This is a genomic window from Mycobacterium kyogaense (assembly GCF_036946525.1).
GTDB classification, from domain to species: Bacteria; Actinomycetota; Actinomycetes; order Mycobacteriales; family Mycobacteriaceae; genus Mycobacterium; species Mycobacterium kyogaense_A.
Map to the genome: position 1 here is coordinate 1 of NZ_JAQIIY010000032.1, position 54,766 is coordinate 54,766.

The following is a 54,766-nucleotide window of genomic DNA, read 5'->3' on the forward strand; positions in this document are numbered from 1 at the left end:
CGGCAAGGTGATGAGCGGCGGGTTGCCCCGCGGCGGCGTTCGGCGGCCGCGCCGAGGTCATGGGTCGGCTCGCCCCGCTCGGTCCGGTGTATCAGGCGGGCACGCTGTCGGGGAACCCGGTCGCGATGGCTGCGGGGCTGGCCACGCTGCGCGCCGCCGACGACGCCGTCTACGCCACGCTCGACGCAAACGCCGACCGTCTCATCGGTCTCATCGGCGCCGCGTTGACCGAAATCGGCCTCGCGCACCAGATTCCGCGCGCCGGCAACATGTTCAGCGTGTTCTTCGGCGCCGCCGATCCGGTGACCGACTTCGCGTCGGCGAAAGCCACCGAGACGTGGCGGTTCCCGGCGTTCTTCCACGCGCTGCTCGACGCGGGCGTGTACCCGCCGCCCAGCGCCTTCGAATGCTGGTTCGTCTCAACGGCTCTCGACGACGACGCCTTCGAAGCGATCGAGAAGGCGCTGCCCGTGGCGGCCCCGCGCCGCAGCTCAGGCGAGTCGCCCGTGATGAAGACCGTCGTTCACGTGATGCGCCACGGCGAGGTACACAATCCGGAGAAGATCCTCTACGGCCGGCTGCCCGACTACCACCTCTCCGAGCGGGGCCGTGCACAGGCGCAGCGGGTCGCCGAGTGGCTCGCCACCCCGCGACATCACCCATGTGGTCGCGTCTCCGCTGGAGCGGGCGCAGGAGACCGCCGCGCCGATCGCCGCCGAGCACGGCCTGCCCGTCGGCACCGACGAGGAGCTGATCGAGTCGGCCAACGTGTTCCAGGGCCAGAAGGTCTCTCCCGGCGACGGCGCGCTGCGCGATCCCCGTAACTGGTGGCAACCTGCGCAATCCGCGCACCCCGTCGTGGGGAGAGCCGTACACGGAGATCGCTGCGCGGATGACCAGGGCGATGCGCCGCGCGAAGGACGCGGCGGTCGGTCACGAGGCCGTGTGCGTCAGCCACCAACTGCCTGTCGAGACGCTGCGCCGCGCGATGACCGACAAAGCGCTGCACCATTTCCCGACCCGGCGGATGTGCAACCTCGCGTCAGTGACGTCGTTCTACTTCCACGACGATGCCTGCGTGGGCTGGGGGTACGCGGAGCTGGCCGGTCAGTGAAGCGCCTGGTTGCCCTGCTGATGGCGGCGGTCGTGCTCGCGGGATGCTCGACCGGCAGCGACGCCGTCGCGCAGGGGGGCAGCTTCGAGTTCGTCGCTCCCGGCGGCAAGACCGACATCTTCTACGATCCGCCGGCCGAGCGTGGCACAACCCGGTCCGGTGTCGGGCCCGGACCTGATGGACACCGGTAAGACGTTGTCGCTGAGCGACTTCGATGGCAAGGTCGTCGTACTCAACGTCTGGGGTCAGTGGTGCGGGCCGTGCCGTACCGAGATCACCGAGCTCGAGAAGGTGTACCTGGCGACGAAGGACCGCGGTGTCGCGTTCCTCGGAATCGACGTGCGCGACAACAACATCGACGCGGCGCGCGATTTCGTCGTCGACCGCGGTGTGACGTTTCCGTCCATCTACGACCCCGCGATGCGCACCCTGATCGCCTTCGGTGGGCGCTACCCGACCACGGTGATCCCGTCGACGGTGGTGCTCGACCGGCAGCACCGGGTCGCCGCGGTGTTCCTGCGGGAGCTGCTGGCCGGCGATCTGCAGCCGGTCGTCGAGCGGTTGGCGGCCGAGACGTGAACGTCGCCGAGATCGCCTCCAGCGGGCCGCTTCTGATCGCCATCGCGGTCAGCGTGCTGGCCGGCGTGGTGTCCTTCGCCTCGCCATGTGTGGTGCCGCTGGTCCCGGGTTACGTGTCCTACCTGGCCGCTGTCGTCGGCGTCGAGGACTCGCCTGCCTCAGGTTCCGCGGTGAAGGTGCGCGGGGCTCGTCTGCGGGTCGCCGGCGCGGCGGCGTTGTTCGTCGCCGGGTTCACCGCGGTGTTCCTTCTGGGCACCGTCGCGGTGCTGGGGATGACGACCACGTTGATCACCAACGAGGTGCTGCTGCAACGCCTCGGCGGGGTCGTCACGATCGTGATGGGGCTCGTGTTCGTCGGCTTGGTGCCCGCGCTGCAGCGGGACACCCGGTTCACCCCACGCCAGATCTCCACGCTGGGCGGCGCTCCGCTGCTGGGTGCGGTGTTCGCGCTGGGGTGGACGCCGTGCCTGGGGCCGACGCTGACCGGTGTGATCGCGGTGGCCTCGGCGACCGAGGGCAGCAATGTCGCTCGCGGCGTGGTGCTGGTGATCGCTTACTGCCTGGGGCTCGGGATTCCGTTCGTGCTGCTGGCGTTCGGTTCGGCCCGCGCGGTCAGCGGGCTGGGCTGGCTGCGCCGCCACACCCGCGCCATCCAGATCTTCGGAGGCGTGCTGCTGATCCTGGTGGGCATCGCGCTGGTCACGGGGCTGTGGGGCGAGTTCGTGTCCTGGGTCCGCGACGCGTTCGTCAGCGACGTGAGGCTCCCGATCTGATGGTCACTTCCTCTGCGCGAGCAGACACACAGTCGAGCGATCGGGGCCCTCAGAGGTCGAGTTCGCGTCTGCTGGCGCTGATCCGCAACACGTGGCGGACGCTGACGTCCATGGGCACCGCGCTGGTGCTGCTGTTCCTGCTCGCGCTCGCCGCGATCCCGGGGGCGTTGCTGCCGCAGCGCAGCCTCAACGAGACCAAGGTCGCCGAGTACCTCGCCGAGCACCCGACGATCGGGCCGTGGCTCGACCGTGTGCAGGCCTTCGACGTGTTCTCCAGCTTCTGGTTCACCGCGATCTATGTGCTGCTGTTCGTCTCGCTGGTGGGCTGTCTGACGCCGCGACTGGGCGAGCACCTGCGGAGTCTGCGGGCCGACCCCCGTGGCGGCGCCGCGCAACCTGGGCCGGCTGCCCAAGCACCACACCGCCCAGGTGGACGGGGACGTCACCGGGGTCGCCGAGGCCATGGACCGGGAGCTGTCGGGGTGGCGGCGGTTCACCCGCAAGGAGGGCGGAGCCGCCGGAGCCGCTCCGGCGGCGACATCGAGCACGGAGATCTCGGCCGAGAAGGGCTACCTGCGCGAGTTCGGCAACATCGTCTTCCACTTCTCGCTGCTGGGGCTGCTCGTCGCGGTCGCGGCCGGCAAGCTGTTCAGCTACGAGGGCAACGTCATCGTGGTCGCCGACGGGGGCCCGGGCTTCTGCTCGGCCTCACCCGCGGCGTTCGACTCGTTCCGCGCGGGCAACACCGTCGACGGTACGTCGCTGTATCCGATTTGCATGCGCGTCAACGACTTCAAGGCCGACTACATGCCCAACGGGCAGGCCACGTCGTTCGCCGCCGACGTCGAGTACCAGGCCGGTGAGGACCTGTCGTCGGGCACCTGGCGGCCGTATCTGTTGAAGGTCAACGAGCCGCTACGCGTCGGCGGTGACCGTGTTTACCTGCAGGGTCACGGCTACGCACCCACGTTCAGCGTCACGTTCCCCGACGGCCAGACCCGCACGCAGACGCTGCAGTGGCGGCCGGAGGACCAGATCACGTTCCTCTCCTCGGGCGCGATGCGTTTCGATCCGCCGGGTGGGACGTATTCCGACGAGCGGGAGCGGCGCAAGAACCAGATCGCCATCCAGGGTCTGTTCGCTCCGACCGAGCAGCTCGACGGCACGCTGCTGTCCTCGAAGTACCCGGCGCTCAACGATCCCGCGGTCGCCGTCGACATCTACAAGGGCGACACCGGGCTGGACACCGGTCGGCCGCAGTCGCTGTTCTCGCTGGACCCGCGCATGATCGACCAGGGCCGGCTGACCAAGGTCGCGCGGGTCAACCTGAGCGCGGGCCAGGACACCCGGCTGCCCGACGGCACGACGGTGCGCTTCGACGGCGCGGTGCCGTTCGTCAACCTGCAGGTCTCCCATGACCCCGCCCAGGTCTGGGTGCTGGTGTTCGCGATGACGATGATGGGCGGGCTGATCGTCTCGCTGGTCGTGCGTCGCCGCCGCGTCTGGGTGCGTCTGACGTCGGGACCGGCGGGTACGGTGAACGTCGAGCTCGGCGGGCTGGCGCGCACCGACAATTCGGGCTGGGGCGACGAGTTCGAGCGCCTCACGGCGAAGCTGCTCTCGGCTGCGGAGGGCGGCACGGCGAGCACGAAACAGAAGGAAGCGGATCGGGCATGAACAGCACCCACATCGACATCGGGTTGGCCCGCTACTCCGACTGGGCGTTCACGTCGTCGATCGTCGTGCTCGTGGTCGCGCTGCTGCTGCTCGCCGTCGAGCTGGCGTACAGCCGCGGTCGCCGGGTCGAGCACCGCGACCTCGTGGCCGCCGGGTCGGTGGCTGGTGACGGTCCCGGGCGCGTGTACGACGCGCCGCGGCGGCCGTTCGACGAGCGGATCGGCTCGGCGGGCCTGGCGCTGGTGTACGTCGGCATCGGGTTGCTGCTGGCCTGCATCGTGCTGCGCGGGCTGTCCACGGCGCGGGTGCCGTGGGGCAACATGTATGAGTTCATCAACCTGACCAGCTTCTGCGGTCTGGTCGCGGGTGCGGTGGTCCTGCGTAAACCTCACTACCGGTCGCTGTGGGTGTTCGTGCTGGTGCCGGTGCTGATCCTGCTGACGGTGTCGGGCAAGTGGCTGTACTCCCACGCCGCGCCCGTAATGCCGGCGCTGCAGTCCTACTGGCTGCCCATCCACGTGTCGGTTGTCAGCCTCGGCTCCGGGGTGTTCCTCGTCGCCGGCGTGGCGAGCATCCTGTTCCTGCTGAAGATGTCTTTCCTCGGGGCTGCCGGGCGCACGGATGCGGTGGGTCGCATCGTGGAGCGGCTGCCCGACGCCCAGACGCTCGACCGCATCGCCTACCGCACCACGATCTTCGCGTTCCCGATCTTCGGCTTCGGTGTGATCTTCGGTGCGATCTGGGCCGAAGAGGCGTGGGGTCGCTACTGGGGCTGGGACCCCAAGGAGACGGTGTCGTTCATCGCGTGGGTCGTCTACGCGGCGTATCTGCACGCACGGTCGACGGCCGGCTGGCGGGATCGCAAGGCCGCCTGGATCAACGTCGTCGGGTTCGTCGCGATGGTGTTCAACCTGTTCTTCATCAACCTGGTGACGGTCGGGCTGCACTCCTACGCCGGGGTCGGCTGAGAAAGAGGAGAGATCGGGTGGTGACGGATACGCCGGGGAGTTTTCGCGCGCAGCACCGATTCTCCGACCCGATGGCCGAGGTGCCCGCGGAGTGGACGGCACCGACGCCACCCCGGGGCCTGCCGAGGGTGATCCTCGCCGACGCTCCCGCCGAACCGCCCAGGGCCGACGTCCCCGATCCGCCGCCGTACCTCGACCTGTCGACGGTCGCGCTGCTGGGCAAGGCGCGCACGGGTCCGACGACCGGCTGGCGCAAGTGGCTGTACCGGGGTTCGGGTGGTCTCGTGGACGCGGGGGAGAGCCCGAGTGCGCAGCGGCACGCGCAGTTGGTCGCGCAGGTTCAGACGCCGCTGCGCAGCTGCTACCGGATCGCGATGCTGTCGCAGAAGGGCGGCGTGGGAAAGACGACGATCACCGCGACGCTGGGTGCGACGTTCGCGAGCACCCGAGGTGACCGGGTGGTCGCCGTCGATGCGAATCCGGACCGCGGCACGTTGAGCCAGAAGGTGCCGTTGGAAACCGCAGCGACGGTGCGCCACCTGTTGCGTGACATCGAGGGTATCGACTCCTACAGCGATGTGCGGCAGTACACCTCGCAGGGCGCGAGCCGCCTGGAAGTGCTGGCATCGGAGAGTGATCCGGCGGTGTCGGAGGCGTTCAGCGCCGAGGACTACGGTCGCACGCTGGACGTGCTGGAGCGGTTCTACAGCGTCGTGCTCACCGACTGCGGCACGGGGATGCTGCATTCGGCGATGTCGGCCGTGCTCGACAAGGCCGACGCGCTGGTGGTGATCAGTTCCGGTTCGGTGGACGGGTCGCGCAGCGCCTCGGCGACGCTGGACTGGCTCGACGCCCACGGGCGAGAAGATCTGGTGCGCACCTCGATCGCCGTCATCAACGGCGTGCGGCCACGGTCTCGGCGCAGCGACAGGAAAGTCGATCTCGACAAGGTCGTCGACCACTTCACGCGGCGGTGCCGGGCGGTCTGCCAGGTGCCGTTCGATCCGCATCTGGAAGAGGGCGCAGAAGTCGACCTCGAGCGGTTACGCCCGGCGACGTCGGAAGCATTGCTGGAATTGGCAGCCATTGTGGCGCAAGGCTTCCCGGGCGCGCGGCAGGCGACGCTCGGTTAGCTGATCAGGACCGCGGTTTGTCGTCCCTGGGGGTGATGCGCCGCAAGAAGTCTGGATCGTCGTCGGGTCCGATGACCCGCGTGCGCGAGCGCTGCCCGGACATCCGGGCCACCCGCCAACCGACGTAGACCAGTGCGGCCAGCACGAGAATCAGGAGCAAATAGGCCACGAAGAAACCTCCTTCCTGTCAATATACGCGCCCTCGGTAGGCTCGGATCGTGTCTGACGAACGGCCCCGATCCCGCCTGCTGCTCGACGTGGCGGCGTACGTGGCAGCCCGCCTCGTTCTCGTCGTCGTGGTCACCGCGGTCATCCTCGGCATCGGTGCGCTGATCGGTCTGCGTGACTTCCCGGTGGTCGTTGCGCTGATGTTCGCGATCGTGATCGCGCTGCCACTGGGCATCTGGCTGTTCGCTCCGCTGCGTCGGCGAGCCACCGAGAGCATCGCCGTGTTCGACGAACGTCGCCGCACCGAACGTGAGCGGCTGCAGGCCCGGCTGCGGGGCGACGACCCGTCCGGACCCGCGGCGAGCTGACACCTCGGGAGGACACTCTGCGCGGAATACTCGCTGGAAGCGGTGGGTAACCCGCGTCGCATGAGTGAGCGCGATCTCATATCTGGTCACCCGGAGCCGGGCACACCCGGACACGGTGACGCGCGGGGTGCTGTCTCGGCGCTGTATCAGCGTTGGGTCAAGGAATTGTGGTCCGGCACGATCGTCGCCGGCGAGTTGGTGTCCGACGATTTCGTGGGCCACTGGCCCACGTACGACGTCCATGGGCCCGATCAGTTGCAGGCAATCGTCGATGACACGCGTAATCGGCTGCGCGAGTTGCAGTTCGTCATCGATGTCGGTCCGCTCGTCGATGGTGACCTGGTCGCGGCCCGGTGGATCAGTACCGGGGCTGCCCGGACCGGACCGGCCCGCTTCACCGGAAACGACATCCTGCGGGTGGTCGACGGCAAGATCGTGGAGTTCTGGTCGGCGCCGTCGCCGGCTTAGCGGGGAGCAGCGTCGGTGAGAAGCCGCTGCAGCGCCTCGAGGGGATCGCCCTGACCGGGATCGAGACGACGTGTCTGCGGCGACTCCTCCTGCGGTCCGGCTCCCGGTGAGGCCGGTGCTGCCGCGGAGGCCGGTGGCGGCGGAGGCGGAGGTGGTGCCGGGGGTGCGACGGCACCCAGGTTCTGCAGTTTGGCCGCGATGCGCGCGGCGGCGTCCTGGCGCACCGCGCGTCGCTCGGTGTCGGGATCGTCGTTGCCGCCGAAGCAGTTCTGCGGGGCGGCGTCGATGACCGCAAGCGCGCTGGCATAGCGCTCACGGGCATCGTCGAGTCGTGCCTCCCACGCGGCCACGTCGCCCTGGCGTTCCCGCACGAGTTCGAGGTTCACCCGGGCCGGGCACGATCGGTCGGCGGCGGTGAGGCCGAGCACTTGTGAGAACTCGTGGTCGGCGTCGGCGAGACGGTCCTGCAGGACGGCGAGACTGCCCGCGGCGGAGTGGGTGCTCGCCGGTTGGATCACGCCGAACCTCTGCAGCACCGCCACGTCGTCGGCCAGCTCCCCGGTGGCACCGGAGGCGTAGTTCTCCTGCGCTGACCGTCCCGAGAGGACCACAGAGATCAGCGCACCGGCGATCGCCAGTGCGAGAGCAGCGGGCAGCGCTGACAGCAGCAGCAGGCGACGTCGGCGCCGGAGTCGCGCCGGACGCGGGGCGCCGGTCACGTGAGCACCTCCCGTGCCGTCGACCGGGCGCGTCGCAGATCCCTGATCGACCAGCCGATCTCGACGAGCAGCAGGGCCGAGGCGACGAGCGTGAGGAGCCAGTAGAACTCGTCGCGTCGCTCCGCGGCCACGCCCGCCGCCGGTGGGGAGTCCGTGGGCTCGACCGTCGCCGGAAGCGGCTGACCGGGCGCGCGTACCGATACGCCCACGCCGAGTTGATCGCCGATTGCGCGCAGCCGCTCTTCGCCGAGCGGATCCGAGCCGTAGCCGAAGACCTGACCGCCCTCGATCCGGCCGACGTCGAACTGGCCCTGCGGAGCGGTGGATTGCGGTGCGCCCGAACCGAAGTAGTAGACCAGGCTCTCGGATCCGGGGTACTGCTGCGCCGCAGAGATCAGCTGATAGCGCAACACCGTGGCCGCGGCGGCAGCGTTGACCTGGTCGACGCCGTCACCGGATACCGGGTCCAGTGCGGCGACGACGGGACGCAGACTCCAGGTGTCCGCCGACAGCGGCCAGTCGACAGCGGGTCGGATAGCGAACGAGATCAGCGCGAACCGGGCGTCGGGGTGGGTGTCGATGACGGCCCTGATGTCGTCGCGGATGGCCGGGAGGGCCGAACCGGCGGAGCGGTCGACGACGAGGTAGATGTTCTCGCCGCCCCGCGAGGACGAGGCAGTGCGCATCTCGGAGCGCATGCCGCTCGCCGGGCGCGCGGCAGCCAGCAGGAGCAGCGCGACGGCCAGTGTCATGGCGAACCACCGCAGCGGCGCCCATCCGCCGGCCCTGACCGCCGGCCACGCCGAGAGCGCGCGCAGGAGCACCAGCACGGCGGCGACTGCGGCCACAACCAGGGGCGGCAGTACCGGGTCGAAGGTCATCGCCGCACCGCCATCAGGGCGACGCCCAGCAGCCCGGCCAGCGCGAGAGCGACGACGAGCACGACGGTCGGGGAATCACGACGCTGGTCGGCCTCGCCGGGGGCGCCGGCGCGGATGGTGTCGAGCTCACTGTCGAGGGTGGCCGCGTCGAACCGGACGAATGTGCCGCCGCTGGAACGGGAGATGCCGGCGAGGTCATCGGTCTGGTGGCCCGCCGTGGCGACGGCATTGATCTCGATGTCACCGCGGCGGGCCATGTCGATCACCTGCTCGTCGGTGAACAACGACGCTCGGTCATCGCCGGGCGCCCGTAGCGATCCCGGTCCGAGGTAGATCACGGAGCGGCGGGTATCGCCCGGCTCCTCGAATCCGGGGAATCCCGTCATGCACAGCGACAGGACGTCGGAGACGGTCGGTGCGTAATCGGCGTAGTCGACTGTGCCGGTGAAGGATTCCAGTAGCGGGGTGTCCTGCACCCGGCCGGCTTCGGCGTAGTCGCCGAATCTGCCTGCGGCGTACTGGTAGTCGCGGGTCAGGGGAACGAGTCGGCGGTCGGTGGAGGTGAGTCCGATGCGCTGGGTGCCGTAGGTCAGCGTCTGACGCGCGAAGTACCCGAGGAACTGTCCGGTCGCCGGGTCGGTGGCGGGTTGACCGACACAGAGCATGATGTCGTCGCGCGGCCCGGTGCCGACGTCGACCGCTGCGGTCGGTCGGGCGGTCGCGAGAATCGCCGCCGCGAACAGGAGGACGAGCAGCGCCACGGCGATCGCCGTCGCCCTGGTCTGACGTCGCACCACGGCCCGGTACTCCGGTAGCCGCGTGAGACGGACGGTGTGCGCCAGGGGTTCCCGCCGTTGCGCGGCTTTCGGGGTCGGTAGCAGCAGCGCGGCGGCGACGACGAGCACCAACGCGACCGCCCCGATGACGGGCACGGCCCACCAGGTCAGACCCATGAGCGGATCACGTCCTCGGTGTCAGCCCCGAGCTTGTCGATGTCGGCTGTCGGGGCAGCGCTGAACTGAGCGTCTCCGAGTGCTTCGAGGACCGGCGCCGCCGCCGCGAGATCGCCCGCGGCAATGTCTTTGAGCTGCATGTACTGGACGCGCCGGCCGGTGGCCTGGTGCAGGAAGCTCCGTAGTGTCCGGCTCAGCGCGGCACTTGCGGCGACGTCGGTGAGCTCGCCCGCCCGGTGCTGTCGGAGGATCGCGCGGGCGCGGCCGGCGAAGCGCCGGCGCAGCAGACGGGCGTGGGCGTCCCGCACCACGGGCATCGTGCGTAGCCGCCGCGACGGCAACGTCGACACGACAATGGCTGTGTATCCGGCGAATACGGCCAGGATCAACGCCACACCCAGCCACAGCCACCACAGCGAGTAGCCCGGCGGTCCGCTGACGAAGCGCAGGAGATCATCCGGCACGGGAGGGCACCCTGGTCAGCTCGGCGATGCGCTGCCGCAACTCGCCGCTGCTCGAGATGGTCGCGTGGGCGATCCCGTGTTCGGCCAGCGTCTGCGAAAGGCGTTGCCGGCGGCGGTGTTCGGCTCGTTCGTACGCCGCGACCACGCGAGGGTCCGCGGCGGCCGTCGCGAGGACGGGTCGGCCGGTCCCCACGTCGTAACCGCCGTTGCGCCCCACCTCCGTCGGTGATCGGTCGGCGACCATGGCCCAGAGCAGGTCGTGGCGGGCGGTCAGACGGCGTACGACATCGGTCAGCCGATCGTCGACGTCGGGCTCGTCAGAGACGACGACGATGAGCATCGGGTGTCGGTAATGGGTTGCCACATACTGCAATTGGCACGCGATATCGCTCTCGGCGCGGTCGCCACCGAGGTCGTGGAAGCGATGGAGCATGCTCTCGATGTGGGTCTCGCCGCGCCGCGACCGGATGTTCACGCTGCCGCGGGCGTCGCCGAACACCATGCCGATCTCGTCGGCGCGGCCCAGCGTGATCAGCCCGATCGCGCCCGCGACGAGGCCGGCGATGTCGCTCTTGGCCTCACCACTCGGGGTGCGGGCGGTCATGTCCCGGCCCGTGTCGGCCACCAGAAGCACCTTGTGGTGTTTCTCGGAGACGAACCGTTTGATCAGGACGTCGCCCGAGCGCGCAGACGCCTTCCAGTCGATGTCCCGGACGTCGTCGCCCGGAACGTAGGGCCGCAGTTCGTCGAATTCCAGGGTGCGCGTGTGGAGCAGCGCGTGCCTGCCGCCGTCCAGCATGCCGCGGGTGTCGCCGCCGAACAGCGACCGGACCCTGCCCAGGTACTTGCCCACCGCCGCCCCCGCTAGGGCACCCGCACCGCGGCCAGCGCCGCGTCGATCACTCGGCCCGGCGTGACGCCCGTGCTGGCGGCTTCGAAGCTGAGGATCAGCCGGTGCTGCAGGACGCGGTGCGCCAGGTCGGCGATGTCGCCGGGTAGCACGTGGGTGCGGCCGGACAGCAGCGCCAACGCGCGCGCCGCGGTGCACAGCGCGATGGTGGCGCGCGGGCTCGCGCCGTATTCGACGACGCGCGCCACATGTGAGGGCAGGTACTTCTCGGCGTCGCGGGTGACGCCCACAAGGCGGCTCGCGTAGAGCATGAGCTCCCGGCTGAGGTACACCTCGCCGGTGACGCGCTGGACATGCCGGATGTCGTCGAGGGTGGCGACGGGACGGGTGTGATGCCCGCGGTCGTAGAGCCCGGTGTCGCGGCGGATCAGCACCTCGACCTCTTCTTCGGGCGAGGGGTAGCGGACGATCTCCTTGATCAGGAACCGGTCGGTCTGCGCCTCCGAGAGCGCGTAGGTGCCTTCCTGGTCGACCGGATTCTGGGTGGCGATGACGAGGAACGGGTCGTCGATCGGATACACGGTTCCGGCGATGGTGGTCTGGCGCTCCTCCATCGCCTCGAGCATCGCACTCTGGGTCTTGGCGCTGGAGCGGTTGATCTCGTCGAGCAGCACCACGTTGGCGTGGACGGGACCGAGCTGGGTGACGAACGAAGCCGTGGATGCGTCGTAGATCTGGGTGCCGATGATGTCGCTGGGCAGCAGGTCGGGGGTGCACTGGATGCGGTGGAACTGCCCGTCGATGGATTCGGCGATCACGCGCGCGGCCGTCGTCTTGGCCAGCCCGGGCACGCTCTCGAGCAGCACGTGGCCACCGGTGAGCAAGCCGATCAGCAGGGATTCCCGCAGATGCTCCTGGCCGACCACCTTCGCCGAGAACGCCGCCGACAGCGCGGCCACGACTCGCGGGGCCTCGGCGGAGTCACGCGAAACGGGGGCAGCAGTCATTGCGCCGTGTGTACCACGGCCGTCGGACCGGCAAACCGAGCCGTCAGCCGAAGGCCAGCGCCGCGGCCACCACGATCGCCCACACCAGCATCGTGAGGCCGGTGTCGCGCAGCACGGGGATCAGGTCTCGGCCGCCCAATCCGGCACGCACCGGTCGGGCGGCGCGCACGGCCAACGGCGTCGCGAGGAACCCGGCCGCGCACGCCGGCGTCGCGATGACGCACAGCACCAGCGTGAGCAGGGTCCAGACGATCAGCAGCGCCTGGTACAGCACGCGCGTCCGGGCGTCGCCGAGGCGGACCGCCAGGGTGATCTTGCCGGTCTGTGAGTCCGTCGGGATGTCACGCAGGTTGTTGGCGACCAGCACCGCCGACGACAGGCATCCCATCGCGACGGCCGCTGCGGCGCCCACCCAGTCGATCCGCAGCGCCTGCGTGAACTGGGTGCCCAGGACGGCGACCAGTCCGAAGAACACGAACACCGCGATCTCACCGAAACCGAGATATCCGTAGGGCTTGGAGCCTCCCGTGTAGAGCCACGCGCCGGCGATGCAGACCGCTCCGACCGCGATCAGCCACGGCGCGGAGAACCATGCCAGCACCAGCCCGGCGATCGCGCCCACGGCGAGGCTCACCATGGCGGCGACCAGGACCGCGCGCGGTGCCGCGAGCTTCGAACCGACCAGCCGCAGCGGGCCCGCCCGCACGTCGTCGGTGCCGCGGATGCCGTCGGAGTAGTCGTTGGCGTAGTTGACCCCGACGATCATCCCGACCGCGACGAGCAACGCCAGCAACGCTTTCCACCACGATGCCGCACCGAGCCATGCGGCCGCGCCGGTACCGGCGATCACGGGTGCGACGGCGTTGGGCAGCGTCCGCGGACGTGCCCCTTCCACCCACTGCCCGAATGTCGCCACGAGGTCAGTCTTGCAGGTGCGGGCCGTGGCAGACTGAGCGCATGGACGACCGACTCAGCAAGGGCGAGATCCGCAAGGACGTGGTGCAGGAGATCGTCGGTGCGGGTGCCACGGCAGTCGGCGACGTCGCCTCGATCATCACCACCGCGGTCCGTGATGTGGCCAACGCGATCGGCGGTTTCGCCACGGACGTCTTCGAGATCCGTGACGGTGCGCGCCGCGCCGCGCAGCACCACCTGGACAGCGACACATACGACGAGAGCGACGACGACGGCGTGCGGTAGCGCCGATACCCCAGACGGTTGCGCGAGTTGTGCTGCGCGCATACGAGTCTCGTTCGAAGCGGGTGTCGACGACGCGCACCGTGCCCCAATCGAGGTCGGGGTGTCCGATCACCCGGCTCGGGATCTCGCCCAGCACCGTGGACCCGGTCAGACCGGCGAACGTCCCGCCCACGGCGGGGTCACGATCTTCGGTGAGCCACGGGCGTGGAGACTCGATCACCGTTCGGGGCGTCTCGGCCAGACCGCCGGAGACCTGCGCGATGTTGTGCACACAGGGGAACAGGAAGGACTGCGGCCAGCTGATCAGAACCGGACCGTTGGCGGCCAGGAACGCGGTGAGCGGGATCGTCGAGCGCAGCCGCGGCCCGGTGAACGCCAGCCAGCCCTGCTCGTCGGTCCGGCCGTCCACCGCGTTCACGCGGACCCGGTCCGCGCCTGCAGGCACCTCGGCGGCGTCGACGCCGATCGAACGCCACAGCGGTTGCGTCGCCACTTCGTCGGAGGCGGGCCGGTCGACCGGTGAGCTGCTGCCCAGGACCACGACAGCGCTGCCGTCGGCCCGCCCGAACTCCAGGCTCAACGAATTGCCGCCCGAGGTTCGTCCTGACACCGACAGAGCCACACCGAGATTCGGGGCCAGCGACGGCAAGGAGAACCACTCGGTGGTGATCGCACCCGTGGCTGACGGACCCGGCGTGCGGCTGCCCCACAGGTAGGTCGACGTACCTGTTCCTGGCTGATCCGGTGGCGGTGCGCCGGGAACGTAGCCCCCGCCGGCGACGAAACCGTCGGAGCGAGAGCCTGATTCGGCTGCCGTCAACACTTCGCCGTCCGGCAACAGCTCGATGTCGTCGGCCAGTCCGCACACGCGCGTCGAGGCGAGCCGGTGCAGGTTGACCATGGCCAGCGACCCCGCCGGACGTCGCAGGGGAGCGGCAGCGAAGGAGCCGAGGAGCAGCACCACCACGGTGCCGAACGACACGAGGGTGAGTACCGCCGGCGCCGCGGCAAGCAGGGCTGCGGGCCGCGCGCGGGGGAAGACGAAAAGCGTCACCGCGCCCGCCGCGAGGAGCGCGGCCCACAGCATGGGGTTGTCCAGCGGCACGCCCGCGGGGCGTATCGGTGACGACGCCCACGGCACGTCGTAGAGCGCGGGCAGCCACCACGCGGATGGGCCGGCGAAAGCCAGCGCCGTCGCCGCGGCCAGCAGCGCGGCGCCGACCGCACCGGCGCCGGCGAGCACGCGGTCGGCGATGCGGGCCCGTCGCGCCACCAGCACGGTCGTCACCGTGAGGAACGCGGCGAACATCCCGGCGCCGGCCCCGAAGTGGTACGACCACTTGGACGGGCCGGTCGCGAACAACGCCAGAATGACCACCACGACCGCCGCCAGGCGCAGCGCGGCCGCACCCACGCGGTCCCGGCGCAGCAGACCCGCCGTCGCGGCGATCGGCAGCAGCGCGATCATGACCAGGATGGGCAGCCGCTTGGCCATGCTGCCCTGCTGGTCGTCCTGCAGGAGATAGCGGTAGCGCGTCGGCTCCTCGTACCACGGCAGTGACGGCCCGAATGTGTTGTGCCAGTGCGTGGCTGTGACGAGCGCGTCCCAGGTCTGGTCGGCGAAGATCACGGTGAGAGCCACGGCGCCGACGCTGCACACCGATACGAGGACGGCCGCGAGCTGCAGTCGGCTGGGCGCGTGCGCGGCGGCCCGTAGTCGGTCGGCGAAGACCAGGATCGGGGCGGCGACGAGCACGCCGGTGGGGCTGATCGGGACGGTCAGCGCGACGACGAGCGCCAGCAGGCCGAGCCCGGCCGGTCCGCGGGTGCGCCAGGCCAGCGCGAGCGCCGCGGTGACGCCGAGCGCCACGAAGGATTCCGGGCGTGTGCCGAGGTTGAACGGCAGCCAGGTGACGAGCAGGCAGAGCGCGGCGAGCAGCCGCACGCGGCCGGTGTGACGCGGCAGGGCCGCGCCGAGTACGCCGCGACTGAGCACGAACCACGTGGCGATCGCCAGGAGGGTGCTGGGGACGCGCAGCCACAGTGGGGCGAGGCTGATCCGGGTCAGCGGGGCGAGCAATTCCTCGCTGAGCGCGAACGGGACTTCGGCTGCGTTCCACCAGCGGTAGTAGTTGCCGGGGTCTCCGGTCGCGGTGATGGTCCGGGCGATCGTTGTGGCCCAGCCGTCGTCGACGGCGAGCGGCCCGATGACGGCCCACCCGCACAGGGTCGCGATCACCGCGGCGTCGATCCACCACAGCCGGCTCGGCCGAAGGCGCGGCCGCCGGACAGGGCCGCGCAGCAGCAGCACCAGCGCGGCAGCGGCGCACAGCAGCTGCACGGCGACGAGCACCGCCTTGGCCGTCGTCGGCGTCGTGCCGAACGGGCCCCCGATCACAGCGGTCACCGACAGTCCGAGCGTGCGGGTCGGGTCGAGGTCGGTGCGCAGTTCGAACACCTCCGGTACCGGCTGGTCGGCAAGGTAGGTGACGCGCCCGTCGGCGTGGAGCACCGAGATCCCCGACGGTCCCGCCTCGACGCTGACCCGGCAGTCCACCGGTGCCGGAGGAACCGGAATCGTCTCGGTCCGGTCGCCGGCCCGCAGCAGGACGCCGCCGGGGCTACCGGTCACCATGAGCCCGCCGTCACCTGTGCCGAGGACGGTGACCGGTGCCGGCTGTTCAACAGCCGCGCGCAACACCGGACACGGCAGCGAAGCCGTGAGGTACAGCGGACGGTAGGGCGCGGTCAGCACGGTGCTCGACACCGCCGGCCTGCCCGGGGCGGGCCAGGCCAGCGTCGTGGTCTGCGCGACGACGGGTGCGAACGGCAGAGCGAGGGCGCTCACCACCCCGGCGATGCCGACGATGAGGGCGATCCAGGTCCGGGGTCTCGACATGTGGGGTCGCATAGCGTTGCGGTCAGCCTGCACGGTTGCGGCGTTCGTCCCACCGGCCCACCTCGGGACGTCACAGCAACGTCATGGACGGTGGGTCGCGGCGATGCACCACAATGGGCCCAGTGTCCGTCGACGTGAGGAGTGGTGAGTGCTGGGAGTGATCGGCGGCAGCGGGTTCTATTCGTTCTTCGGTCCCGACGCGCGGACCGTCAACCTGGACACCCCATACGGCGCACCCAGTGCAGCGATCACCGTCGGCACGGTCGGCGACCACGAAGTCGCCTTCCTGCCGCGCCACGGCACGGAGCACGAGTTCTCGCCGCACACCGTGCCCTACCGCGCCAACATGTGGGCGCTGCGCGCACTCGGTGTCCGGCGCATCTTCGGTCCGTGCGCGGTCGGCAGCCTCGATCCCGCGCTCGGCCCCGGCGCCATGGTGGTGCCCGATCAACTCGTGGACCGCACCTCGGGCCGGGCGGACACGTACTTCGATTCCGGCGGTATCCACGTCGGCTTCGCCGATCCCTACTGCCCGACGCTGCGTGACGCGGTGACAGGGCTGCCGGACGTGGTCGACGGCGGCACGATGGTGGTGATCCAGGGTCCCCGCTTTTCCACCCGCGCGGAAAGCCAGTGGTTCGCCGGCCAAGGTTTCCGGCTGGTCAACATGACCGGGTATCCGGAGGCAGTGCTCGCACGTGAACTCGAGATGTGTTATGCGGCAATCGCATTGGTTACCGATCTGGATGCGGGCATCGAGACGGGCAAGGGGGTGACGGCCGTGGACGTCTTCGCCGAGTTCCAGCGCAACCTGGTGCCGTTCAAGCAGCTCGTGCACGAGGCGATCGCCAACGTCGACTCCGAGCGCACCTGCACCCACTGCCTGCCCCACGCCGGCGTGACGTTGCCGTTCGACCTGCCGTGAGGGTGCTGCTGACCGGCGCCGCCGGCTTCATCGGGTCCCGCATCCGCGCGCAACTCACCGACGGCGGCCACGACGTCGTCGCGGTCGACATGATGCTGCCCGCCGCCCACGGTGAGGGCGCCGAGCTCCCCGACGGGGTCGCGCATGTCGACGTGCGCGACGCTGCGGCTGTCGCACAGGTGCTGGCCGGTGTCGACGTCGTCTGTCATCAGGCGGCGGTCGTCGGGGCCGGGGTCAACGCTGCCGATGCCCCCAACTATGCGTCGCACAACGACCTGGGCACCGCGGTGCTGCTGGCCGAGATGTTCGCCGCCGGGTGTCAGCGCCTGGTGCTGGCGTCGTCGATGGTGGTCTACGGCCAGGGTCGGTTCGTGTGCCCGGAGCACGGAGACGTCGAGCCGCAGCCGCGCCGCCGCGAGGACCTGGACGCGGGGATGTTCGACCACCTCTGCCCGGTCGGCGGCGAGCGGGTGGACTGGGCGCTGGTCGACGAGGACGCTGCGCTGCGCCCGCGCAGCTTGTACGCGGCCAGCAAGGTCGCGCAGGAGCACTTTGCGCTGGCGTGGAGCGAGTCGACGGGCGGATCGGTCGTGGCGTTGCGCTACCACAACGTCTACGGACCCGGAATGCCCCGCGACACCCCGTACTCCGGTGTCGCCGCTATCTTCCGCTCGTCTCTCGAAAAAGGCGATGTGCCAAGGGTTTACGAGGACGGCGGGCAGATGCGGGACTTCGTCCACGTCGACGACGTCGCGGCAGCCAATGTGGCGGCGGTGCAGGCGGACGCCCGGGGGTTCGACGCGTTCAACGTGTGCTCGGGCCGGCCCATTGCGATCCTGGACGTGGCCGCCGCGCTGTGTGAGGCGCGTGGTGACGTGACGCCGCTCGTGACGGGCCAGTACCGCAGCGGGGATGTCCGCCACATCGTCGCGGATCCGGCGAAGGCGGCGCGGGTGCTCGGCTTCCGCGCGGCGGTGACCCCGGCCGACGGTCTGACGGAGTTCGCGACGGCGCCGCTGCGGGGCGTCTAGCTTTCTTGACAACTGTCAAGTAATACTGAGCGCATGAGCTCAGCGTTGTGCGACCAGTTCGGCATCGACTTTCCCTTGTTCGCGTTCAGCCACTGCAGGGACGTGGTCGCCGCGGTCACCAACGCCGGCGGATTCGGCGTGCTGGGCGCGACCGCGTACAGCCCGGCGCAGCTGGATCGCGAGCTGGCGTGGATCGACGACGCGGTGGGCGGCAAGCCCTACGGCGTCGACCTGATCGTGCCGGCGAAGTTCGAAGGCAAGGGCGAGAAGCTGTCGGGCTCCGACCTCGCCTCGCGGATTCCGCAGACCTACCGCGAACTCGTCGACGATCTGCTGCGCGCCCACGACATCGAGCCCGAGGCGGAGCGCCGGCTCGGCGGTTCGTCACTGTCGGGCAACACGGGTCCGGAGCTGCTCGACGTGGCGCTGACGCACCCGGTGAAACTGATCGCCAACGCGCTCGGGGTGCCGCCGGACTACATGATCGCAGCCGGTAAAGAGCGCGGCATACCGGTCGCGGCGCTGGTCGGGGCCAAGGAGCACGCGGTCAAGCAGGTCGCCGCGGGCGTGGATCTGATCGTCGCGCAGGGCACCGAGGCCGGCGGGCACTGCGGCGAGGTGAGCACCCTCGTCGTCGTGCCGGAAGTGATCGAAGCAGTCGACGGAGCCGTGCCCGTGCTGGCGGCCGGCGGCATCGTGACCGGGCGGCAGATGGCCGGCATGGTCGCGATGGGTGCGGCCGGGGCGTGGACGGGGTCGGTGTGGCTGACCACGGAGGAGGCCGAGACGGCGCCGCACACGGTGGCCAAGATGCTGGCCGCCTCCTCCCGCGACACCGTCCGGTCCGCGGGTCGCACGGGCAAGCCGTCGCGGCAGCTGAAGTCGGAGTGGACCGATGCGTGGCAGCCGAATGCCGAGGGTCATCAGCCGCTGCCGTTGCCGCTGCAGTCGATGCTGTGCGAGCCGGTGATCCGCCGCATCGACGTGCTCGCCGCGCAGGGACACGAGGGCGCCCAGGCGCTGGCCACCTATTTCGTCGGACAGGGCGTCGGGCTGATGAACAAGGTGAAGCCGGCCCGCGAGGTGGTCCGCGAGTTCATCGAGGACTACCTGGCCGCAGCGGATCGTCTGAGCAACTCGCTGCCCGGCTGACCCACCCGCGGAATTGGGGGCACCTCCCGCTTGCGCGGAATAGCATTCCGGGCTGTTGCGAGCCCGGAAAAGCAACCAGGAATGCTATTCCGCGGCAGAGGGGCTCAGGCCAGCTCAGTCGATGGCCAGCGGTAGCCGTACCTCGAAGCGTGCGCCCGTCGGCAGATTGTGCGCGGACAGCGTGCCGCGGTGCGCCTGCACCAGCCCCGCTGCGATCGCCAGGCCCAGCCCCGAGCCGCTCGGCAGGGACGAGTCGGCACGCGGCACCCGGCTGTTCGATCCGCGGTAGGCGACGTCGAAGACGCGCGGCAGGTCCGCCTCGTCGATGCCCACGCCCGTGTCGTCGACGCGCGCCCACGCGCTGTTCTCGTCGGCGCCCAGCGCCAGCTCGACCCTGCCGCCCTCGGGCGTGTGCGCGATCGCGTTGGCCACCAGGTTCGACAGCACGCGCACCAGCGCCCGGTCGCTGCCGACCACCCGCACCGGCTCCGCGGGCAGGTTCGCCGCCAAGTGCACCCCGGCGCGTTCAGCCGCGATGCGGTGCGCGGCCAGCACGTCGTCGACGACCTCGTCCAGGGCCACCTTGTCGAACGACGGCGTCAGCGCACCGGCGTTGATCTTGGACATCTCGAACAGGTCGTCGACCATCTCAGACAATCGGACCGACTCGTGCTCGATGTGTTTGGCGTGCACGCGCACCTCGTCGTCGGGGACCACGCCGTCGGCGATGGCTTCCGACACGGCGCGAATCCCGGCCAGCGGCGTGCGCAGGTCATGACTGACGAACGCGACCAGTCGGCGCCGGGAATGCTCGGCGGCCCGCTCGGAGTCGCGGATCTCGGCCTCCCAGACCGTTCGTCGGGCCTGATAGCGGCCCAGCATCACGGCGGCGGGAATCGTCACGACGGAGACGATGACCAGCACCATCACGGTGCGTTCGAACGTCTCGGTGATCATGAACCCGCTCGCGCCGATCACCCCGGCCAACGTCGCGAGCACCGGGATCAGCACCAGCACCACCATGCTGACGGCCAGCGACCACGTCCGCGCCAACCGGATAACCGCAGCACCGATCAGGACCACCGGCACCGAACATGCCAGGGCCCAGCCGACGATCTCCCAGAACTCAGTCGACGGCATCCGGGCTTCCGGCGCTCGGCTCGTCGGAACCTTCGGAAGCCCACATGTAGCCGCGGCCCCACACCGTCTGCACCCGATGGCGGTCGCCGAGCTTGGAGCGCAGCCGCTTGACGTGCACGGTCACGGTCGAGAGATCACCGAAGTCCCAGTGCCACACCTGCTTGAGCAGGTCCTCGCGGGTGAAGACGGTGTCGGTGTGGGTGAGGAAGAACAGCAGGAGATCGAACTCCCGGTTGGTGAGGCTGACCGGTTTGCCCGCCGAGCTGACAGTGCGTGACGCGGTCGACACGGTCAACTCTCCCGCCCGCAGCTCCATCGGCAGCACGCCGGGGGCCGCCGGGGCGCGGCGCAGCACTGAACGCACCCGCAGCGCGAGTTCGCGTGGACTGAAGGGTTTGGTCAGGTAGTCGTCGGCGCCCGCTTCGAGGCCTGCGATGCGGTCGTCCTCTTCGCCGAGCGCGGTCAGCAGGATCACCGGCACGGCGTAGCCGCCCCGTTTGCGCAGGTTGCGGCACAGTGACAGGCCGTCCGGGCCGGGCATCATCACGTCGAGCACGGCGACGTCGATGCGCTGGGAACCGAGGAGACGCAGCGCTTCGGTGCCGTCGTGCGCGGTCGACACGTCGAGTCCGTCGCGCTCCAGATAGCGGCGCACGACATCGCGGACGACGTCGTCGTCGTCGGCGATCAGCACACGGGTCACTCCCCGAGGTTAGCCGCACACCCCCACGACCTGCACCTATGTCATGGATTCGTCAGGCTTGCCGCTCGCGCCCGCCGTCCGCCTCGCCTAGCGTTGCGAGCTATGCCCGACAGTCCCGTCACGGTGGTGCTCCCGTGCCTGAATGAGGCCGAGTCACTGCCGGGGGTGTTGGCAGCTGTACCTGCGGGGTACCGCGCTGTGGTGGTGGACAACAACAGCACGGACGGGACGGCCCTGGTGGCTCGGCGTTGCGGTGCCACCGTGGTTGCCGAGACGACGCCCGGGTATGGGGCTGCTGTGCACGCGGGGGTGGTGGCGGCCGAGACGCCGATCGTGGCGGTCCTCGACGGCGACGGTTCGCTGGACCCGCTGGATCTGCCTGCGCTGGTCGACGACGTCGAGCGGGGCGCCGACATGGCGATCGGCCGGCGCCGCGCGACGCCCGGGCTGACGTGGCCGTGGCATGCGCGTCTCGGCACCGCCGCGGTGTGCTGGCGATTGCGCAGTCGCTACGGCCTGCCGGTGCACGACATCGCGCCGATGCGGGTGGCGCGCCGCGACGCGGTGCTGGGGCTCGGCGTCATCGACCGCCGGTCGGGCTATCCGCTCGAGCTGCTGGTCAAGGCCGCGCAGGCGGGGTGGACCGTGGTCGAGCGCGACGTGGCCTACGGTCCCCGCACGGGCGGTACGTCGAAGGTGAGTGGCTCGGTGCGCGGCAGCGCCACCGCCGCGCTGGACTTCATGAAGGTGATCCGGTGAGCCGCACGTGCCTGCTCGTGGTGGCCAAGGCTCCGGTCCCGGGGCTGGCGAAGACGCGGCTGGCTGCCACGGTCGGTGATGTCGCGGCCGCCGAGATCGCCGCGGCGGCCCTGCTGGACACCCTCGACGCGGTGGCGTCGAGCGCTGCCGATGCGCGCGTGGTCGCGATGACGGGGGATCTCGACGCCGCCGCCCGTTCCGCGGAGATCCGTGCGCGGCTGCGTGATTTCGTCGTGGTGCCCCAGCGCGGCGACGACTTCGCCGACCGGCTCGCCAACGCCCACGTCGACGCCGCCGCGGCGACGGAGACGACGGCCGTGGTGCAGATCGGGATGGACACCCCGCAGGTGACACCGGATCTGTTGGCCCAGTGCGTGATCGGCTTGCGCGACGACGACGCCGTGCTGGGCATGGCGCGCGACGGTGGCTGGTGGGTGCTCGGTGTGCGGGCCGCCGCCTACGCCGACTGTCTGCGGGAGGTGCCGATGTCGGCGCCCGACACCGGTGCCGTAACGCTGGCCGCGCTGCGGGACACCGGATTATCTGTGGGCCTTGTCACCGAACTCGCCGACGTCGACACGATCGACGACGTCGACGCGGTGCGCGGCGCCTGCCCGGCGGGCTCGCGGTTCGCCCGGATCACTGCGACGGTGGAGGCCTGATGTTCGGACAGCTCTACGACCGGGCCCTGACCGGGGAACGATGTTGGGTGCGCCGCGACGACGGCCGGGTGAGCCGGTTGCCGGTGCACAGCTGGTTGGGCGGTAGGCACGCTGACGATCGGTTCGACACCGCGGTCGTCGACATGTGCGAGGGTCCGACGCTCGACTTGGGTTGTGGCCCAGGGCGTTTGGTGTCACATCTGGTGCAGCGCGGAGTGCCTGCGCTCGGCGTCGACCTGTCGGCCACCGCTGTCCGACTGGCCCGCAGCAGCGGTGCCCCAGCGCTGCATCGGGACCTGTTCGAGCCGCTGCCCGGAACGGGCCGCTGGCAGACCGTGCTGTTAGCGGACGGCAACATCGGGCTCGGCGGCGATCCGGTCAAGGTGCTGAGCCGCGCGGCGGAATTGCTGCGCAGCGGTGGCCAGTGCCTCGTCGAATTCGATTCCGCGGCAATCGGAATCGACGTCGGCTGGGTACGTCTGGAGTCGTCGCGCACGGTCGGCCCGTGGTTCAAGTGGGCCTCGGTCGGTATCGACAGCATGCCCGCGCTGGCTGCTGAGGTGGGGCTCGCGGTCGCGGGCATCCGACACATCGGCACGAGGGTGGTCGCCACCCTCGCCGCGGCGTGACCCGCACCTGGACTCTGCGCGGCACGGCGATCACCGCCCGGGTCGGGCTGGCTCTCGGTGTGGCCGTGGGGATCTGCTTTCTCACCGGCTTGATCAGCCACTTCATCCAGCATCCCCAGCCCTGGTTCTGGTGGCCCACACGGCCGGTGTGGCTCTATCGCGCCACGCAGGGTCTGCACGTCGCCAGCGGTATCGCCGCCATCCCTCTGCTCGTGGTCAAGCTGTGGTCGGTGTGGCCGAAGCTGTTCGAGCGGCCGCTGCTCGGCGGCCCGGTCCGGGCCCTGGAACGGCTCTCCATCCTCGTGCTGGTCGCGTCGATGATCTTCCAGCTGAGCACCGGTCTGCTCAACACCGCGCAGTGGTATGTGTTCGGATTCTTCTTCACCACAGCCCATTACGCGGTCGCCTACCTCGCGATCGGTGCGGTCGTGGTGCACATCGGGGTCAAGTTGCCCGTGATTCGGCGTGCGCTGGGGGAGCCTCTCGACGATACGGACGAACGCCGCCAGGGCCCGACCCGGCGCACCGTGCTGGTCGGGACGTGGCTGGCGGTGGCAGCCGCCACAGTCGTCACGGTGGGTCAGACGGTTCCGCTGCTGCGCCGACTCTCGGTGCTCGCGCCGCGTTCTGGCGAAGGGCCCCAGGGTGTCCCGGTGAACCGCTCCGCGGCGGCGGCCGGGGTGATCAGTGCCGCACAAGCGCCGGACTACCGTCTGACAGTCGTCAACGGCGCCCGCAGCCGACAGTTCAGCATCGCCGAGCTCGCCGCACTGCCCCAGAGCACACACCGGTTGCCGATCTCGTGCGTGGAAGGGTGGAGCGCCGACGCGCAGTGGTCCGGTGTGGTGCTCGCGCAGCTGCTCGCCGAGGTCGGCGCGGCGCCGGACTCCGATGTCCGGATGATCTCGCTGGAAGGCCCGGGGCCGTATTCGCGCACCGTTCTTCCGGCGCGGCACGCGCGCGACGACATGACGCTGATCGCGCTGCAGCTCAACGGTGAGACGCTGGACCTGGACCACGGGTATCCGTGCCGTCTGATCGCGCCGTCGAGACCCGGTGTGCTGCAGACGAAATGGCTGACCAGGATCGAGGTGGTCCCGTGACCGTCCTACGCGCGGTGCTGATCGCCGCGGGGGTCGCGCTCGCGGCCTACGGCGCTCTCCTGCTGGTCGACGATCCGCCGGAAGTGCTGCTGCGGATCGCGATCTGGGCTGCGGCCGGGGTGATCCTGCACGACTTCGTGTTCGCGCCGGTGTGTGCGGCGCTGGGTTTCGCGGGACGACGCCTGGTGCCTGCCGGCTGGCGCGCACCGGTGGCCGTTGCCGCTCTGTGCAGCGTGGTGCTGGCGCTGTTGGCGGTGCCGGTCTACGACAAACCGGGCATGCGGCCGGACAACATGACGGTGCTCGACCGCGACTACGTACCCGGGTTCTGGATCGCGCTGGCCGTGATCTGGGCGTGCGTGCCGCTCTACGTTCTCGGACAGCGGGTTCTCGCGCGGCGGGTCTCTACCAGTTCGTCAGGATCAGGTGATTGACGGCCAGCGCGCCGATCACGTTGAGCGCCAGCCACCAGCGCTGTGAGCGCCGCGGGAGCAGAGCCGCCGCGGCCACCAGCCACACCATGAACGGCAGCCAGATGCGTTCGGTCTCGGCCTTGCTGAGCCGGGACAGATCGGCTGCCACGATGGAGAGCAGCGCGCCGAGCACCACCAGATGGAGACCGCTGCGCCGTCGCAGCGCCGCCAGATCGAATATCCGGGCGAGCCCCGCCACGCTGCCGAGCCCGATCGCGCACACCACCGACGCCAGGTTGGCCCAGCCCCAGTACGCGAACGGCCGGTCGTTGGCGATGCCCTGCCAGTAGCGTTCCTGCACGAGGTGGTAGCCGTCGAGCCACCAGAAACCGGCGGCGGCGAAGATCGCGACCACCAGCAGCGCGGCGAGCACAGCCGGCACCAGCGCGCTCAGCAGCGAGCGCCTGCTGCGCGCGCTGATCAGCACCGCGACCGCGGGCAGCGCCATCAGTCCCAGCCCGTAGTTGCAGAAGATGCCCCAGCCGAGCAGCAGCCCAGCTCCCGCCGCGGCCACTGCAGGCCACCGCGCCGATCCGGTGACGGCGAGGGCCAACAACGCGATGCCCCAGGCGGCGACGCCGGCGAAGTAGCCGTCGGCCGACACCGCGATCCAGATCGCCGTCGGCGCGACCGCGACGAACGGAGCGGCCCGGCGCGCGGTGTCCTCGTCGCTCAGGGCGCGCACCGCGACAACGATCGCCGCCGCGGCGCTGGAGCCGGCCAACAGGCACAGCAGCCCGGCCCACCCGCCGCCGCCGAGCCCGATGCGGTCCAGCCACACGAAGGTCAGCAGTGCACCCGGGGGATGCCCGGAGACGTGGGTGATCCAGGAGTCCGGCTGGTAGTCCAGGATTCTGCTCGCGAACGTGCGGACCGCCTCGCCCACGTCGTCGATCGTCGGCACCTGGCGCAGGTACTCGTGGCGGGCGGTCAGCCGCCCCGCGAAACCGCGCTGCCAGCCATCGACCATGGCCAGGCTGAATGCCCACGCGCACGACGTCGCCCACGCCGCCCACGGCAGCGCGCGCCACGGCAGCCGCGCGGCCAGGGCGGGCCCCCACAACACCGCGGCCAGACCGATCGCGACCGCGGGGACCGTGCCCGGCCCCACGTGGGCGTTCCACCACCCGAAGATGGGTGCCGTGTCGGCGAAGTCGCGGAACCGGTCCGGGCTCGCGTTGAGCAGCGGTGTGACGACGGGTAGGTGCAGGCGCGGCACGGTGAAGGCCGCCGCCACCAGGACGACGGCGACGGTGACGGCCACTGCTTCTCTGCGAGTCACAGACATCCCCGACAGCCTAGGGACCGCCACCCGCGGCAGGTCTGACGTGTCGATGACAACGGTTTGAGGTCGCGCCGTGGCGGGGTAATGGCCCGTACTGCGCTGTTGCTCACGGGCGGTGATGTGTGCGGGATTACACCGATCCGGCATTCGGATCGGGCGCCGGGCCACGACTGAAGACGTGTACGAACACCGACACATCACCGTAGGAGGACCACTGTGACCACCCCGACGACCACCGCCACCACCACCGTTGCCAAGGCCAGCTCCGGCCCGCTGGTGACCACCCAGGGCAGCACCACCATCGCCGATGTGGTCGTGTCGAAGATCGCCGGTCTCGCCGCGCGCGAGGTCCATGGCGTGCACGACCTCGGCGGGAACGCCAGCCGCGCCGTGGGCGCGCTGCGCGACCGCATCCCCGGCGCATCCACCAACTACTCCCAGGGCGTCTCGGTGGAGGTGGGCGAGAAGCAGGCCGCAGTCGACCTCGACATCGTCGCCGAGTACGGCGTCTCGATCTCCGACGTGGCAGCGGGTATCCGCCGTAACGTCATCGCCGCACTGGAGCGCATGACGGGCCTGGAGGTCGTCGAGGTGAACATCACCGTCCACGACATCCACGTGCCCGACGAGGACGGAGACGACACCGAGGACCGCTCGGGCCGGGTCGAGTGACCGATCGCCCGGACGACGTACGGCAGAGGAGAGAAACGATGACCACAGCAACAGTCGGCATGCTCGCCGGGGTGCTTCTCGGTGTGGCCGCTGCGGCCGGCGGGTTCACCGGCTTCCTCATCGCGCTGGTGCTCGGCGCGATCGGCTACGTGATCGGCGGCCAGCGCGACGGCGAGTTCGACGTGACGACCTGGCTGCAGGGCCGGGGCCGTGGCTGAGACCGGAGCGGCCGTCGTCGACGAGGCGGCTGCGATCACCGATCCCGGTGACCGCGGCAGCCTCCGGGTTCGCGACCGCGCGATCGAGCACCTGGTGGAGGCAGCCGTGCTGACCACCCCCGGGGTGCGCCGGCACGGGAAGGCGTTGAGCAACCTCGTCGGCCACGACCTCCCACGTGTCGACGCCGTCGTCGCGGGCGACCGCGTCCGCACCGCGGTCGAGGTCGCCGCCGAATGGGGCCGGCCGCTTGCCGCGCTGTCGGCGGATGCGCGCGGTCGCATCACGACCGCGCTGCGGGACCACGCCGGGTTGGCGGTGGACGGCGTCACGGTGCACGTGGCGGCGATCGTGCCGCCCAGTACCGAGAGGAAAGTGACATGACGACGGCCGAGAAGGCTGAGTTGACGCCGGAAAGCCAAGCGCCGCACCAGTTGTCCGTGCGCGCGGCACCCGTTCCACTCGCCGCGGCAGGAGCCAGCAAGGTCGCGGTCGTGCTGGCGATCCTGCTCGCCGCACTTGGCGTCGTCGCTGTCCGCGATGCCGTCGTGGGACTGGGCTGGGCCTCGGGCTCGACGTGGTTGCCCGTCGCCGCCGACGCCATCGATGGCTTCACGCCCGCCGGCTGGCTGACCATCGCCGGCGTCGTCGCGGTGCTCATCGGTCTGCTGTTGATCGTGCTCGCACTCAAACCGCGTCGCCGCACCGCAGTGGCCGTCACCGCCCGGACACCCATGTACCTGACCGTCGACGGCATCGCCGCGCTGGCGGGCGCCGCCGCACGCGACATCCCCGGTGTGGTCGATGCCCGGGCCACGTCATCCCGGCGTCGCGTCGTCGTGCGTTGCCGCGTCACCCGTGACGACGGCGGTGCGATGCGCGGCAGCATCACCGATGCGGTGACTCGCAGTGTTGGTGCGCTGCAGAGCCCGCCGCGCGTCGTGGTCCGCACCCGAACAGAGGAGATCTCATGACCCGCGCCGCTGTCGCGTTCGACCGCGTCGTGACCCTGTTGACCGGATTCGGCCTGGTGGCACTCGGTCTCGCCGCCGTCGCGTGGGTACGAGGGGACCTGGGCGGCGGCGGCGCCCTCCGGACACCGCTGACGGGTTGGACGTCGGCATCCTGGTGGCCGTGGGCACTCGGTGGTGCCGGCATCGTGGTCATCCTGCTGGCGCTGCGCTGGCTCGCCTCCCATCGCTGGCCGCCCAAGGCCTCGCGAGTGGATCTGACGGGAGACGCCACCGCGACCGCCGACGCCACCTCGGTGGCGTCCGCTGCCGCTGACGCGTTGGCCGCCGAGCCCGCCGTCACCAAGGCCTCCGGAAGCGCCACGCTCCAGCGCGGGCGACCCACCGTCACGTTGACCGCGCGCATCCCGGCCCGGTCCGGTCTGTCCGCTGCCATCGCCGCGGCGGACGACACCGCCCGCACTGCCGCGGGGATGCTGGGCGACAGTGTCGCGATCCGCACCGTCCTGCGCGTCGACACCAAGGCCGGAACCGTCGTGCGATGACGGACGCCGAGCACGATGACCCCGTCCTCGAGCCGGGCGTGACGTGTTGGCGCAGTGAACGCGCCGGCCGTTTCGCCCGGCTCGTCGACGGTGCGGACTATCTGTATTACGTCAAGGAGGCCATGCTCGGTGCGCGCAAGCGCATCATGATCATCGGCTGGGATCTGGATGCCCGCACGGCTTTCGAGCCGACCGGCTCCACGCTGCGCGGACCCGACACCCTTGGGCTGTTCCTGACCTGGCTGGTGTGGCGGCGCCCCGAGCTTGAGGTCTACCTGCTCAAGTCCAACCTGAACCTGCTCCCGGCGCTCGACCAGTTCTGGTTCGGCCTCACCCCGGTCTCGGTGGTCAATCGAGTCACGTTGCCCCGCATGCATTTCGCGGTCGACGGGGCGCGGCCCACCGGGGCTGTGCACCACCAGAAGATCGTCGTCGTCGACGATGCCGTCGCGTTCTGCGGCGGCATCGACCTGACCCTGGGCCGCTGGGACAAGCGCGACCACGCGCGGCGCGACCGCGGCCGGTCCTCGGCCGGGCGCCCCTACGGTCCCCGTCACGAGGTCGCGACCGTGGTCGACGAGGCCGCGGCGCGCGTGCTGGCCGACCAGGCGCGACTGCGCTGGCGTGACGCGACGGGCGTCGAACTCGAGCCCGTGACCCCGACGGAGCCGATGTGGCCGCGAGGGCTCAACCCCGATGTGCGCGACGTCGACGTCGCGGTCGCCCGCACTCTGCCCTCCTTTGGGTCGCGCGCGGAGGTCCGGGAGGTCGAGGCTCTCAATCTCGCCGCGATAGCCAGCGCCCGCTCCGTGATCTATTTGGAGAACCAGTATCTCGCGTCCCGGCGCCTGGCCGACGCGCTCGCAGCCCGGTTGCGGGAGCCCGACGGCCCCGAGGTCGTGATCGTCCTACCGCGCAGCTCGGAGAGCCGCCTCGAACAGGAGTCGATGGACAGCGCACGCGAACGGTTGTTGCGCCTGCTGTGGAAAGCCGACGAGCACAACCGATTCGGTGTGTACTGGCCGGTCACCACCGGCGGCATGCCGGTGTACGTGCACTCGAAGGTGATGGTGATCGACGACCGGTTGCTGCGCATCGGCTCGTCGAATCTGAACAACCGGTCGCTGGGCTTCGACAGCGAGTGTGACGTGGCGATCGAGGCGGGGGAGCGCTCCGATGTCGCGCACGAGATCCTGCTCACCCGAGACGATCTCGTCGCCGAGCACCTCGGTGTCTCGGTCACCGAGTTCCGTCGGGCGTTGGAGCGCCACGGCTCCTTCCTGGCGACCGTCAACGCGTTGCGCAGCACGGGACGGTCTCTGCGCTCGTTCACTCGGTTCATGATCTCCCGGGATGCCGGACCGCTGGGCGAGAACGACCTGATGGATCCGGACCACGTGCCGCCATCACTGCTCGAGGGGCTGGCCAGCTTGGTGACGGGACTGGTGCTGTGGCCGGTGGCGCGTGCTTACCCGAACATCGTGTCGCACATCACCTCATGGGCGCGTACGGAATCCGACATCGCAGACGACCAAGTGATGTCAGCGTCCACAGGGGGCGCTCATCACGAGAAAGGGTGAAACGACATGGGTTTCATCGACAAGGCCAAGAACGCTGCTGAGGATGCCGTTGGCAAGGCCAAGGAGGTCGTGGGTGACGCCACCGGCAATGACGATCTGAAGGCCGAAGGCCAGAAGGATCAGGGCGTCTCGGGCGTCAAGAAGGTCGGCGAGAACATCAAGGACAAGCTCAGCTAGTCGCCGCCGGCGAATCGACGGATGAGTTCGCGTCTGTCGATCTTGCCGATACCGCGCCGCGGCAACTCGGCGACCACGTGCACCTCGCGGGGTGCCGCCGTCCTCGGCAGTTCCGCCGCGACATGCGAACGCAACTCGGGCAGCGTGATCGTCGCACCGTCATTCACGACGACGGCGGCGACGACACGCTGCCCCAGTCTTTCGTCGGCCACCCCGAACACCGCGCACTCGGCCACCGCGGGATGGCTGGCCACAGCCGCTTCCACGATCCCCGGCAACACTGTCAGGCCCCCGGTGCTGATCGCGTCGTCCACACGGCCCAACACCGTCAGTACCCCCGAATCATCAAATGCACCAATGTCATCCGTGCGGAACCAGCCTGGCTCGGCGAACGGGTCGGGTGAGATCGGATTGCGGTAGCCCAGCGCCACCGTCGGGCCGCCCAGGGAGATGCGGCCAGATCCGTCGAGGGCCACCTGCACCCCACTCAGCGGCACACCGTCGTACACGCAACCGCCCGCGGTCTCGCTCATCCCGTAGGTGCGGAACACCGGAACACCTGCGGCAGAGGCCCTCTCGGCGACAGTGGCGGGCATCGGGCCGCCGCCGATCAGCACCGCGTCCAGCGATGCCAGCGCATCGGCGGCCGCCGGGTCATCGAGCGCCTTGGTCAACTGCGCGGCCACCAGCGAGGCGTAGCGGCGGCCCGGTCCCATCGCGGAGATCGCGTCCGCGAGGTCCGCGGGCGGTGCGCCGGCGGGAACCGACACCGGTGTCGTGCCGGCGACGACGCTGCGTACGAGGACCTGGAAGCCGGCCACGTGATAGGCGGGCAGGGCCAGCAGCCACCGTCCGGGCCCGCCCAGCCTGTCGTGGGTGGCGTGTGCGCTGGCCAGCAGGGCGGACACACTCAGCAGGGCACCCTTCGGGGTGCCGGTCGTGCCCGACGTCGAGAGCACCGCGGCCACCGCGTCGTCGATCTCCTGCCCGGCGCGCAGTGCGCGGGAGATCGACGCGGACTGTTCCGGGTCGTCGGCAGGGACCGGCAGCAGGCTGGCGCGACCGTCCAGCGCGGCGTCGACGTCAGGCAGGACGGCCAGTGCTGTAGCGCCGGACGCCACGGGAAGCGTGCGCAGCGTGGCTATGGGGTGTCCTCGCTGTCGCGCGGATCGTCGAGCGGCCAGCCCTGCGCGGCGAGCCGGTCACGCACCCGCTCGACATCGTCGGGGGAAGGGAGCTCGTCGGTGATCTGGGTGATCAGCACCCCGATGTCGACGGTGTCGATGCCGGACGGCGCGGCGGCTGAAGCGCCGAAATCCGCGTCCGCGGTCAGGGCGGTCACCACGGCTTTGACTTCGTCATCGGTGAGCCGGCGGCGCAGCAGCGCCAGCAGCGGCACCCGATCAGTACCGGGCACCCCTTCGGGATAGCCGGCCGCGATCCACGCCACGATCTTGGCCAGGAATTTGGTCAACGTCTCATCTCCCGTGCAGACGTCGGGGCGAGGTGCCCTCGGCAGCTCGATAGTAGCCCCGGCCCGTGTGGAAGGGCGTTCGGCGGCGCTGCGGCACAACGGTTGCCGGCGCCAAGATGAACATCAGATGAACACCTTGGCCGCTTTGGAAAAAGTGCCATGTGGCACCCCGAATTCGGGCCCATGTCGATTAGTCAAAAACGCGTGTGGGCCAGCAGAATCATCGGCATGAGCGGAGAGCTGATCATCCTCGTGCTGTTGATTGCCACGGCGTTGGCTTTCGACTTCACGAACGGGTTCCACGACACCGGGAACGCGATGGCGACGTCCATCGCCACCGGTGCCCTCAAGCCCAAGACCGCGGTGATCCTGGCCGGGGTGCTGAACCTCGTCGGGGCGTTCCTGTCCGTCGAGGTCGCGATCACGGTCACGACGTCCGTGCTCAAGATCCAGGACAGCAAGACCGGATCGTTGGTGTCGGGCATCGATGCCTCCACCGGGTTGACGATCATCTTCGCCGGCCTGATCGGCGGCATCCTGTGGAACCTGCTCACGTGGCTGTTCGGTATCCCGTCGAGCTCGTCGCACGCATTGTTCGGCGGCCTCATCGGCGCCGGCCTCGCCGCGCTCGGCACCTCCGGGGTCAACTGGAGCGGCGTGATCAGCAAGGTCATCATCCCGGCTCTGGCCGCCCCGTTCATCGCCGGCCTCGTCGCGGCATGCGGCACCTGGATCGTCTACCGGCTCACCCGCAGCGTCGTGAAGAAGCGCCGCGAAGAAGGGTTCCGCTGGGGCCAGATCGCCACGGCCTCGCTGGTGGCTCTGGCGCACGGCACCAACGACGCGCAGAAGACGATGGGCGTCATCGCGCTCGCGCTGATCACCACCGGCCACCTCACCGGCAACGTGAAGGAGGACGGCCTGCCGTTCTGGATCGTCGCGTCGTGCGCGCTGGCCATCGGCCTCGGCACCTACATCGGCGGCTGGCGGGTCATCCGCACGCTCGGCAAGGGCCTCGTCGAGATCGAGTCGCCGCAGGGCCTCGCGGCCGAGGCGTCGTCGGCGGCGATCATCCTGTCCTCCAGCGCAGCAGGCATGGCGCTGTCCACCACCCACGTGGCGACGGGATCGATCCTGGGCAGCGGCGTCGGCAAGCCGGGCGCGCAGGTGCGCTGGGCGGTTGCCGGCCGGATGGCCACCGCGTGGCTGATCACGCTGCCGGCCGCCGGCATCGTCGGTGCGCTGTCCTTCTGGCTGTCGCACATCGTCGAGAAGACCACCGGCAACGCGCTCGCCGGCGACGGCCTGATCTTCGTCATCCTGGTCGCCCTCTCCGGCTACATGTACTGGCGGGCCCAGCAGCAGAAGGTCAACCACCACAACGTCAACGCCGACTGGGACGAGACCACCAACTCGGTGGTCCCCGCCGACGCGCGTGACCTCACAGCATCCGCCGAGAAGCCCGCGGCTTCGGTCTAGTCGTCCCGCAAAGAAGCCCGAACGGAGCCAAGGAACACACATGTCCTACCTGGAAGCGATCCTCAAGGTGCTCGCCGTGGGCCTCGTCCTCGGTGCCGGCCTGCCCGCGCTGTTCGCCGTCGGACTGGTCGCCTACTCGCGCGGAGCTGGCGGCGCCGAGGCCGACGGAACGGTCGACGCCCCCAACCCCGCGCTCAAGGCCGTCGGCCTGCTGCTGTTCGCGTTCGTCGCCGTCGTGATCGTGATTGGCATCCTCTACATCACCAAGGGCACCATCAACCACCACTTCGGGTTCAACCCCGTTCCCTTCCTTCCCGGAAAGTGAGCTGATCGCGATGGCCGAGAACAATTTCAGCAACATCCTGACCTGGCTGCACGACGGCTACCCGCAGGGTGTCCCGCAGAAGGACTACTTCCCGCTGCTGGCGCTGCTCTCGCGCACGCTCACCGAGGAAGAGGTCGTGCAGGCGGCCCAGACCGTGCTCAAGGGATCCAACTCCGACGAGGTCACCGAGCAGGAGATCCGTGCGGCCATCCACGTGGTGACCGACAAGGAGCCCAACCCGGAGGAGATGCACCAGGTCGCGTCGCGTCTGGCATCGGTCGGCTGGCCGCTGGCGGCGCCCGCCCGCTAACCGCGGGTATCGCGGCGCAGCGGGTGGTCGTCGGGCACTTCGACGACGATCAGCGTCACCCCGTCGGGGTCGTGGACGTGCATCTCGATCAGCCCCCATGGCTCACGCCGTGCTTCCCGCGCAATCTGAATCCCTCGCTCGCGCAACGCATTCTGGGTCGCGACGACGTCACGCACCTGCAGCCACAGCGCCCCGGGGAACGGCGGAGCCCCCTCGATGGCCGCCCCGTGGCCGGCGATCTCGATCAGCGACTGGCCGGCGTGGAACACGGTGCCCCCTGGGTACTCCCGGGCGATCGCCAGCTCGAGGCCGTCGCGGTAGAACGCCACCGACCGGTCGTAGTCCGCGGGCCGCAACAGCACCCGGCTGGCCAGGATCTCCATGGCCCCGTGTCTATCACGTCAGCTGACGGGCCGGCCGATACCCCGCCAATACGGTTCGCGCACAGCCCGTTTCAGGATCTTCCCACTCGGGTTGCGAGGTAGTGAGTCGACGAAGTCGACGCTCTTGGGCAGCTTGAAGCCACCGAGATGCGCGCGGGCGAAATCGATCAGGGCCTGCTCGCTCGGGCGCGTTCCTGCGGCGGGCACGACGACGGCTTTCACCGCCTCGCCCCAGCGGTCGTCGGGCACACCGATCACGGCGACGTCGGCCACGTCGGGATGGGTCATCAGGACGTTCTCCACCTCGGCGGGGAACACGTTCTCCCCGCCGGAGACGATCATGTCCTTGATGCGGTCGTGCAGGTACAGCAGGCCGTCCGCGTCGAGGTATCCGGCGTCGCCGGTGCGGAGCCACCCGTCGGGGGTGAGTGTCGCGGCGGTGGCGTCCGGGTTCTGCCAGTAGCCCAGCATGTTCTGCGCCGACCGGGTCCACACCTCGCCGACGCCGCCGGTCGGCACGTCGAGGCCGTCGGAACTCACGATGCGCAGCTGCACCCACGGATACGGGGTGCCGCACGAGCGCATGGTTTCCGGCGTCAGGTCGGCCGCCGACAGCTGGGTGATCGATCCGGTGGTCTCGGTCATGCCGTACACCTGGGCGAACACCGCGCCGAAGCGCTGGACTCCCCGCCGCAGCACGTCGTCGCTGATCGGCGACGCGCCGAATACGACGATGCGCAGGCTCGACACGTCCGCGCCGGCCGACCCCGGGGTGCCGAGCAGCATCCGCACCACTGCGGGGACGACGAGCATGTTGGTGACCCGGTGCGTGCCGATCGCGTCGAGGATCGCCACCGGGTCGACGTCGCGCAGCACCACGGTGCGCGCACCATGCCACAGTCCGGCGAACGCCCAGCCCGAGCCCGCCATGTGGAACAGCGGCATCACGGCCATGCTGACCGCATCGGGACCCAACTGCCACGGGCCGGCCACGCCGCGGGTCTTGCAGACGTAGTTGGCGTTGGACAGCATCGCGCCCTTCGGCAGGCCCGTCGTCCCCGAGGTGTACATCAGCAGCACCAGGTCGTCAGGCCCGGTGACGACGCCGGGGTCGGCTGCGGGATGGCGCCGCACCCAGTCGTCGAAGGTCGGCCAGCGGGGGTGGGCGCCAATGGCGATGACAGCCGCGCTGAGCTGCGCCTCGATGGCTTCGACGTGGCCGAAGAAGTCGGCGCCGACCACGACGACGGAGGCTCCGCAGTCGGCGAGGATGTGCGCCATCTCCGCGGGGGCGAGCCGCCAGTTGACCGGCACCCCCACCGCCCCCAACTTGGCCAGCCCCGCGGTCACCTCGAAGAACTCGGCGCCGTTGCGGTCGATGAAGGCCACGCGATCGCCGCGGCGTACACCGGCGGCCGCGAAGGCCTGGGCCACGCGGTTGGAGCGGTCATCGAGCTCGCCGTAGGTGATGGTGCGGTCGCCGACGATCAACGCGGCGGCGCCGGGACGCTGCAGCCCCTGGCCACGGACGACGTCGGCCAGCCCGGTGAAGCTCACTGCCTCGGCTGCATGCGCTGACGTTTCATGATCGTGTCGACCGCGGCGGGGGCGATGCTGTTGATCGCGTGGGCGGTGACGGCGATGCGTGGGGCGATGCTGACCGGTCGGTGCCGCGCCGCGGTGATGATCCAGCCCGCGGCCTCGCTCGCCGACAGTCCGGGCAGGCCGTCGTAGGCGCGCGTCGGCGCGATCATCGGGGTCTTCACCAGCGGGTAGTAGAGCGTCGTGCAGTGCACGCCGCGGTCGCCCCACTCGGTCTCGATGATGCGGCTGATCGACGACAGTGCGGCTTTGGAGGCGTTGTACGCACCGAACAGCGGCGGCGACTCGGTCTTCACGCCCCAGGTTGAGACGTTGATGACGTGCCCGTCGCCGCGGTCGAGCATGCCGGGAGCCAGCCCGCGGATCAGCCGCATGGGGCCGTAGTAGTTGAGCGTCATCGTGCGTTCGACGTCGTGCCAGCGCTCCAGCGACTCCTCCAGCGGCCTGCGGATCGAGCGCCCGGCGTTGTTGACCAGGATGTCGACGCCGCCGAACTCCGCCGTGACGCTGTCGACCAGCGCGTCGATCGCGTCGAGGTCGGACAGGTCGCAGGCATGGGCGCGCGCACTGCCCCCAGCATCGGTGATGCGGGTGACCAGCTCGTCGAGCAGTTCCTGGCGGCGGGCGACGGCGATCACGGTGGCGCCGCGGCGGGCCAGCTTCTCTGCCGCGGCCTCGCCGATGCCCGACGAGGCGCCGGTCAGCAGGATTCGCTTACCGGCCAGGTCGACGACCTCCCGGTCGGGCCGGTACTGCAGCAGGGTGGGGATCAGCGGCGGCCGCATGCTCGTCAACACGACCTGCTCGGCCAGCCGCCGCAGTGGGTTCCGTGCCATGGGGCGTCCTCTCGTGATTTCGGCCTGTTCGTCGTCGCTCAGCGACGAAAAGCACGCCGAAATCGCTCTCAGAAGTAGCGGGGGAAACGAGTCCAGTCGGGGTCGCGCTTCTCCAGGAACGCATCACGCCCCTCGACTGCCTCGTCGGTCATGTAGGCCAGCCGCGTCGCCTCTCCGGCGAAGAGTTGCTGGCCCACCAGGCCGTCCTCCGGGAGGTTGAAGGCATACTTCAGCATCCGGATGGCCTGCGGCGACTTGCCGTTGATCTCCGAAGACCATTGCAGCGCAACGGTTTCCAAGTCAGCGTGGTCGACGACCTCGTTGACGGCGCCCATCGCGTGCATCTGCTCGGCGGTGTAGGGCCGGCCGAGGAAGAAGATCTCGCGGGCGAACTTCTGCCCGACCTGGCTGGCCAGGTACGCCGAGCCGTAGCCGGCGTCGAACGAACCGACATCGGCGTCGGTCTGCTTGAACCGGGCGTGCTCACGGGAGGCCAACGTCAGGTCGCACACGACGTGCAGCGAATGTCCACCACCGGCGGCCCAGCCATTGACCAGGCAGATCACCGGCTTCGGCATGAACCGGATCAGGCGCTGCACCTCGAGGATGTGCAGCCGGCCCGCGCGCGCCGGGTCGACGGTCTCCGCGGTCTCGCCCGAGGCGTACTGATAGCCGGAGCGCCCGCGAATGCGCTGGTCACCGCCCGAGCAGAACGCCCAGCCGCCGTCCTTGGGGGACGGACCATTGCCGGTCAGCAGCACGACGCCGACGTCGGAGCTCATCCGGGCGTGGTCCAGGGCCCGGTACAGCTCGTCGACCGTGTGCGGCCGGAACGCGTTGCGCACCTCGGGCCGGTCGAACGCGACGCGGACGGTCGGCTGGCTGACGTGCCGGTGGTAGGTGATGTCGGTCAGGTCCTCGAAGCCGGCGACCGGCTGCCACAGACTGGGGTCGAACGGGGTGCTCACCCGTCAGACGGTATCGAACCGGAACACCGAGCAGCGCCCGGCCAGCGCCTCGAACTCCTCGGGGTTCGGTCCGGTCACCAATCCGGCGTTCTTCATGAAGCTCACCCCGGTGGGCACCAGCACCGGGAACTGCCGCAGCAGAGGACGCGCTTCCTCGGCGGACAGCTCCACCATCCGTACGTGTTCGCGGACCTTCCCCTTCTGGAGCACCGCCTCGGGGTTGGCCTGTGCGTTGCGCACCCAGTCCGCGCCGGGGAAACCGCCGACGACGTAGCGTCGACCGTCCACCTCGAACGGCGTGATCGGCGTCGACCGGGGCTGACCGGACTTGCGGCCCGTCACCGTCAGCACCATCGGCCCGTCCTTGACGATCCCGATCCGCGTCGCCGCCATCAGGACCTTGTTCATCGGCTTGAGCCACCACGGCGGCCGGGGATTCGCCATGAAAACCGAGGTTACAGCGCGATGCCGTGCGCCCCCAGGGCCGCGACGAGCCCGTCGGGGCGGTCCTTCGTGGGGAGCGGGTCGACGAGCGCGAACCCGCAGCCCAGGGCGCGTGCGCCGCCGTCGGCCTCGTCGCTGTCGCCGACCATCAGCGCGCGCTCGGCAGGCACGCCGAGCTGCTCCAACGCTGCCATGAAGATCGCCGGGTCCGGCTTGGTTGAACCCACTTCGAACGAGAGGATGAAGACGTCGACGTCGTCGGCCACGCCGATCCTCTCGAACGCGGGCCGGATGTCGAACGCGATGTTGGACACCACCGCGGTCTTGATGCCTCCCGCCTTCAGCCCGGCCAGCACCCTCGCGGTGTCCGGGTAGGGCCTCCACCAGATCGGGTCGATCACCTTGGAGTACAACGATTCCGCGTGGTGGCGGGCCAGCCCGGACTCGCGGAGCACATGCAGGTAGGCCTCGCGATGAAGGTGGGGGGCGAGGTCCCGATTGACCCATGCATCCAGCGCCTCGGGCGTCATCGACACGGTCTGCCCCGTCGGCACGGTGAGCCGATGGACCAGTTCCGCCTGCACGTGCGCGTCGACTTCTTTGTTGTCGGGGGTGTCGAGGGTCATGCCCTCGAACCAGCTGTCGTCTTCCTCGAGCCGGAACAGGGTGCCGGAGAAATCGAACAGCACTGCATCCATGTCGGTCTTGGGGTCGGCCACGGGGACCATCGTGCCAGGTGTGAAACGGTCGTATTGCGGCTAACTACCCTCCTATGTGCACCCGCGAGACGTCTCTGCAGCAGATCGTCGTGGTGGTGCCCGCGCACAACGAGATCGAACGGCTGCCGGAGTGCCTCCGGGCGTTGATCACCGCGGCGCTGTGCGTGTCCGTCCCGGTACTCATCGTCGCCGTGCTCGACGCCTGCGATGACGGCAGTGAGCAGTTGGCCGGGCAGTTCGGTCCCGACGTCCACCTCGTATCGGTCGACGCCGGCAACGTCGGTGCCGCTCGCGCCGCCGGCTTCGAATACGCCCGCACGCTCTGCGACGACGGGCCGACGACGTGGTACGCGACGACGGACGCCGACAGCGTGGTCAGCTCCGACTGGTTGATCCGCATGACATCCCCGGGTGCCGACATGGTGCTCGGGATAGTCCGGTTCCCGTTGCAGCGCAGTCTTTCCGACGCTGCCACCCTCGACTTCCAGCGGGAATACGATGCCGACGGGCCGGGGCATTCGCACGTGCACGGCGCGAACATGGGTTTCCGAGCCTCCGCGTACTGGCAGGTCGGCGGCTTCCGGGCCCTCGCGACGGCGGAGGACGCCGATCTGGTGGAGAGGTTCCTGGCGGCCCGGTTCCTCGTGCACCGTGATCGCGAGCTCTCGGTGGCGACGTCCGACCGCATCGACGGCCGCGCACCGGACGGCTTCGCCGCGGATCTCAAAGGCCTGTCCGAAAAAGAAGCCTCGTGAGCGTCGGGCTGGTCAAGCGCTGGCTCGCCGCCGGCGAACTCGACCTGCCACTGCCGGGTCGAGGGGAGACGTTGGTGCGGTGGCGACGGCTGGCCGCCATGGCTGAGGAGGACGTGACCGCCGGCCGGCTGGCCGAGGCGCACGCCGACGCCGTCGCGATCCTCGCCGAACTCGGCGGGCCCCGTCCCGGACCCGGGCAATGGTGGGGTGTGTGGGCGGCCGAACCGCCGGATGCGGTGGTGTCGGCGACGCTCGACGGTGACCGTGTCCGGCTCGACGGCGTGAAGGCGTGGTGCTCTGGTGCCGGGCTGTGTTCGCACGCGTTGGTGAGCGCCCAGCTGCCGGGCGACGGTCGCGGGCTGTTCGCCGTCGACCTCGGTGCGCCCGGGGTGCAGCCGCTGCCGAGCACCTGGCGGGCGACGGGCATGGGCGAGTCCGACACCCGGTCCGTGCAGTTCGAGGACACCCCGGCGGTGGCGGTCGGCCGGCCGGGGGAGTACCTGAGCCGGCCGGGGTTCTGGCAGGGCGGTGCCGGGGTGGCAGCGTGCTGGCTGGGCGGTGCGCGCGCCGTGGCGCAGCCGCTCTACCGCAGGGCGGCCGCCGGCACCGCGGACCCGCATGCGCTGGCGCACCTGGGCGCGGTCGACGCGGCGCTGGCCGCCGCAGACGCTGCGTTGGCTGCAACAGCCGCCGCGGTGGACGCCGATCCTGCCGATGATGCCGGTCGCGGGGAGCTGCTGGCGCGGCGCCTGCGAGCCATCGCCGAGACCGCGGTGGAGGAGTCCATCGGTCGCAGCGCCCGCGCGCTGGGACCTGCGCCGCTGTGCCTGGACGTCGAGCACGCGCGGCGCGTGGCCGACCTGTCTGTCTACGTGCGGCAGAGTCACGCCGAACGCGACCTGGAACGGCTGGGTGTGCTCGCGGGGATGTCGGCGTGACGGCCGCGCGGGTCGGCAACGGGGCGCGGTTCTCCGCGCGGCCCGTACTCGACGGCGGCACCCCCACCCACGTCTGGGTCGACGCCGGCCTGCAGTTGCCCGAACTGGACCTGACCCGGTGCCCGGAACTCGTGGTGGTCGGCGCGCATCCCGACGACGAGACCCTCGGTTTCGGTGCGACGGCGTCATTGCTGGCGCAAGCCGGCGTGCGCACGCAGATCATCTCGGCCACCGACGGCGGGGCGGCGTACCCTGAGCTGTCCCTGCTGCAGCGGTACGGTCTCGAGCAGACGCGTCGTGACGAATTGCGGCGGGCAGCAACGGTATTGGGAATGTACGCCCCGGTGAGCCTTGGGCTGCCCGACGGGCGGGTGGGGGAGCACGAGCAACGGCTCGCCGACCTGCTGGTCGAGATTCTCGACGGGAAGCCGGCGGGCACGTGGTGTGCCGCGCCCTGGCGTGGCGATGGTCACCCCGATCACGAGGCTGTCGGCAGGGCTGCGGCGGCCGCAGTCGGGCAGACGGGTGCGGTGCTGGTGGAGTACCCGGTGTGGATGTGGCACTGGTCGTTTCCCGGAGACGACGCCGTGCCGTGGCAGCGTGCGCGGATGACGCGGCTCACCGCCGAGGCGTTGGAGACCAAACGCCGAGCCGCGCGGTGCTTCGAAAGTCAGTACACCGCACCGATTTCCGGCGGGGAACCGGTGTTGCCTCCGGATGTTCTGCATCGTCTGTTGACGGTCGGTGAAGTGGCGTTCTGTTGAGTGCCCGGCTGCCCGATGCCTTCTTCGACCGCATGTACGCCGAGGCGAACGACCCGTGGTCGCTGGCCACGCGGTGGTACGAGGAGCGCAAGTACGCGATCACGATGGCGATGCTGCCGTACCGGCGCTACCGCCGCGCCTTCGAACCGGGGTGTTCGGTCGGTGTGCTCACCGAGCGGCTGCTGCGCCGCTGCGACAGGATCACTGCGATCGATGTCAGCGTCGCGGCGCTGGATGCCACGCATCGGCGATTGGCCACGGCGCGGGTGATCGGCCGTGCCGACCTACGGCGGGCATCGCTCGACTCGCCATGGCCGAACGGGCCTTTCGATCTCGTGGTGCTGTCCGAGGTGTGCTACTACCTGCAGCCGGAGACCCTGCGGGCGGTGCTCGAGCGCGAGATACCGCGGCTCCCACGCCCCGCGACGGTCGTGGCCGCTCATTGGCGCCACGCCGTGGCCGAGTATCCGATGACCGGCGACCAGGCCAACGAGATCATCGCGCAGACTCCCGGTCTGCACCGTCTCGGCGGTTACCGCGACGACGATGTCGCTATCGACGTATTCGACACCGGACGTGGCGATTCCGTCGCCACCCGCACCAACATCCCGGGCACCTAGTTCGGCGAGCGAGCGGGTCTGCACGCGACACGCCGCGCAATTACGGCATTTTGCGTGCGCTCGCCCTACCCGACGGAGCGCCCCGCGCCCTCCCAGAACTGCGCCCGCACCGCCTTCTTGTCCGGCTTGCCCAGCGCCGTCACCGGCACGGAGTCGACGACTACCACCTGCTTCGGTGTGTGCACCGAACCCTTGCGCTCCTTCACGGCTGACTGGATCTCGCCGATCATCGTCGCCACGGCGCCCTCATCGGACGCGGCGTCGGGCCGAAGCACCACCACGGCCGTCACCGCCTCGCCCCACTTCTCGTCGGGCGTCCCGATCACACAGACCTGAGCCACCGACGGGTGTTCTGCCACAACATCTTCCACTTCGCGTGGGAACACGTTGAAGCCGCCGGTGACGATCATGTCCTTCGTCCGGTCGACGATGTAGTAGAAGCCGTCGGCGTCCTCGCGAGCCAGGTCTCCGGTGTGCATCCACCCGTCGCGGAAGGTGTCGGCCGTCGCGTCCGGCAGCTTCCAGTACCCGCCCGAGAGCAGCGGGCCGGACACGCAGATCTCGCCGACTTCACCCTGCGGCACCGGCTTCCCGTCGTCGCCGAGCAGCGCCACGCGGGCGAACAGCGTCGGCCGCCCACACGAGGTCAGCCGCTTCTCGTCGTGGTCCTTCTTCGACAGATAGGTGATCACCATCGGCGCTTCGGACTGCCCGTAGTACTGCGCGAAGATCGGCCCGAACCGCCGGATCGCTTCTGCCAGCCGCACCGGATTCATCGCCGACGCACCGTAATACACCGTCTCCAGCGAGGACAGGTCACGCGTGTGCGAATCCGGGTGGTCCATCAACGCGTAGATCATCGACGGCACCAGCATGGTCGCGGTGATCTTCTGCTCCTCGATGATGCGCAGCACCTCGGCCGGGTCGAACTTCGTCAGCACAATCAATTCGCCGCCCTTGACGACGACCGGGGTGAAGAACGCGGCGCCGGCGTGCGACAGCGGCGTGCACATCAGGAAGCGCGGGTTCTCCGGCCACTCCCATTCGGCCAGCTGCACGGTCGTCATCGTGGTGATCGACTGCGTCGTCCCCATCACGCCTTTGGGCTTGCCCGTCGTGCCGCCGGTGTAGGTCAGTCCGCCGATGTGGTCGGGCGGCAGGTCCGCAGCGACCAGGGGCTTCGCCGGGTACTTGGCGGCCTCGGCGGTCAGATCCACCGCGACGTCGGCCAGCTCGGACGGCACGGGGCCGATGGTCAGGATCTGCTTGAGCGAGGGCACCTTGTCCAGCAGCCCCAGCGCCCGTTCGACGAACATCGGGTTCGGATCGATGATCAGCGACGTCACCTCGGCGTCGGAGAGTACGTAGGCGTGATCGTCGAGCGAGCCGAGAGGGTGTAGTGCCGTACGCCGGTAGCCCTGGGTCTGGCCGGCGCCGATGATCATCAGGACCTCGGGCCGGTTGAGGGAAAGCAGCCCGACCGCGGCACCGGTGCCGGCGCCCAGCGCCTCGAACGCCTGGATGTACTGGCTGATGCGATCGGCCAGCTCACCGCCGGTGAGTGTGGTGTCGCCGAGGAACAGCACGGGGCGGTCGCGGTGTCGCTTCAGGGCGCCGACGGTCAGGTGTCCGGAGTGCACGGGGTGCCGCAGCAGATCGGTCATGGCCTACAGACTAGAACGTGTTCCAATTCGAACCAAGCCATACTCGCACCGCCCATCTGTCCCCGCCGCCGGGTCGGGTAGTGAACTACGCGCGATTGTGCCTCGACTCGGCGAAACACTTCGTCAGCGAAGGCCGGCACCGTGCCGGCCCACACTGAGGGGACCACGTCGATGACTACACGAATGGCAATCACACTGGCACTGGCGAGCGCGTTCGGCTCGCTGGCGTTGGCTCCGGCGGCTCATGCCGATCCGCTGGACGCGATCATCAACACCGTCAACAAGGATCGTCCGGCGCGCTGCCCTGCGCTGAAGTACGACAGGGGAGTGCTGGAAGGCGCCGCCCAGACCTATGCACGCTCCGAGAACCCGGTCGACGGGCAGCCGGCCGGCTACAACGGGCGAACGCTGGCCTTCCTGGGGTCGGGGGACCCGCAGGCCGCGGCGACGACGAGTGCGTACTCGCGCGGCGCCGGCGGCGTGATCACCAACTGCGACTTCACCGAGTTCGGTGTGGGCTTCATCCGTCACGAGGATCGGGAGGTCGACGTGGTGACGATCGTGCTGGGCGCACCCAACAAGCCCGTGGAGGCGCCCCCGAAGGTGGACGTACCGCCGCCTGTGGTGGTTCCCGATACGCCCAAGCCGGAACCGGTGGCGCCCACCGACGCAGTGCGCCTCTCGTTCGATCGCGGCATCCCCACCTGGACGGTGAACGTGACCAACTCGTCGGCGCTCGCGGGCACCTGCACCTATGTCGCGAGCAATCCGGTCCTGCCGGGGGTCAACAAGACGTTCTCGCTCGGCCCCAACGGCAGCACCAGCTTCACGGTGCTGGCTCCGCCACCGCTGTCCACCTACCACGTCGTCGTGTCCTGCAAGGGCGACTTCAACGGCAAGAACATCGAATTCGGACACGTCGAGCAGGACGTCTAGACCCCGCCGGCCCGTCGGCGTCGCAGGCCGATCAGCACGCGACGCCGGCGGGCCTCGGATCCTCCGAAACGATGGCACCGACGTGCGCCCGCATGGCACGCTGCTGACCATGGCTGATCTGCCCGAACCCCGCTTCCTCGACGAACGCGCCGCCCACTGGGCCGCCACCCAACCCGACGCCGAAGCGATGGACTTCCTCGATCGCAACTGGACGTGGGCACAGTGGGACGACCGCATCCGCCGCCTCGCCGGTGCGCTCACCGAACGCGGCGTCACCCGCGGGGACGTGGTCGCGTTCCTCGACAAGAACCATCCCGCCTGCATCGAGCTGACCATCGCCGCCGCCTCGCTGGGCGCGGCCACCGCGATCATCAACTTCCGCCTCGCCGCCGACGAACTCGACTACGTGCTCAACGACTCCGATGCCAAGGTGCTCATCGCAGGCAAGGAGTTCATGGGCTCGATCGACAAGATCCGCGACAAGCTCACCAGCATCGAGCACGTCATCGCGGTGACGCCCGAGGGTGACGACGAATACGAGAAGGTCCTGGAGGCGTCGACGCCGGTGCAGCGATCCGACGATGTCGACCCCGACGACGTCGCGATCATCATGTACTCCTCGGGCACCACGGGCCGACCCAAAGGTGTCGAGCTGACCCAAGCCAACATCATCGCCCACACCGTCAACGCCCACGAGGGGTTCGAGTTCGACGAGGGCGACAAGAACATGGTGTCGATGCCGCTGTTCCACGTCGGCGGCTCGTCGTACGCGCAGTTCGCGATTCACGACGGCTTCCCCAGCGTGATGACCCGCGAGGTCGACGGCGCGTCCCTGGCCGGTGCGATCTTCAAGGGCGCCAACCGCACCTTCCTCGTCCCCGCGGTGCTGGCCAAGGTGCTCGACTCCGGTGAGGACGCGGTGAAACTGTTCGCGTCGCTCAAGACCTACGGCTACGGAGCCTCGCCGATGCCGCTGCCGTTGCTGCGGCGCGCGCTCGAGGCCTGGCCTGAAACGGATTTCATCCAGGCTTACGGCCTGACCGAGCTGTGCGGGGTGATCAGTCACCTGCTGCCGGAGGCGCACCGCGATCCCGGCAAGGAGGAACGGCTCTCCAGCGCAGGGACTCTGGTGCCCAACGCCGAGGTGCGCGTGGTCGATCCCGACACCCTCGACGAGGTGCCAGCCGGAGAGCAGGGCGAATTGTGGTTCCGCTCACCGCAATTGATGAGAGGTTACCACAACAAGCCCGAGGCCACCGCCGAGGCGATCACCGAGGACGGCTGGTTCCGTACCGGAGACATCGGTCGCGTCGACGACGGCGGGTTCATCTTCGTCGAGGACCGGCTCAAGGACATGATCATCTCCGGCGGCGAGAACATCTACTCCATCGAGGTGGAACGCGTGCTCGCCGAACACGACGCCGTGGTCGAGGTCGCGGTCATCGGTGTGCCCGACGAGAAGTGGGGCGAGGTGGTCAAGGCGGTCGTCGTGGTCGAGCAAGAGGTGTCCGAGAAGGACCTGATCGCGTTCGCCCGCGAGCGGCTGGCCGCCTACAAGTGCCCTAAGACCATCGACATCACCGACGAGCTACCCCGCAATCCCACCGGCAAGGTCCTGAAAAAGGAACTGCGCAAGCCGCATTGGGACGGCAGGGACCGCGCGACGGTCTAGTCGCTGGTCTAGATCGAGACGACGACCTCGTTGCGCCGCCGGAACGGCAGCGTCCACGGCGGATCGTAGAACCATCCGGTTGTCTCGCCGGTCGGTTCGATGCCGTTGTCCCGCAGCGTCGTTCGCAGCTCCTCGCTGCGGGCGGCGATGGCTGCGGCGCTCCGGTCGCCGGTGAACGTCAGCACTGCGACCGTCGCGGGCGGCACCGTCACCAGCCGGACGTTCTCGTCGTCGGGTTCCGGGAGGGTCTCCAGAGACCATTTCGACGGCATGAAGAACCGGACAGTCCACCCGTCGTCGGCGTTCCCGGTCTGCGAGACCGGCGCGGTCATCGCGATCTCCTCTGGGTCCGTTTTTCCGGGGGCCTGGCTCACCGGCGCGGTCATCGCGATCTCGGTGTCGCGGTGGTTGCCGCCGAAGATGTAGCCGGCCAGCCGACGGAAGCCGGTGTTGAGCGCCTTCTGCTTCTCACCGGTCACCGTCGTCTCGGCGGCGATCCGTGAGCCGTACTGGCGGATCTCCACGCGATCGGTCAGCGGGCGCTTGATGTAGTGGGGTTCCTCGACGGTCCGCACGCCGACGATGGACAGCGCTGACTCGCCCAGCTGGCTGGCGAACTTCAGAATCGGATTCACGCCACCTTTCCTTCCCGAAAACTCATCCAACTATTCGCCGCCGCCCCGCGGGCAGATGGGTTCTAAGGTGGCGGCGATGGACCTCGCCGACCTCCTCGACCGCGTGCATGTCGTGTCCCTGCCGATGCGTGTGCGGTTCCGCGGCATCACGACGCGGGAGGTGGCACTGATCGACGGCCCCGCCGGCTGGGGTGAGTTCGGCGCATTCGTCGAGTACGGCCCCGCGGAGGCCGCGCTTTGGCTGGGCGCCGCGCTCGAGGCCGCCTACCAACCCCTGCCGCCGACGCGACGGGACCGCATCCCGATCAACGCGACCGTGCCTGCTGTGCCCGCCCCGCAGGTCCCCGAGGTGCTGGCCCGGTTTCCCGGCGCCCGCACCGCGAAGGTGAAGGTCGCCGAGCCCGGCCAGTCGCTGGCCGAAGACGTCGCGCGGGTGAACGCGGTCCGTGCGCTCGTGCCCACCGTGCGGGTCGACGCGAACGGCGGCTGGAGCGTGGAGGAGGCCGTCGCCGCTGCCGCGGCATTGACGGCCGACGGACCGCTGGAGTACCTCGAGCAGCCGTGCGCGACGGTCAGCGAGCTGGCCGAGGTGCGCCGCCGCGTCGACGTTCCGGTCGCCGCCGACGAGAGCATCCGCAAGGCCGACGACCCGCTGCACGTGGTGCGCTCCGGGGCGGCCGATGTCGCGGTGCTCAAGGTCGCGCCGCTGGGCGGGGTGCGGGCCATGCTCGCGATCGCCGCGCAGATCGACATCCCGATCGTGGTGTCCAGTGCGCTGGATTCCGCGGTCGGTATCGGAGCCGGTCTGGTCGCCGCGGGCTGTCTGCCCGAACTGCGGCACGCCTGCGGCTTGGGGACCGGCAGCCTGTTCGTCGAGGACGTCGCCGAGCACGCTCCGCCGGTCGACGGATTCCTGACCGCCGGGCCGGTCATCCCGGATCCGGCGCGGGTGAGCGCCCTGGCAGCCGACGCCCAGCGCCGACAGTGGTGGATCGACCGCATCCGGGAGTGCTGGCCGCTCCTGTCCTGATCTGTGGGATGCATGGCCTGGACGCCATGAGCTCCCGTCCCCGAGACTGAGGACCATGGCGCGGCAGGTCCTCATCCTCGGCTTCGAGGGCGTGCAGGCGCTCGACATGATCGGCCCGTTCGACGTGTTCACGGGTGCTTCGCTCTACGCCCGCAGCGTCGGTACCGACGGATACGACGTCCGCGTCGTGTCCGTACGCGGCGAACCGGTCAGCACCGGCACCGGCCTCACGCTCGTCGCCGAATCGCTCCCCGAGCCCACCGGACCCGTCGACACGGTCGTGCTGCCCGGCGGCATCGGCACCGAGGCCGCCCGCAAGAAAGCCGACCTCGTCGACTGGATCGTCGCCGTCGCCCCGCACGCCCGCCGCGTCGTCAGCGTCTGTAGCGGCGCGGTGCTGGCCGCGCAGGCCGGCCTGCTCGACGGATGTGTGGCCACCACGCACTGGGCGTTCGCGCCGCAGCTGGCGTCGGAATTCCCCGGCATCACCGTCGACCCGGACCCGATCTTCGTCCGCAGCTCGGACCGGGTGTGGACGGCGGCGGGTGTCACCGCGGGCATCGACCTCGCGTTGGCGCTGGTGGAAGACGACCTCGGCACCGACGCCGCGCAGACGGTGGCCCGCCACCTGGTGATGTACCTGCGCCGGCCCGGCGGGCAGACGCAGTTCGCGGCGCCGGTGTGGATGCCTCGCGCCCGCCGCACCCCGATCCGGGACGTGCAGGAAGCCATCGAAGCCGCACCCGGCGGAGCCCACAGCATCGCCGACATGGCCCGCCGGGCCGCGATGAGCCCTCGGCACTTCACCCGGGTGTTCACCGAGGAGGTCGGTGAGGCGCCGGGCGCGTACGTCGAGCGCATCCGCGTCGAGGCCGCCCGCCGCCAGCTGGAGGAAACCGACGACCCCGTCACCGTGATCGCGGCGCGTTGCGGATTCGGGTCGGCCGAGACACTGCGCCGCAACTTCGTCCGCCGTCTGGGCGTAGCCCCTGATCACTATCGAAAGACATTCGCCTGAAAGGAGATCCGACCATGCAGGTCGCGATCGTGCTCTATCCCGGATTCACCGCGCTGGACTTCATCGGACCCTACGAATGCCTGCGGTGGCTTCCCGACACCGAGGTCCGCTTCGTGTGGCACGAGCCCGGACCCATCGCCGCAGATTCGGAGGTGCTGCTCGTCGGGGCCACCCATAGCTTCGACGAGACCCCATCGCCGGACATCGTGCTGATCCCCGGCGGCATGACCACGCTCGAGCACGCACGCGACAAGCGAGTGCTCGACTGGGTGCGGCGTGCACACGAGACGTCGACGTGGACGGCATCGGTGTGCTCCGGGTCGGTGATCCTCGCTGCCGCGGGCCTGCTGACGGGTAAGCGGGCGACGTCGCACTGGGCGGCGCTGCCGGTGCTGCGCACGTTCGGAGTGACGCCGGTCGGTGACGAGCGGATCGTGGCCGCCGACGAGCGCATCGTCACGTGCGCCGGCGTCTCGGCGGGCATCGACCTGGGGTTGTGGCTGACCGGCCGCATCGGCGGGGAGGCCAAGGCCAAGGCGATCCAGCTGTCGATGGAGTACGACCCGCAGCCGCCGTTCGACTCGGGGCACATGTCGAAGGCGTCCGCGTCGACCAAGGCTGCCGCGACCGCGCTGATGACCCGCGACCTGGCCACACCCGCCTCACTCGCGGCGGCCGGCGGCCTGATGTGGGACGCCGCGCTCGCCCGAATCCGGCGCGCGCGCCGCTGACGCCGAGACTGCGCACAGTGCGCGGATCCGGGCTGGATCGACGCACTGGCCGCAGTCTCGACGACGCGGGTCCAGTAGCGTCGTCGGGATGAATTTGGCCTACGACGAACGCGGTACCGGCGATCCGGTGCTCTTCATCGCCGGTCGCGGGGGCGCCGGTCGCACCTGGCATCTACATCAGGTGCCGGTGTTCGCCCGCGCAGGCTACCGATGTGTGACATTCGACAACCGCGGCGTCGGTGCCACGGAGAACGCCGACGGGTTCACCACCGAGACCATGGTCGGCGATGTCGTCGACATCATCGAGAAGCTGAACCTGGCCCCGGTACGCATCGTGGCGCTGTCGATGGGCTCCTACATCGCCCAGGAGCTGATGGTCGCGCGCCCCGAGTTGGTGCGCTCGGCGGTGCTGATGGCCACCCGCGGCCGCCACGACCGCGCCCGTGACTTCTTCTGGCGCGGTGAGCAGGCACTGGCTGATTCGGGAATCGATCTCCCCGTCGAATTCGAGGCGAAAGTGCGCCTCCTGGAGAGCTTTTCGCCTAAGACGCTGAACGATGACAACGCGGTGCGCGACTGGATCGACATGTTCACCATGTGGCCGCAGAAGCCGACCCCGGGCATGCGCACGCAGCTGTCGATCGCACCGCAGAGCAGCCGGCTGGCCGCCTACCAGAACGTGCAGACGCCCGCGTTGGTGATCGGGTTCGCCGACGACGTCGTGCTGCCCGCCTACCTCGGCCGTGAGGTAGCCAACGCGATGCCGAACGCGACGTTCCTGGAGATCCCGGGCACCGGGCATCTCGGCTTCATCGAGAAGCCGCAGGTCGTCAACACCGCGATCCTCAATTTCTTCGCCGATACCCTGTAGTGGTGAACCCCTCGACCGCGCAGGCTCGGGTGGTCGTCGACGAGTTGGTCCGCGGCGGCGTCCGCGACGTCGTCCTGTGCCCGGGCTCGCGCAACGCGCCACTCGCGTTCGCCCTGCACGACGCCGACCGGGCGGGCCGGCTGCGCCTGCACGTCCGGATCGACGAGCGCACCGCCGGCTTCCTGGCCATCGGCCTCGCGGTCGCGCAGGGTGCCCCGGTGTGCGTGGCGATGACCTCGGGCACCGCGGTGGCCAACCTGGGGCCGGCCGTCGTGGAAGCCAACTACGCCCGCGTCCCGCTGATCGTGTTGAGCGCGAACCGGCCCTACGAGCTGCTCGGCACCGGCGCCAATCAGACCTTCGAACAACTCGGCTACTTCGGCACCCAGATGCGGGCCAACATCAGCCTCGGCCTGGCCGAGGACGTCCCGGAGAAGATGGCGTCGTTGAACGCGCAGTGGCGCTCGGCGACGTGCCGTGTGCTGGTCGCGGCGACGGGTGCGCGGTCGGCCAACGCGGGGCCGGTGCAGTTCGACATCCCGCTGCGTGAGCCGCTGGTGCCGCCCGTGGACGAACCGGGCGAGCCCTACGCCCCGCAGGGCCGCCCGGATGGCCGGCCGTGGACGATCACGCCGCCGGTCACGTTCGATCAGCCGCTGGAGATCGACCTCACCCCCGACACCGTCGTCATCGCCGGCCACGGCGCCGGTGTGCACCCCAACCTGGCGCACCTGCCGACGGTCGCCGAGCCGACCGCACCCTATGCAGCCACTCCTCTGCATCCGTTGGCGCTCAACCTGATTCGCCCTCAGCAGGTGATCATGCTCGGCCGTCCGACCCTGCATCGTCCGGTGTCGACACTGCTGGCCGACCCGTCGATTCCGGTGTACGCGTTGACCACCGGGCCGCGGTGGCCGGACGTGTCGGGCAACTCCCAGGCGACAGGTACCCGGGCGGTCACTTCCGGTGTGCCGAACTCCGACTGGCTCGACCGGTGCACGCAGGCGCACCGGCAGGCATGCGAAGCGGTGCGCGGCCAGCTCGCCGCTCACCCGTTGACCACCGGGCTCCATGTCGCCCACGCCGTCGCCGACGCGGTGCGCCCTGGCGACCAGTTGGTGCTCGGTGCGTCGAATCCGGTGCGCGACATCGCATTGGTCGGCTTCAACACCCCCGACGTCAGGGTCCGCTCCAACCGCGGCGTCGCCGGGATCGACGGCACGGTGTCCACGGCCATCGGCGCGGCCCTGGCCCACGAACGTGCCACCGGGGGCCGCACCGTCGCTCTGATCGGTGATCTCACGTTCGTGCACGACAGCTCGGGTCTGCTCGTCGGGCCGACGGAGCCGCTACCGAGCGCGCTGACGATCGTGGTCTCGAATGACAACGGCGGCGGCATCTTCGAGCTGCTCGAGCAGGGCGATCCGCGGTTCGCCGACGTGTCCTCGCGCATCTTCGGTACCCCGCACGACGTCGATGTCGGCGCGCTGTGTCGCGCCTACCACGTCGAGAACCGGCAGATCGAGGCCGGCGAACTGGCGTCGGCTCTCGACGAGCCGCACGACGGGATGCGGGTGCTGGAGGTCAAGGCCGATCGGTCGTCGCTGCGGGCGCTGCACGCGTCGATCAAGGCTGCCCTGTGACGGCACTGCTCGCGCGCCTGAGGGCGTTGTGGCAGTTCATCATTCCCCACCTCTACGGCGAACCGGGAGAGACGCGTCGGGGCCGCGTGCTGCGGCGGATTCGGATCGGCATCGTCGTGGTGGCGTGCCTGGTGACGCTGCAGTCGGTGCTCCTGATGGTGGGCGCGTGGCGTAACGACCGTCAGATCGAGCGGCACATGGGGGTGGCCGAAGCCACGGTCCTCGATGCGGGTCCGCGGCGGTCCACGATCGAGTTCGTCACGCCCGACAGGGTGACCTACCGGCCGGAACTGGGTGTGCTGTATCCGTCGGAGCTCGAGAACGGCATGCGGATCTACGTCGAATACGACACCAACAACCCGGATCTGGTGCGGGTGCAGGATCGCGACGCATCGCTGGCGATCGTCCCGGCGGGCTCCATTGCGGTCCTGGGATGGCTGGTCGCCGGTGCCGCGTTGGGTGTGACCGCGCTGGTGCAGCGCCGCATCGATGGGCCGGAAACCCAGGATGCACCGGCGGAACCTCAGGGCGCGACGAGCTGATCCAGCCAGGCGGCGTCGGAGATGTCGACCTTCTCGCCGGAGGCCAGGTCGACCACGGTCGGGGTGCCGGTGTTGACCGGTTCTGCGGTGTAGAGCAATTCGAAGTTGTTCTCCTCCGCGGCATCGATGTCGACCACCTCCCGGGCCTTCGAGACTGCGTCGGCCACGGGTTCGGGGAGCCCCGAACTCCGCGCGATGGTGCGCAATTCGTCGCCGGTGAAGGCCGGCCCGCCCGGATCCTGTTGTGCCCACAGCTCTTCGACGAAGCGCTGGAACTGCACACCTGAGGTCGTCGAGTCACCTGCGGGTTCGGCGGCCGCGAACATCGCGTTGACCACTGCCGCCGAATAGCCCTGCCCCTCCTCGTCGAGGAACGTCAGCGGGCGATAGGTCACCTGCACTCCGCCGACCGCCAGGTAGTACGCGATCTGATCCCCGAACTGCGCCTGGAGGTCGTGGCAGTGGGTGCACTGTGGCTCGGTGAAGATCTCGATCTGAGCGGGTGCGTCGTCGAATCCGGCGACGATTCCGTACCCGTCGGCCGACAGCGCCAACGGTGCGGTGACGGGATCGGGCCGGGCGGAACCGGTGACTTCTTTCGCGCAGCCGACGGTGCCGAGCAGCAGCCCGAGCACGATCACGAGGCGCACCGTCCGCGTTGTCCGCATGTCGGGAAGAATAACGCCGCACCACGGGCAATTCGCGCGACATATCCCTGCCCGCAACCTGCGCGACAGGTCGTGATGTCACCGTCGTGGCGTGCGCGTCGCAATCGTCGCAGAGTCGTTCCTCCCGAATGTCAACGGTGTCACCAACTCGGTGCTCCGGGTGATGGAGCATCTCCGTCGCACCGGCCACGAGGTCCTGGTCATCGCCCCCGACACCCCGCGGGGCCAGCCCGCCGCCGACAGGGTCCATGACGGCACCCGCATCCACCGCGTGCCGTCCATGATGTTTCCGAAGGTCACCTCGCTGCCTCTGGGCGTACCGCGACCGAGGATGGTGGGCGTGCTGCGCGGGTTCGATCCCGACGTGGTGCACCTGGCGTCGCCGGCGCTACTGGGCTGGGGCGGCGTCCACGCTGCCCGTCATCTGGGCGTCCCCACGGTCGCGGTGTTCCAGACCGACGTGGCCGGCTTCGCGCAGAGTTACGGCGTCGGCGTGATGTCGCACGCGGCGTGGGCGTGGACCCGCCGGTTGCACAGCAAGGCCGACCGCACGCTCGCACCGTCGACGGCGGCGATGGAAGATCTTGTCGCGCATGGCATTCCGCGAGTGCAGCGGTGGGCGCGCGGAGTCGACGTCACCGGCTTCGCGCCGTCGGCGCGTGACGAGCAGCTGCATCGGACGTGGTCGCCCGAGGGTAAGCCCGTGGTCGGTTTCGTCGGCCGGTTGGCCCCGGAGAAGCACGTGGAGCGGCTCGCCCCGCTGGCAGAGCGCGACGACATCCAGGTCGTCGTCGTCGGCGACGGTGTGGACCGGGCGAAGCTCGAGCAGCGGCTACCGCGGGCGGTGTTCACCGGCGCGCTGTACGGCCCCGAGCTCGCCACGGCATACGCCAGCATGGACGTGTTCGTCCATCCCGGCGAACACGAGACGTTCTGCCAGGCGGTCCAGGAGGCGATGGCCTCGGGGGTACCGGTGATCGCCCCTGACGCGGGCGGCCCGCGCGACCTGGTGGCCCCGTACCGCACCGGCCTGTTGCTGCCGGTGGTCGAGTTCACCGACCGGCTCTCGGAGTCGGTCGACCATCTGGTCGCGGAGCGGCGGCGCTACGCGGTGGCGGCGCGGCGCAGTGTGTTGGGTCGCACCTGGCCCGTGATCTGCGACGAGCTGCTCGGTCACTACCACGAGGTGGCCGGTCGCCGGGGTGTGCGCGCCGCCTGAGTTTGCCCCCCGCCAGGTGTGGGTATCTGCACGTGGCTGTGTCAGCTCGGGCGGTGAAGCGGGGTTTGCGATGATCGGTGCGGTCTACGACGCCGCTCTCCGGGGGCAACGCTGCTGGGTTCGCGGAGCCGACTATCAGACCCGTGAGCTGCCGGTGCAACGCTGGCTCGGCGAGTGTGACGACGACCCGTGCGACGTCGCACTGGTCACCCGCTGCGAGGGCGCCACGATCGACCTCGGCTGCGGGCCGGGCCGCGTCGTCGCGTGGCTGGCCCG

60 protein-coding genes and 5 pseudogenes (1 of these 65 cut by a window edge) are annotated in these 54,766 nt (G+C 69.8%); 42 read left to right on the top strand and 23 right to left on the bottom strand.

Annotated elements, in window-relative coordinates; all coding sequences use genetic code 11:
* The 7 genes and pseudogenes from PGN37_RS23580 to PGN37_RS23610 all read left to right on the top strand — a co-directional run.
* Nucleotides 1-506 (top strand): annotated as a pseudogene (locus tag PGN37_RS23580) (aminotransferase class III-fold pyridoxal phosphate-dependent enzyme); the annotation flags it as partial.
* 3 nt (nt 507-509) lie between these two features.
* A pseudogene (locus tag PGN37_RS23585) lies at nt 510-1,114 on the top strand (histidine phosphatase family protein).
* 20 nt (nt 1,115-1,134) lie between these two features.
* A pseudogene (locus PGN37_RS23590) lies at nt 1,135-1,693 on the top strand (TlpA disulfide reductase family protein).
* Complete coding sequence (locus PGN37_RS23595; protein WP_335333413.1) at nt 1,690-2,466, top strand: cytochrome c biogenesis CcdA family protein; 777 nt, start codon at nt 1,690-1,692, stop codon at nt 2,464-2,466. The pseudogene PGN37_RS23590 and the gene PGN37_RS23595 overlap by 4 nt, the downstream one beginning before the upstream one ends.
* 110 nt (nt 2,467-2,576) lie before the next feature.
* Nucleotides 2,577-4,143: pseudogene (gene resB, locus PGN37_RS23600) on the top strand (cytochrome c biogenesis protein ResB).
* Entirely contained in the window at nt 4,140-5,111 is a 972-nt protein-coding gene (gene ccsB / locus PGN37_RS23605) for a c-type cytochrome biogenesis protein CcsB (protein WP_335333414.1), read from the top strand. Before resB ends, ccsB begins: the two are co-directional and overlap by 4 nt.
* Before the next feature lie 71 nt (nt 5,112-5,182).
* On the top strand, nt 5,183-6,244 hold the full coding sequence (locus tag PGN37_RS23610; RefSeq protein ID WP_335333494.1) for a MinD/ParA family ATP-binding protein: 1,062 nt from the start codon (nt 5,183-5,185) through the stop codon (nt 6,242-6,244).
* A 4-nt stretch (nt 6,245-6,248) separates the two neighbouring features.
* On the opposite strand, the gene PGN37_RS23615 is transcribed toward PGN37_RS23610, so the two are convergent.
* Nucleotides 6,249-6,413: a hypothetical protein gene (locus PGN37_RS23615; protein WP_335333415.1), complete on the bottom strand. Its 165-nt coding sequence runs from the start codon at nt 6,411-6,413 to the stop codon at nt 6,249-6,251.
* A 49-nt stretch (nt 6,414-6,462) separates the two neighbouring features.
* Here PGN37_RS23615 and PGN37_RS23620 point away from each other — a divergent pair, with 49 nt between their 5' ends.
* Nucleotides 6,463-6,780, top strand: a complete 318-nt coding sequence (locus PGN37_RS23620) for a DUF4229 domain-containing protein (protein WP_335333416.1) — start codon at nt 6,463-6,465, stop codon at nt 6,778-6,780.
* Between the two features lie 60 nt (nt 6,781-6,840).
* Complete coding sequence (locus tag PGN37_RS23625; RefSeq protein WP_335333417.1) at nt 6,841-7,248, top strand: ester cyclase; 408 nt, start codon at nt 6,841-6,843, stop codon at nt 7,246-7,248.
* Here PGN37_RS23625 and PGN37_RS23630 read toward each other — a convergent pair.
* The 7 genes from PGN37_RS23630 to PGN37_RS23660 are packed head-to-tail and all read right to left on the bottom strand — an operon-like array spanning nt 7,245 to nt 13,038.
* Complete coding sequence (locus PGN37_RS23630; protein WP_335333418.1) at nt 7,245-7,967, bottom strand: hypothetical protein; 723 nt, start codon at nt 7,965-7,967, stop codon at nt 7,245-7,247. The genes PGN37_RS23625 and PGN37_RS23630 overlap by 4 nt on opposite strands.
* Entirely contained in the window at nt 7,964-8,848 is an 885-nt protein-coding gene (locus PGN37_RS23635; RefSeq protein WP_335333419.1) for a VWA domain-containing protein, read from the bottom strand. The genes PGN37_RS23630 and PGN37_RS23635 overlap by 4 nt, the downstream gene beginning before the upstream one ends.
* Nucleotides 8,845-9,801 carry a hypothetical protein gene (locus PGN37_RS23640; RefSeq protein ID WP_335333420.1) on the bottom strand — a complete coding sequence of 319 codons (957 nt, stop codon included), beginning with the start codon at nt 9,799-9,801 and terminating at the stop codon, nt 8,845-8,847. The genes PGN37_RS23635 and PGN37_RS23640 overlap by 4 nt, the downstream gene beginning before the upstream one ends.
* Nucleotides 9,792-10,265: a hypothetical protein gene (locus PGN37_RS23645; RefSeq protein WP_335333421.1), complete on the bottom strand. Its 474-nt coding sequence runs from the start codon at nt 10,263-10,265 to the stop codon at nt 9,792-9,794. Before PGN37_RS23645 ends, PGN37_RS23640 begins: the two co-directional genes overlap by 10 nt.
* A complete protein-coding gene (locus PGN37_RS23650) occupies nt 10,255-11,118 on the bottom strand; it encodes a DUF58 domain-containing protein (protein ID WP_335333422.1) in 864 nt (287 codons plus the stop codon). Before PGN37_RS23650 ends, PGN37_RS23645 begins: the two co-directional genes overlap by 11 nt.
* Before the next feature lie 11 nt (nt 11,119-11,129).
* Complete coding sequence (locus PGN37_RS23655) at nt 11,130-12,122, bottom strand: AAA family ATPase (RefSeq protein WP_335333423.1); 993 nt, start codon at nt 12,120-12,122, stop codon at nt 11,130-11,132.
* Between the two features lie 43 nt (nt 12,123-12,165).
* Nucleotides 12,166-13,038 (bottom strand): 1,4-dihydroxy-2-naphthoate polyprenyltransferase, encoded by an 873-nt coding sequence (locus tag PGN37_RS23660; protein WP_335333424.1) that lies wholly within the window; start codon nt 13,036-13,038, stop codon nt 12,166-12,168.
* 41 nt (nt 13,039-13,079) lie between these two features.
* Here PGN37_RS23660 and PGN37_RS23665 point away from each other — a divergent pair, with 41 nt between their 5' ends.
* Complete coding sequence (locus tag PGN37_RS23665) at nt 13,080-13,322, top strand: hypothetical protein (RefSeq protein WP_335333425.1); 243 nt, start codon at nt 13,080-13,082, stop codon at nt 13,320-13,322.
* A gap of 16 nt (nt 13,323-13,338) precedes the next feature.
* Here the strand turns inward: PGN37_RS23665 and PGN37_RS23670 are convergent.
* A pseudogene (locus PGN37_RS23670) lies at nt 13,339-16,233 on the bottom strand (arabinosyltransferase domain-containing protein); the annotation flags it as partial.
* Between the two features lie 136 nt (nt 16,234-16,369).
* On the opposite strand from PGN37_RS23670, the gene PGN37_RS23675 reads away from it, so the two are divergent.
* From PGN37_RS23675 to PGN37_RS23685, 3 genes are read left to right on the top strand one after another with little or no spacing between them, the layout of a single operon-like run.
* A complete protein-coding gene (locus PGN37_RS23675) occupies nt 16,370-17,146 on the top strand; it encodes an S-methyl-5'-thioadenosine phosphorylase (protein ID WP_335333426.1) in 777 nt (258 codons plus the stop codon).
* On the top strand, nt 17,143-18,177 hold the full coding sequence (locus PGN37_RS23680) for an NAD-dependent epimerase/dehydratase family protein (RefSeq protein WP_335333427.1): 1,035 nt from the start codon (nt 17,143-17,145) through the stop codon (nt 18,175-18,177). Before PGN37_RS23675 ends, PGN37_RS23680 begins: the two co-directional genes overlap by 4 nt.
* Before the next feature lie 33 nt (nt 18,178-18,210).
* Nucleotides 18,211-19,329 carry an NAD(P)H-dependent flavin oxidoreductase gene (locus PGN37_RS23685; protein WP_335333428.1) on the top strand — a complete coding sequence of 373 codons (1,119 nt, stop codon included), beginning with the start codon at nt 18,211-18,213 and terminating at the stop codon, nt 19,327-19,329.
* A gap of 114 nt (nt 19,330-19,443) precedes the next feature.
* Here the strand turns inward: PGN37_RS23685 and PGN37_RS23690 are convergent, their stop codons facing one another.
* Both PGN37_RS23690 and PGN37_RS23695 read right to left on the bottom strand, forming a co-directional pair.
* Nucleotides 19,444-20,469: a sensor histidine kinase gene (locus PGN37_RS23690; RefSeq protein WP_335333429.1), complete on the bottom strand. Its 1,026-nt coding sequence runs from the start codon at nt 20,467-20,469 to the stop codon at nt 19,444-19,446.
* The gene (locus PGN37_RS23695) at nt 20,456-21,172 is read right to left on the bottom strand and encodes a response regulator transcription factor (RefSeq protein WP_335333430.1); all 717 of its coding nucleotides are present in this window, start codon (nt 21,170-21,172) and stop codon (nt 20,456-20,458) included. The genes PGN37_RS23690 and PGN37_RS23695 overlap by 14 nt, the downstream gene beginning before the upstream one ends.
* Nucleotides 21,173-21,274: 102 nt before the next feature.
* Here PGN37_RS23695 and PGN37_RS23700 point away from each other — a divergent pair, with 102 nt between their 5' ends.
* From PGN37_RS23700 to PGN37_RS23720, 5 genes are read left to right on the top strand one after another with little or no spacing between them, the layout of a single operon-like run.
* The gene (locus PGN37_RS23700; RefSeq protein WP_335333431.1) at nt 21,275-21,931 is read left to right on the top strand and encodes a glycosyltransferase family 2 protein; all 657 of its coding nucleotides are present in this window, start codon (nt 21,275-21,277) and stop codon (nt 21,929-21,931) included.
* Nucleotides 21,928-22,593 carry a TIGR04282 family arsenosugar biosynthesis glycosyltransferase gene (locus tag PGN37_RS23705; protein ID WP_335333432.1) on the top strand — a complete coding sequence of 222 codons (666 nt, stop codon included), beginning with the start codon at nt 21,928-21,930 and terminating at the stop codon, nt 22,591-22,593. Before PGN37_RS23700 ends, PGN37_RS23705 begins: the two co-directional genes overlap by 4 nt.
* Nucleotides 22,593-23,222 carry a class I SAM-dependent methyltransferase gene (locus tag PGN37_RS23710; RefSeq protein ID WP_335333433.1) on the top strand — a complete coding sequence of 210 codons (630 nt, stop codon included), beginning with the start codon at nt 22,593-22,595 and terminating at the stop codon, nt 23,220-23,222. Before PGN37_RS23705 ends, PGN37_RS23710 begins: the two co-directional genes overlap by 1 nt.
* Nucleotides 23,219-24,325, top strand: a complete 1,107-nt coding sequence (locus tag PGN37_RS23715) for a molybdopterin-dependent oxidoreductase (protein WP_335333434.1) — start codon at nt 23,219-23,221, stop codon at nt 24,323-24,325. The genes PGN37_RS23710 and PGN37_RS23715 overlap by 4 nt, the downstream gene beginning before the upstream one ends.
* Nucleotides 24,322-24,759 (top strand): hypothetical protein, encoded by a 438-nt coding sequence (locus PGN37_RS23720; RefSeq protein ID WP_335333435.1) that lies wholly within the window; start codon nt 24,322-24,324, stop codon nt 24,757-24,759. Before PGN37_RS23715 ends, PGN37_RS23720 begins: the two co-directional genes overlap by 4 nt.
* Here the strand turns inward: PGN37_RS23720 and PGN37_RS23725 are convergent.
* Entirely contained in the window at nt 24,731-26,086 is a 1,356-nt protein-coding gene (locus tag PGN37_RS23725) for a hypothetical protein (protein ID WP_335333436.1), read from the bottom strand. The genes PGN37_RS23720 and PGN37_RS23725 overlap by 29 nt on opposite strands.
* 213 nt (nt 26,087-26,299) lie before the next feature.
* Here PGN37_RS23725 and PGN37_RS23730 point away from each other — a divergent pair, with 213 nt between their 5' ends.
* Genes PGN37_RS23730 through PGN37_RS23760 form a run of 7 tightly spaced genes read left to right on the top strand, consistent with a single transcriptional unit; the run spans nt 26,300 to nt 30,244 of the window.
* Nucleotides 26,300-26,755 (top strand): Asp23/Gls24 family envelope stress response protein, encoded by a 456-nt coding sequence (locus PGN37_RS23730; RefSeq protein WP_335333437.1) that lies wholly within the window; start codon nt 26,300-26,302, stop codon nt 26,753-26,755.
* Nucleotides 26,756-26,793: 38 nt separating this feature from the next.
* On the top strand, nt 26,794-26,973 hold the full coding sequence (locus tag PGN37_RS23735) for a hypothetical protein (protein WP_221361402.1): 180 nt from the start codon (nt 26,794-26,796) through the stop codon (nt 26,971-26,973).
* The gene (locus PGN37_RS23740; protein WP_335333438.1) at nt 26,966-27,355 is read left to right on the top strand and encodes an Asp23/Gls24 family envelope stress response protein; all 390 of its coding nucleotides are present in this window, start codon (nt 26,966-26,968) and stop codon (nt 27,353-27,355) included. Before PGN37_RS23735 ends, PGN37_RS23740 begins: the two co-directional genes overlap by 8 nt.
* Nucleotides 27,352-27,945 carry a DUF6286 domain-containing protein gene (locus PGN37_RS23745; protein WP_335333439.1) on the top strand — a complete coding sequence of 198 codons (594 nt, stop codon included), beginning with the start codon at nt 27,352-27,354 and terminating at the stop codon, nt 27,943-27,945. The genes PGN37_RS23740 and PGN37_RS23745 overlap by 4 nt, the downstream gene beginning before the upstream one ends.
* Complete coding sequence (locus tag PGN37_RS23750) at nt 27,942-28,487, top strand: alkaline shock response membrane anchor protein AmaP (protein ID WP_335333440.1); 546 nt, start codon at nt 27,942-27,944, stop codon at nt 28,485-28,487. Before PGN37_RS23745 ends, PGN37_RS23750 begins: the two co-directional genes overlap by 4 nt.
* Nucleotides 28,484-30,067: a phospholipase D-like domain-containing protein gene (locus PGN37_RS23755; RefSeq protein ID WP_335333441.1), complete on the top strand. Its 1,584-nt coding sequence runs from the start codon at nt 28,484-28,486 to the stop codon at nt 30,065-30,067. The genes PGN37_RS23750 and PGN37_RS23755 overlap by 4 nt, the downstream gene beginning before the upstream one ends.
* Nucleotides 30,068-30,073: 6 nt before the next feature.
* Complete coding sequence (locus tag PGN37_RS23760; RefSeq protein ID WP_335333442.1) at nt 30,074-30,244, top strand: CsbD family protein; 171 nt, start codon at nt 30,074-30,076, stop codon at nt 30,242-30,244.
* On the opposite strand, the gene menE is transcribed toward PGN37_RS23760, so the two are convergent.
* A complete protein-coding gene (gene menE / locus PGN37_RS23765) occupies nt 30,241-31,365 on the bottom strand; it encodes an o-succinylbenzoate--CoA ligase (RefSeq protein WP_442933003.1) in 1,125 nt (374 codons plus the stop codon). The two genes, PGN37_RS23760 and menE, sit on opposite strands and share 4 nt — an antisense overlap.
* Before the next feature lie 20 nt (nt 31,366-31,385).
* Nucleotides 31,386-31,718 carry a DUF3349 domain-containing protein gene (locus PGN37_RS23770; protein ID WP_335333443.1) on the bottom strand — a complete coding sequence of 111 codons (333 nt, stop codon included), beginning with the start codon at nt 31,716-31,718 and terminating at the stop codon, nt 31,386-31,388.
* A 228-nt stretch (nt 31,719-31,946) separates the two neighbouring features.
* On the opposite strand from PGN37_RS23770, the gene PGN37_RS23775 reads away from it, so the two are divergent.
* The 3 genes from PGN37_RS23775 to PGN37_RS23785 are packed head-to-tail and all read left to right on the top strand — an operon-like array spanning nt 31,947 to nt 33,832.
* Nucleotides 31,947-33,197 (top strand): inorganic phosphate transporter, encoded by a 1,251-nt coding sequence (locus PGN37_RS23775; protein WP_335333444.1) that lies wholly within the window; start codon nt 31,947-31,949, stop codon nt 33,195-33,197.
* Between the two features lie 40 nt (nt 33,198-33,237).
* Nucleotides 33,238-33,522, top strand: a complete 285-nt coding sequence (locus PGN37_RS23780) for a hypothetical protein (protein ID WP_335333445.1) — start codon at nt 33,238-33,240, stop codon at nt 33,520-33,522.
* A gap of 10 nt (nt 33,523-33,532) precedes the next feature.
* Nucleotides 33,533-33,832 carry a DUF3349 domain-containing protein gene (locus PGN37_RS23785; protein ID WP_335333446.1) on the top strand — a complete coding sequence of 100 codons (300 nt, stop codon included), beginning with the start codon at nt 33,533-33,535 and terminating at the stop codon, nt 33,830-33,832.
* On the opposite strand, the gene PGN37_RS23790 is transcribed toward PGN37_RS23785, so the two are convergent.
* The 6 genes from PGN37_RS23790 to PGN37_RS23815 all read right to left on the bottom strand — a co-directional run bounded on the left by PGN37_RS23790 (nt 33,829) and on the right by PGN37_RS23815 (nt 38,793).
* The gene (locus PGN37_RS23790; protein WP_335333447.1) at nt 33,829-34,215 is read right to left on the bottom strand and encodes a VOC family protein; all 387 of its coding nucleotides are present in this window, start codon (nt 34,213-34,215) and stop codon (nt 33,829-33,831) included. The two genes, PGN37_RS23785 and PGN37_RS23790, sit on opposite strands and share 4 nt — an antisense overlap.
* Before the next feature lie 18 nt (nt 34,216-34,233).
* Entirely contained in the window at nt 34,234-35,772 is a 1,539-nt protein-coding gene (locus PGN37_RS23795) for a long-chain-fatty-acid--CoA ligase (RefSeq protein WP_335333448.1), read from the bottom strand.
* Nucleotides 35,769-36,653: an SDR family oxidoreductase gene (locus PGN37_RS23800; RefSeq protein ID WP_335333449.1), complete on the bottom strand. Its 885-nt coding sequence runs from the start codon at nt 36,651-36,653 to the stop codon at nt 35,769-35,771. The genes PGN37_RS23795 and PGN37_RS23800 overlap by 4 nt, the downstream gene beginning before the upstream one ends.
* A gap of 68 nt (nt 36,654-36,721) precedes the next feature.
* Nucleotides 36,722-37,621 carry a 1,4-dihydroxy-2-naphthoyl-CoA synthase gene (locus PGN37_RS23805; RefSeq protein ID WP_335333450.1) on the bottom strand — a complete coding sequence of 300 codons (900 nt, stop codon included), beginning with the start codon at nt 37,619-37,621 and terminating at the stop codon, nt 36,722-36,724.
* Nucleotides 37,622-37,624: 3 nt separating this feature from the next.
* On the bottom strand, nt 37,625-38,065 hold the full coding sequence (locus tag PGN37_RS23810; RefSeq protein WP_335333451.1) for a nitroreductase family deazaflavin-dependent oxidoreductase: 441 nt from the start codon (nt 38,063-38,065) through the stop codon (nt 37,625-37,627).
* A gap of 11 nt (nt 38,066-38,076) precedes the next feature.
* A complete protein-coding gene (locus PGN37_RS23815; protein ID WP_335333452.1) occupies nt 38,077-38,793 on the bottom strand; it encodes an HAD family hydrolase in 717 nt (238 codons plus the stop codon).
* Nucleotides 38,794-38,837: 44 nt separating this feature from the next.
* Between PGN37_RS23815 and PGN37_RS23820 the strand changes: the two genes are divergently transcribed.
* The 4 genes from PGN37_RS23820 to PGN37_RS23835 are packed head-to-tail and all read left to right on the top strand — an operon-like array spanning nt 38,838 to nt 41,861.
* Nucleotides 38,838-39,539, top strand: coding sequence for a glycosyltransferase (locus tag PGN37_RS23820; protein ID WP_335333453.1), 702 nt, complete (start codon nt 38,838-38,840; stop codon nt 39,537-39,539).
* Nucleotides 39,536-40,477 (top strand): acyl-CoA dehydrogenase family protein, encoded by a 942-nt coding sequence (locus PGN37_RS23825; RefSeq protein WP_335333454.1) that lies wholly within the window; start codon nt 39,536-39,538, stop codon nt 40,475-40,477. Before PGN37_RS23820 ends, PGN37_RS23825 begins: the two co-directional genes overlap by 4 nt.
* Entirely contained in the window at nt 40,474-41,241 is a 768-nt protein-coding gene (locus tag PGN37_RS23830) for a PIG-L deacetylase family protein (protein WP_335333455.1), read from the top strand. The genes PGN37_RS23825 and PGN37_RS23830 overlap by 4 nt, the downstream gene beginning before the upstream one ends.
* Nucleotides 41,238-41,861, top strand: coding sequence for an SAM-dependent methyltransferase (locus tag PGN37_RS23835; protein ID WP_335333456.1), 624 nt, complete (start codon nt 41,238-41,240; stop codon nt 41,859-41,861). Before PGN37_RS23830 ends, PGN37_RS23835 begins: the two co-directional genes overlap by 4 nt.
* Nucleotides 41,862-41,926: 65 nt before the next feature.
* Here PGN37_RS23835 and fadD8 read toward each other — a convergent pair whose 3' ends face one another.
* A complete protein-coding gene (gene fadD8, locus PGN37_RS23840) occupies nt 41,927-43,525 on the bottom strand; it encodes a fatty-acid--CoA ligase FadD8 (RefSeq protein WP_335333457.1) in 1,599 nt (532 codons plus the stop codon).
* Nucleotides 43,526-43,708: 183 nt separating this feature from the next.
* On the opposite strand from fadD8, the gene PGN37_RS23845 reads away from it, so the two are divergent.
* A complete protein-coding gene (locus tag PGN37_RS23845) occupies nt 43,709-44,461 on the top strand; it encodes a CAP domain-containing protein (protein ID WP_335333458.1) in 753 nt (250 codons plus the stop codon).
* A gap of 109 nt (nt 44,462-44,570) precedes the next feature.
* The gene (locus PGN37_RS23850; RefSeq protein ID WP_335333459.1) at nt 44,571-46,133 is read left to right on the top strand and encodes a long-chain-fatty-acid--CoA ligase; all 1,563 of its coding nucleotides are present in this window, start codon (nt 44,571-44,573) and stop codon (nt 46,131-46,133) included.
* 8 nt (nt 46,134-46,141) lie between these two features.
* Here the strand turns inward: PGN37_RS23850 and PGN37_RS23855 are convergent, their stop codons facing one another.
* On the bottom strand, nt 46,142-46,768 hold the full coding sequence (locus tag PGN37_RS23855; protein WP_335333460.1) for an SOUL family heme-binding protein: 627 nt from the start codon (nt 46,766-46,768) through the stop codon (nt 46,142-46,144).
* Nucleotides 46,769-46,844: 76 nt separating this feature from the next.
* Between PGN37_RS23855 and PGN37_RS23860 the strand changes: the two genes are divergently transcribed.
* The 6 genes from PGN37_RS23860 (at nt 46,845) to PGN37_RS23885 (ending at nt 52,603) form a co-directional block, all read left to right on the top strand.
* Complete coding sequence (locus PGN37_RS23860; RefSeq protein WP_335333461.1) at nt 46,845-47,798, top strand: o-succinylbenzoate synthase; 954 nt, start codon at nt 46,845-46,847, stop codon at nt 47,796-47,798.
* Between the two features lie 55 nt (nt 47,799-47,853).
* Nucleotides 47,854-48,816 (top strand): GlxA family transcriptional regulator, encoded by a 963-nt coding sequence (locus PGN37_RS23865; protein WP_335333462.1) that lies wholly within the window; start codon nt 47,854-47,856, stop codon nt 48,814-48,816.
* Between the two features lie 14 nt (nt 48,817-48,830).
* A complete protein-coding gene (locus tag PGN37_RS23870; protein WP_335333463.1) occupies nt 48,831-49,547 on the top strand; it encodes a DJ-1/PfpI family protein in 717 nt (238 codons plus the stop codon).
* Nucleotides 49,548-49,635: 88 nt separating this feature from the next.
* Nucleotides 49,636-50,418, top strand: a complete 783-nt coding sequence (locus PGN37_RS23875) for an alpha/beta fold hydrolase (protein WP_335333464.1) — start codon at nt 49,636-49,638, stop codon at nt 50,416-50,418.
* A gap of 2 nt (nt 50,419-50,420) precedes the next feature.
* Nucleotides 50,421-52,061 carry a 2-succinyl-5-enolpyruvyl-6-hydroxy-3-cyclohexene-1-carboxylic-acid synthase gene (gene menD, locus PGN37_RS23880; protein WP_335333465.1) on the top strand — a complete coding sequence of 547 codons (1,641 nt, stop codon included), beginning with the start codon at nt 50,421-50,423 and terminating at the stop codon, nt 52,059-52,061.
* Complete coding sequence (locus PGN37_RS23885; protein ID WP_335333466.1) at nt 52,058-52,603, top strand: DUF3592 domain-containing protein; 546 nt, start codon at nt 52,058-52,060, stop codon at nt 52,601-52,603. Before menD ends, PGN37_RS23885 begins: the two co-directional genes overlap by 4 nt.
* Here PGN37_RS23885 and PGN37_RS23890 read toward each other — a convergent pair.
* Nucleotides 52,585-53,271: a DsbA family protein gene (locus tag PGN37_RS23890; RefSeq protein WP_335333467.1), complete on the bottom strand. Its 687-nt coding sequence runs from the start codon at nt 53,269-53,271 to the stop codon at nt 52,585-52,587. The two genes, PGN37_RS23885 and PGN37_RS23890, sit on opposite strands and share 19 nt — an antisense overlap.
* A 91-nt stretch (nt 53,272-53,362) precedes the next feature.
* Here PGN37_RS23890 and PGN37_RS23895 point away from each other — a divergent pair, with 91 nt between their 5' ends.
* Nucleotides 53,363-54,490, top strand: a complete 1,128-nt coding sequence (locus PGN37_RS23895; protein WP_335333468.1) for a glycosyltransferase family 4 protein — start codon at nt 53,363-53,365, stop codon at nt 54,488-54,490.
* 70 nt (nt 54,491-54,560) lie between these two features.
* A protein-coding gene (locus PGN37_RS23900; protein ID WP_335333469.1) for a class I SAM-dependent methyltransferase crosses the window boundary here: on the top strand, nt 54,561-54,766 show its 5' portion. 421 nt of this gene lie beyond the right edge of the window; the window shows 206 of its 627 coding nt (coding positions 1-206); it begins with the start codon at nt 54,561-54,563; its stop codon lies off the right edge, out of view.

What these genes read in the sequence shown, in the direction of transcription:
- ccsB (WP_335333414.1), top strand. Translation starts at nt 4,140, where the DNA reads ATGAACAGCACCCACATCGACATCGGGTTGGCCCGCTACTCCGACTGG.
- PGN37_RS23610 (WP_335333494.1), top strand. Translation starts at nt 5,183, where the DNA reads ATGGCCGAGGTGCCCGCGGAGTGGACGGCACCGACGCCACCCCGGGGC.
- PGN37_RS23625 (WP_335333417.1), top strand. Translation starts at nt 6,841, where the DNA reads ATGAGTGAGCGCGATCTCATATCTGGTCACCCGGAGCCGGGCACACCC.
- PGN37_RS23635 (WP_335333419.1), bottom strand. Translation starts at nt 8,848, where the DNA reads ATGACCTTCGACCCGGTACTGCCGCCCCTGGTTGTGGCCGCAGTCGCC.
- PGN37_RS23640 (WP_335333420.1), bottom strand. Translation starts at nt 9,801, where the DNA reads ATGGGTCTGACCTGGTGGGCCGTGCCCGTCATCGGGGCGGTCGCGTTG.
- PGN37_RS23655 (WP_335333423.1), bottom strand. Translation starts at nt 12,122, where the DNA reads ATGACTGCTGCCCCCGTTTCGCGTGACTCCGCCGAGGCCCCGCGAGTC.
- PGN37_RS23665 (WP_335333425.1), top strand. Translation starts at nt 13,080, where the DNA reads ATGGACGACCGACTCAGCAAGGGCGAGATCCGCAAGGACGTGGTGCAG.
- PGN37_RS23685 (WP_335333428.1), top strand. Translation starts at nt 18,211, where the DNA reads ATGAGCTCAGCGTTGTGCGACCAGTTCGGCATCGACTTTCCCTTGTTC.
- PGN37_RS23690 (WP_335333429.1), bottom strand. Translation starts at nt 20,469, where the DNA reads ATGCCGTCGACTGAGTTCTGGGAGATCGTCGGCTGGGCCCTGGCATGT.
- PGN37_RS23700 (WP_335333431.1), top strand. Translation starts at nt 21,275, where the DNA reads ATGCCCGACAGTCCCGTCACGGTGGTGCTCCCGTGCCTGAATGAGGCC.
- PGN37_RS23710 (WP_335333433.1), top strand. Translation starts at nt 22,593, where the DNA reads ATGTTCGGACAGCTCTACGACCGGGCCCTGACCGGGGAACGATGTTGG.
- PGN37_RS23725 (WP_335333436.1), bottom strand. Translation starts at nt 26,086, where the DNA reads ATGTCTGTGACTCGCAGAGAAGCAGTGGCCGTCACCGTCGCCGTCGTC.
- PGN37_RS23735 (WP_221361402.1), top strand. Translation starts at nt 26,794, where the DNA reads ATGACCACAGCAACAGTCGGCATGCTCGCCGGGGTGCTTCTCGGTGTG.
- PGN37_RS23745 (WP_335333439.1), top strand. Translation starts at nt 27,352, where the DNA reads ATGACGACGGCCGAGAAGGCTGAGTTGACGCCGGAAAGCCAAGCGCCG.
- PGN37_RS23750 (WP_335333440.1), top strand. Translation starts at nt 27,942, where the DNA reads ATGACCCGCGCCGCTGTCGCGTTCGACCGCGTCGTGACCCTGTTGACC.
- PGN37_RS23755 (WP_335333441.1), top strand. Translation starts at nt 28,484, where the DNA reads ATGACGGACGCCGAGCACGATGACCCCGTCCTCGAGCCGGGCGTGACG.
- PGN37_RS23760 (WP_335333442.1), top strand. Translation starts at nt 30,074, where the DNA reads ATGGGTTTCATCGACAAGGCCAAGAACGCTGCTGAGGATGCCGTTGGC.
- PGN37_RS23775 (WP_335333444.1), top strand. Translation starts at nt 31,947, where the DNA reads ATGAGCGGAGAGCTGATCATCCTCGTGCTGTTGATTGCCACGGCGTTG.
- PGN37_RS23780 (WP_335333445.1), top strand. Translation starts at nt 33,238, where the DNA reads ATGTCCTACCTGGAAGCGATCCTCAAGGTGCTCGCCGTGGGCCTCGTC.
- PGN37_RS23785 (WP_335333446.1), top strand. Translation starts at nt 33,533, where the DNA reads ATGGCCGAGAACAATTTCAGCAACATCCTGACCTGGCTGCACGACGGC.
- PGN37_RS23790 (WP_335333447.1), bottom strand. Translation starts at nt 34,215, where the DNA reads ATGGAGATCCTGGCCAGCCGGGTGCTGTTGCGGCCCGCGGACTACGAC.
- PGN37_RS23800 (WP_335333449.1), bottom strand. Translation starts at nt 36,653, where the DNA reads ATGGCACGGAACCCACTGCGGCGGCTGGCCGAGCAGGTCGTGTTGACG.
- PGN37_RS23810 (WP_335333451.1), bottom strand. Translation starts at nt 38,065, where the DNA reads ATGGCGAATCCCCGGCCGCCGTGGTGGCTCAAGCCGATGAACAAGGTC.
- PGN37_RS23815 (WP_335333452.1), bottom strand. Translation starts at nt 38,793, where the DNA reads ATGGTCCCCGTGGCCGACCCCAAGACCGACATGGATGCAGTGCTGTTC.
- PGN37_RS23820 (WP_335333453.1), top strand. Translation starts at nt 38,838, where the DNA reads ATGTGCACCCGCGAGACGTCTCTGCAGCAGATCGTCGTGGTGGTGCCC.
- fadD8 (WP_335333457.1), bottom strand. Translation starts at nt 43,525, where the DNA reads ATGACCGATCTGCTGCGGCACCCCGTGCACTCCGGACACCTGACCGTC.
- PGN37_RS23845 (WP_335333458.1), top strand. Translation starts at nt 43,709, where the DNA reads ATGGCAATCACACTGGCACTGGCGAGCGCGTTCGGCTCGCTGGCGTTG.
- PGN37_RS23850 (WP_335333459.1), top strand. Translation starts at nt 44,571, where the DNA reads ATGGCTGATCTGCCCGAACCCCGCTTCCTCGACGAACGCGCCGCCCAC.
- PGN37_RS23860 (WP_335333461.1), top strand. Translation starts at nt 46,845, where the DNA reads ATGGACCTCGCCGACCTCCTCGACCGCGTGCATGTCGTGTCCCTGCCG.
- PGN37_RS23865 (WP_335333462.1), top strand. Translation starts at nt 47,854, where the DNA reads ATGGCGCGGCAGGTCCTCATCCTCGGCTTCGAGGGCGTGCAGGCGCTC.
- PGN37_RS23870 (WP_335333463.1), top strand. Translation starts at nt 48,831, where the DNA reads ATGCAGGTCGCGATCGTGCTCTATCCCGGATTCACCGCGCTGGACTTC.
- PGN37_RS23875 (WP_335333464.1), top strand. Translation starts at nt 49,636, where the DNA reads ATGAATTTGGCCTACGACGAACGCGGTACCGGCGATCCGGTGCTCTTC.
- PGN37_RS23890 (WP_335333467.1), bottom strand. Translation starts at nt 53,271, where the DNA reads ATGCGGACAACGCGGACGGTGCGCCTCGTGATCGTGCTCGGGCTGCTG.